Origin of the sequence: Natronorubrum tibetense GA33 (assembly GCF_000383975.1) — an archaeon.
Lineage (GTDB): Archaea > Halobacteriota > Halobacteria > Halobacteriales > Natrialbaceae > Natronorubrum > Natronorubrum tibetense.
Map to the genome: position 1 here is coordinate 488938 of NZ_KB913017.1, position 56497 is coordinate 545434.

The 56497-nt window shown below is 64.4% G+C and carries 53 protein-coding genes (1 of these 53 cut by a window edge); 31 read left to right on the forward strand and 22 right to left on the reverse strand.

The features are described from left to right. The first annotated feature begins 152 nt into the window (after positions 1–152). Both NATTI_RS0102585 and NATTI_RS0102590 read left to right on the forward strand, forming a co-directional pair. Positions 153–488 (forward strand): 2Fe-2S iron-sulfur cluster-binding protein, encoded by a 336-nt coding sequence (locus NATTI_RS0102585; protein ID WP_006092145.1) that lies wholly within the window; start codon positions 153–155, stop codon positions 486–488. 343 nt (positions 489–831) lie between these two features. Beyond that, complete coding sequence (locus NATTI_RS0102590) at positions 832–1656, forward strand: halocin C8-like domain-containing protein (RefSeq protein WP_006092146.1); 825 nt, start codon at positions 832–834, stop codon at positions 1654–1656. Positions 1657–1915: 259 nt separating this feature from the next. Here the strand turns inward: NATTI_RS0102590 and ddh are convergent, their stop codons facing one another. The 3 genes from ddh to NATTI_RS0102610 form a co-directional block, all read right to left on the reverse strand. Then, positions 1916–2845 (reverse strand): D-2-hydroxyacid dehydrogenase, encoded by a 930-nt coding sequence (gene ddh, locus NATTI_RS0102600; RefSeq protein ID WP_006092147.1) that lies wholly within the window; start codon positions 2843–2845, stop codon positions 1916–1918. A gap of 166 nt (positions 2846–3011) precedes the next feature. Beyond that, positions 3012–4178 carry a cell division protein FtsZ gene (ftsZ, locus tag NATTI_RS0102605; RefSeq protein WP_006092148.1) on the reverse strand — a complete coding sequence of 389 codons (1167 nt, stop codon included), beginning with the start codon at positions 4176–4178 and terminating at the stop codon, positions 3012–3014. A gap of 134 nt (positions 4179–4312) precedes the next feature. Next, a complete protein-coding gene (locus tag NATTI_RS0102610) occupies positions 4313–5701 on the reverse strand; it encodes a D-aminoacyl-tRNA deacylase (protein WP_006092149.1) in 1389 nt (462 codons plus the stop codon). Positions 5702–5899: 198 nt separating this feature from the next. On the opposite strand from NATTI_RS0102610, the gene NATTI_RS0102615 reads away from it, so the two are divergent. From NATTI_RS0102615 to NATTI_RS0102635, 5 genes are all read left to right on the forward strand, one after another. Beyond that, positions 5900–8446 carry a PAS domain S-box protein gene (locus NATTI_RS0102615; RefSeq protein WP_006092150.1) on the forward strand — a complete coding sequence of 849 codons (2547 nt, stop codon included), beginning with the start codon at positions 5900–5902 and terminating at the stop codon, positions 8444–8446. Between the two features lie 86 nt (positions 8447–8532). Next, complete coding sequence (locus NATTI_RS0102620) at positions 8533–9807, forward strand: DUF7344 domain-containing protein (protein WP_006092151.1); 1275 nt, start codon at positions 8533–8535, stop codon at positions 9805–9807. A 106-nt stretch (positions 9808–9913) separates the two neighbouring features. Beyond that, complete coding sequence (sppA, locus tag NATTI_RS0102625) at positions 9914–10909, forward strand: signal peptide peptidase SppA (protein WP_006092152.1); 996 nt, start codon at positions 9914–9916, stop codon at positions 10907–10909. An 80-nt stretch (positions 10910–10989) separates the two neighbouring features. After that, entirely contained in the window at positions 10990–12303 is a 1314-nt protein-coding gene (locus NATTI_RS0102630) for a DUF373 family protein (RefSeq protein WP_006092153.1), read from the forward strand. 54 nt (positions 12304–12357) lie between these two features. Beyond that, positions 12358–13083, forward strand: coding sequence for a diphthine--ammonia ligase (locus NATTI_RS0102635; protein WP_006092154.1), 726 nt, complete (start codon positions 12358–12360; stop codon positions 13081–13083). Positions 13084–13247: 164 nt separating this feature from the next. Here the strand turns inward: NATTI_RS0102635 and NATTI_RS0102640 are convergent, their stop codons facing one another. Both NATTI_RS0102640 and NATTI_RS0102645 read right to left on the reverse strand, forming a co-directional pair. Then, a complete protein-coding gene (locus tag NATTI_RS0102640) occupies positions 13248–13961 on the reverse strand; it encodes a hypothetical protein (protein WP_006092155.1) in 714 nt (237 codons plus the stop codon). Between the two features lie 104 nt (positions 13962–14065). Continuing rightward, positions 14066–15040, reverse strand: a complete 975-nt coding sequence (locus NATTI_RS0102645) for a sugar phosphate nucleotidyltransferase (RefSeq protein ID WP_006092156.1) — start codon at positions 15038–15040, stop codon at positions 14066–14068. Between the two features lie 187 nt (positions 15041–15227). Between NATTI_RS0102645 and NATTI_RS0102650 the strand changes: the two genes are divergently transcribed. Both NATTI_RS0102650 and NATTI_RS0102655 read left to right on the forward strand, forming a co-directional pair. Next, on the forward strand, positions 15228–15524 hold the full coding sequence (locus NATTI_RS0102650; RefSeq protein ID WP_006092157.1) for a transcriptional regulator: 297 nt from the start codon (positions 15228–15230) through the stop codon (positions 15522–15524). Between the two features lie 203 nt (positions 15525–15727). Continuing rightward, on the forward strand, positions 15728–16090 hold the full coding sequence (locus tag NATTI_RS0102655) for a DUF7344 domain-containing protein (RefSeq protein ID WP_006092158.1): 363 nt from the start codon (positions 15728–15730) through the stop codon (positions 16088–16090). 7 nt (positions 16091–16097) lie between these two features. Here NATTI_RS0102655 and NATTI_RS0102660 read toward each other — a convergent pair whose 3' ends face one another. Then, positions 16098–16595, reverse strand: a complete 498-nt coding sequence (locus tag NATTI_RS0102660) for a Rieske (2Fe-2S) protein (RefSeq protein WP_006092159.1) — start codon at positions 16593–16595, stop codon at positions 16098–16100. Between the two features lie 92 nt (positions 16596–16687). Here NATTI_RS0102660 and NATTI_RS0102665 point away from each other — a divergent pair, with 92 nt between their 5' ends. Continuing rightward, the gene (locus tag NATTI_RS0102665) at positions 16688–17806 is read left to right on the forward strand and encodes a saccharopine dehydrogenase family protein (RefSeq protein ID WP_006092160.1); all 1119 of its coding nucleotides are present in this window, start codon (positions 16688–16690) and stop codon (positions 17804–17806) included. 29 nt (positions 17807–17835) lie between these two features. Here the strand turns inward: NATTI_RS0102665 and NATTI_RS0102670 are convergent, their stop codons facing one another. After that, complete coding sequence (locus NATTI_RS0102670; RefSeq protein ID WP_027119039.1) at positions 17836–19149, reverse strand: MATE family efflux transporter; 1314 nt, start codon at positions 19147–19149, stop codon at positions 17836–17838. A 204-nt stretch (positions 19150–19353) separates the two neighbouring features. On the opposite strand from NATTI_RS0102670, the gene NATTI_RS0102680 reads away from it, so the two are divergent. Together NATTI_RS0102680 and NATTI_RS0102685 are read left to right on the forward strand one after the other, a co-directional pair. Continuing rightward, positions 19354–19554: a hypothetical protein gene (locus NATTI_RS0102680; RefSeq protein ID WP_006092162.1), complete on the forward strand. Its 201-nt coding sequence runs from the start codon at positions 19354–19356 to the stop codon at positions 19552–19554. 78 nt (positions 19555–19632) lie between these two features. After that, positions 19633–20019, forward strand: coding sequence for a hypothetical protein (locus tag NATTI_RS0102685; protein WP_006092163.1), 387 nt, complete (start codon positions 19633–19635; stop codon positions 20017–20019). Between the two features lie 26 nt (positions 20020–20045). On the opposite strand, the gene NATTI_RS0102690 is transcribed toward NATTI_RS0102685, so the two are convergent. From NATTI_RS0102690 to NATTI_RS0102710, 5 genes are all read right to left on the reverse strand, one after another. Then, positions 20046–20945, reverse strand: coding sequence for an aminotransferase class IV (locus NATTI_RS0102690; protein ID WP_006092164.1), 900 nt, complete (start codon positions 20943–20945; stop codon positions 20046–20048). Further along, positions 20938–21639, reverse strand: coding sequence for an anthranilate synthase component II (locus NATTI_RS0102695; protein WP_241434408.1), 702 nt, complete (start codon positions 21637–21639; stop codon positions 20938–20940). The genes NATTI_RS0102690 and NATTI_RS0102695 overlap by 8 nt, the downstream gene beginning before the upstream one ends. Continuing rightward, the gene (locus NATTI_RS0102700) at positions 21632–23284 is read right to left on the reverse strand and encodes an anthranilate synthase component I family protein (RefSeq protein WP_006092166.1); all 1653 of its coding nucleotides are present in this window, start codon (positions 23282–23284) and stop codon (positions 21632–21634) included. Before NATTI_RS0102700 ends, NATTI_RS0102695 begins: the two co-directional genes overlap by 8 nt. A 154-nt stretch (positions 23285–23438) precedes the next feature. Beyond that, complete coding sequence (locus tag NATTI_RS0102705) at positions 23439–24287, reverse strand: helix-hairpin-helix domain-containing protein (RefSeq protein WP_019991585.1); 849 nt, start codon at positions 24285–24287, stop codon at positions 23439–23441. Between the two features lie 80 nt (positions 24288–24367). Beyond that, on the reverse strand, positions 24368–25174 hold the full coding sequence (locus NATTI_RS0102710; protein ID WP_006092168.1) for a shikimate dehydrogenase: 807 nt from the start codon (positions 25172–25174) through the stop codon (positions 24368–24370). A 117-nt stretch (positions 25175–25291) separates the two neighbouring features. Here NATTI_RS0102710 and NATTI_RS0102715 point away from each other — a divergent pair, with 117 nt between their 5' ends. Both NATTI_RS0102715 and NATTI_RS0102720 read left to right on the forward strand, forming a co-directional pair. Then, entirely contained in the window at positions 25292–25708 is a 417-nt protein-coding gene (locus NATTI_RS0102715) for a universal stress protein (protein ID WP_019991586.1), read from the forward strand. A 119-nt stretch (positions 25709–25827) separates the two neighbouring features. Next, positions 25828–26772, forward strand: a complete 945-nt coding sequence (locus tag NATTI_RS0102720; protein ID WP_006092170.1) for a calcium/sodium antiporter — start codon at positions 25828–25830, stop codon at positions 26770–26772. 60 nt (positions 26773–26832) lie between these two features. Here NATTI_RS0102720 and NATTI_RS0102725 read toward each other — a convergent pair whose 3' ends face one another. The 5 genes from NATTI_RS0102725 to NATTI_RS0102745 form a co-directional block, all read right to left on the reverse strand. Next, positions 26833–28176, reverse strand: coding sequence for a carboxylate--amine ligase (locus tag NATTI_RS0102725; RefSeq protein WP_006092171.1), 1344 nt, complete (start codon positions 28174–28176; stop codon positions 26833–26835). 90 nt (positions 28177–28266) lie between these two features. Then, complete coding sequence (locus NATTI_RS0102730) at positions 28267–28701, reverse strand: nuclear transport factor 2 family protein (protein ID WP_006092172.1); 435 nt, start codon at positions 28699–28701, stop codon at positions 28267–28269. Positions 28702–29033: 332 nt separating this feature from the next. Then, the gene (locus NATTI_RS0102735) at positions 29034–29915 is read right to left on the reverse strand and encodes a coiled-coil protein (RefSeq protein ID WP_006092173.1); all 882 of its coding nucleotides are present in this window, start codon (positions 29913–29915) and stop codon (positions 29034–29036) included. Positions 29916–30230: 315 nt separating this feature from the next. Beyond that, the gene (locus NATTI_RS0102740; protein WP_006092174.1) at positions 30231–32162 is read right to left on the reverse strand and encodes a glycoside hydrolase family 2 protein; all 1932 of its coding nucleotides are present in this window, start codon (positions 32160–32162) and stop codon (positions 30231–30233) included. Between the two features lie 53 nt (positions 32163–32215). Continuing rightward, entirely contained in the window at positions 32216–33304 is a 1089-nt protein-coding gene (locus tag NATTI_RS0102745; protein WP_006092175.1) for a tubulin/FtsZ family protein, read from the reverse strand. Positions 33305–33481: 177 nt separating this feature from the next. On the opposite strand from NATTI_RS0102745, the gene NATTI_RS0102750 reads away from it, so the two are divergent. After that, positions 33482–33907 (forward strand): DUF5791 family protein, encoded by a 426-nt coding sequence (locus NATTI_RS0102750; protein WP_006092176.1) that lies wholly within the window; start codon positions 33482–33484, stop codon positions 33905–33907. A gap of 83 nt (positions 33908–33990) precedes the next feature. Here the strand turns inward: NATTI_RS0102750 and NATTI_RS0102755 are convergent, their stop codons facing one another. Continuing rightward, positions 33991–34401: a type II toxin-antitoxin system VapC family toxin gene (locus NATTI_RS0102755; RefSeq protein WP_006092177.1), complete on the reverse strand. Its 411-nt coding sequence runs from the start codon at positions 34399–34401 to the stop codon at positions 33991–33993. Then, a complete protein-coding gene (locus NATTI_RS0102760; RefSeq protein ID WP_006092178.1) occupies positions 34388–34615 on the reverse strand; it encodes an antitoxin VapB family protein in 228 nt (75 codons plus the stop codon). Before NATTI_RS0102760 ends, NATTI_RS0102755 begins: the two co-directional genes overlap by 14 nt. A 375-nt stretch (positions 34616–34990) precedes the next feature. Here NATTI_RS0102760 and NATTI_RS0102770 point away from each other — a divergent pair, with 375 nt between their 5' ends. The 3 genes from NATTI_RS0102770 to NATTI_RS0102780 all read left to right on the forward strand — a co-directional run bounded on the left by NATTI_RS0102770 (position 34991) and on the right by NATTI_RS0102780 (position 38125). Next, complete coding sequence (locus NATTI_RS0102770) at positions 34991–35851, forward strand: hypothetical protein (protein ID WP_006092179.1); 861 nt, start codon at positions 34991–34993, stop codon at positions 35849–35851. A gap of 107 nt (positions 35852–35958) precedes the next feature. Next, positions 35959–36849 carry an SDR family oxidoreductase gene (locus NATTI_RS0102775; protein WP_006092180.1) on the forward strand — a complete coding sequence of 297 codons (891 nt, stop codon included), beginning with the start codon at positions 35959–35961 and terminating at the stop codon, positions 36847–36849. Between the two features lie 88 nt (positions 36850–36937). Beyond that, a complete protein-coding gene (locus NATTI_RS0102780) occupies positions 36938–38125 on the forward strand; it encodes a DHH family phosphoesterase (protein ID WP_006092181.1) in 1188 nt (395 codons plus the stop codon). Between the two features lie 102 nt (positions 38126–38227). On the opposite strand, the gene glmM is transcribed toward NATTI_RS0102780, so the two are convergent. Next, the gene (gene glmM, locus NATTI_RS0102785) at positions 38228–39586 is read right to left on the reverse strand and encodes a phosphoglucosamine mutase (RefSeq protein WP_006092182.1); all 1359 of its coding nucleotides are present in this window, start codon (positions 39584–39586) and stop codon (positions 38228–38230) included. A gap of 206 nt (positions 39587–39792) precedes the next feature. Between glmM and NATTI_RS0102790 the strand changes: the two genes are divergently transcribed. The 7 genes from NATTI_RS0102790 (at position 39793) to NATTI_RS0102820 (ending at position 48020) form a co-directional block, all read left to right on the forward strand. After that, positions 39793–40101: a transcription factor S gene (locus tag NATTI_RS0102790; protein WP_006092183.1), complete on the forward strand. Its 309-nt coding sequence runs from the start codon at positions 39793–39795 to the stop codon at positions 40099–40101. A 140-nt stretch (positions 40102–40241) separates the two neighbouring features. Further along, entirely contained in the window at positions 40242–40550 is a 309-nt protein-coding gene (locus NATTI_RS0102795; protein WP_006092184.1) for a DUF7518 family protein, read from the forward strand. Positions 40551–40658: 108 nt separating this feature from the next. Further along, on the forward strand, positions 40659–44249 hold the full coding sequence (smc, locus tag NATTI_RS0102800) for a chromosome segregation protein SMC (protein WP_006092185.1): 3591 nt from the start codon (positions 40659–40661) through the stop codon (positions 44247–44249). After that, the gene (locus tag NATTI_RS0102805; RefSeq protein ID WP_006092186.1) at positions 44242–45363 is read left to right on the forward strand and encodes a segregation and condensation protein A; all 1122 of its coding nucleotides are present in this window, start codon (positions 44242–44244) and stop codon (positions 45361–45363) included. The genes smc and NATTI_RS0102805 overlap by 8 nt, the downstream gene beginning before the upstream one ends. Positions 45364–45535: 172 nt before the next feature. After that, complete coding sequence (locus NATTI_RS0102810) at positions 45536–46126, forward strand: hypothetical protein (protein ID WP_006092187.1); 591 nt, start codon at positions 45536–45538, stop codon at positions 46124–46126. Positions 46127–46200: 74 nt separating this feature from the next. Then, entirely contained in the window at positions 46201–47664 is a 1464-nt protein-coding gene (locus NATTI_RS0102815; RefSeq protein WP_006092188.1) for an MATE family efflux transporter, read from the forward strand. Positions 47665–47828: 164 nt separating this feature from the next. Continuing rightward, on the forward strand, positions 47829–48020 hold the full coding sequence (locus tag NATTI_RS0102820) for a hypothetical protein (RefSeq protein ID WP_006092189.1): 192 nt from the start codon (positions 47829–47831) through the stop codon (positions 48018–48020). A 78-nt stretch (positions 48021–48098) separates the two neighbouring features. On the opposite strand, the gene NATTI_RS0102825 is transcribed toward NATTI_RS0102820, so the two are convergent. Further along, positions 48099–48797 (reverse strand): phosphoribosyltransferase, encoded by a 699-nt coding sequence (locus tag NATTI_RS0102825; RefSeq protein WP_006092190.1) that lies wholly within the window; start codon positions 48795–48797, stop codon positions 48099–48101. Between the two features lie 268 nt (positions 48798–49065). On the opposite strand from NATTI_RS0102825, the gene thiC reads away from it, so the two are divergent. Together thiC and NATTI_RS0102835 are read left to right on the forward strand one after the other, a co-directional pair. Further along, positions 49066–50499, forward strand: a complete 1434-nt coding sequence (gene thiC, locus NATTI_RS0102830) for a phosphomethylpyrimidine synthase ThiC (protein ID WP_006092191.1) — start codon at positions 49066–49068, stop codon at positions 50497–50499. 92 nt (positions 50500–50591) lie between these two features. Beyond that, the gene (locus NATTI_RS0102835; protein WP_006092192.1) at positions 50592–51491 is read left to right on the forward strand and encodes a PhzF family phenazine biosynthesis protein; all 900 of its coding nucleotides are present in this window, start codon (positions 50592–50594) and stop codon (positions 51489–51491) included. Positions 51492–51509: 18 nt separating this feature from the next. Here NATTI_RS0102835 and NATTI_RS0102840 read toward each other — a convergent pair whose 3' ends face one another. Next, complete coding sequence (locus tag NATTI_RS0102840; RefSeq protein WP_006092193.1) at positions 51510–52121, reverse strand: hypothetical protein; 612 nt, start codon at positions 52119–52121, stop codon at positions 51510–51512. Between the two features lie 354 nt (positions 52122–52475). Here NATTI_RS0102840 and NATTI_RS0102850 point away from each other — a divergent pair, with 354 nt between their 5' ends. The 4 genes from NATTI_RS0102850 to NATTI_RS0102865 form a co-directional block, all read left to right on the forward strand. Next, positions 52476–53813 (forward strand): substrate-binding domain-containing protein, encoded by a 1338-nt coding sequence (locus NATTI_RS0102850; RefSeq protein ID WP_027119041.1) that lies wholly within the window; start codon positions 52476–52478, stop codon positions 53811–53813. Between the two features lie 87 nt (positions 53814–53900). After that, a complete protein-coding gene (locus NATTI_RS0102855) occupies positions 53901–54833 on the forward strand; it encodes a branched-chain amino acid ABC transporter permease (protein WP_006092195.1) in 933 nt (310 codons plus the stop codon). Continuing rightward, positions 54830–55981, forward strand: coding sequence for a branched-chain amino acid ABC transporter permease (locus tag NATTI_RS0102860; RefSeq protein WP_006092196.1), 1152 nt, complete (start codon positions 54830–54832; stop codon positions 55979–55981). The genes NATTI_RS0102855 and NATTI_RS0102860 overlap by 4 nt, the downstream gene beginning before the upstream one ends. A gap of 1 nt (position 55982) precedes the next feature. Then, positions 55983–56497 carry the 5' portion of an ABC transporter ATP-binding protein gene (locus NATTI_RS0102865; RefSeq protein WP_006092197.1) on the forward strand. It continues 259 nt past the right edge of the window, so the window shows 515 of its 774 coding nt (coding positions 1–515); it begins with the start codon at positions 55983–55985; the stop codon falls past the right edge of the window.

Below are 56497 nucleotides of genomic sequence, written 5' to 3' on the forward strand. Positions count from 1 at the left end.
CAGATGGAGGTGGCCGTGAATCCGTCCACTGGTATCGACACGCGCGGGCGGCGTTCGTCCGGCCGAACAGGTTTCGATCGGCGATTTTCGTTGTGCCGGATACGACAGATAGTCGATAAAGAGTTTTAGTGGGGTCGTTCGTAGCTGCCTGTATGACAGAGTACGCGATCGAGTTCGTCGGAACCGGCGAGACGATCACCTGCACGGACAAGGAGACCATCCTCAGTCGCTGTCTCGAGGAGGGTATCGCTCAGGAGTACTCCTGCCGCGTCGGGATGTGTCTGGCCTGTTCGGCCGAGATTCTCGAGGGCGAGGTCACCCAGCCTGCGGCTCGAGGCCTGACGGAGGAGGAAGCGGAAAACTACGCACTGACCTGTATGGCCCGCCCGCAGTCGGACCTGAAACTCGATCGCGGGAAGTACCCGCCGAGCATCGAGGGGGATCTCGAGAGCAGCGCCACGGGTGACACAGCCGCTGCGGACGATTAACGCGACGTCCGCTACGGGACATCATTTCTCATCCGATCGGAGCGCTATGAAGTTTCCCACTACCGAGTGGCGGAACCCGTCTCGCGTCAACAGCCGGGAATCGGAGTTCAAGGCGTACTCTCCCAGAAAAGTGTGGGTCGATGGAATTTTGAAACCCTACTGCATCAGGACCGGGGTTCAACCATGTCCGCGACGCTGAACTGCACGCTCGAATCGATATCTACAGCCGGGTTCGATCCAGGCGTTGTCGGCAGTGCTCGAGCCTTCCCATTACGCCCGACCAGTTTTTGGCTAGCTTTTTACTACACAAGAATTATACATTTTTACTCGAGCCAACTCGTATATGTCTGACAAAAATACTGATGGGGTCGAATCAGTGGCTACCACGGAATCACCACTTGACCGTCGGACGCTATTAAAAGGTATAAGCGGGAGTACAGTTGCATTCGGCGCCAGTATCGGTACTTCCACTGTTTCGGCAGCCCAGAACGACGAGCCACCAGTCACCGAGGTCGACAATGGGCAGGCGAGGAAGGCGATCGGTCGTGCGAGGCGATCGGATGCATTCAAGGAGCTCAAATCGTATCTTCGTGACGCGTACGATCTCATCGTCCCATCTCGGGATGCAAGAGTGTTCGAGGCTGAAGGGCCCGAGGGAACGGCGTACGAGGTCGTCTCGTTTTACCCGAAGCGTCGAGGTCAGGGATCGAACGAGAATACGCAGTACAGTCTCGCTGTGACGCTCCGTGGCTCGAGTGTTGTCTCCAATAAAGCAACAATCGTTTCGTTCGATGACGGCGATATCCCTACCGACGCTACCTCAATCAGCGTCCGCGAGGGCGATATCGAAGAGTCGGAGGAATCAGTCGAAATAAACGATCCGGAAGACCCAGAGACATCAGCCGGCCATGAAACGACAGGTGCGGAAACGGCGTCCGTAACGGTGCAATCGACGAGTTGTAACCTCTGTCGAACGATCTTCGATCTGGCTTGCGTCGTAGGTTGTGGAGTTGGCGCTGCAGCACTCTGCTTACTGGCTGGTGTGACGACGTTCGGCACCGGATTCATCGTGTGTGCAGGGGTCACTGCAGCCGTCTGCTATTTCATCCAACGGTTCGGTTGCACGCCCCCTTCCAGAACCGCCTGCACGGAGATGAGCTACTGTTAGTACCTACCAACACAATATACACAACAATATGTTCGAAAATTCATCCGACAGTTTGGCCGTTCAATCCTCGATCCTTTTCGGAGTCGTTTTCCTCGTCTTCTTCGGGCTGTCCGTTCTATTCGGCGATTCGATACGTCGAGGTGCACTCTACGGGTTCGTGATCGCGGCTGCCTTCGCCGGCGCGGCAATGATCCTCCTGTCCCGATAGTTCGTCACCCACGACTCCGGTTCGTACGAGCACACGAGAATCTGGGACCGATCACGCCACGCGGTTCTTCAGCGACTCGCCCGCCTGGAACCGGCGGACGTTCTCGCGGACCAGTTCGGCGATATCGAGGTGGTAGCGGTTCGTCGCCGAGCCGCGGTGTGGCGTCACGATGACGTTCTCGAGGTCCCAGAGCGGTGACGACGGCGGCAGTGGCTCCGTCTCGAAGACGTCCAGTGCGGCGCCGGCGATCGCGTCCGTTTCCAGCGCTTCGACCAGCGCCGCCTCGTCGACGAGCGGCCCGCGGGCGACGTTGATCAGGTAGGCGTCCGTCCGCATCGCGTCCAAAATCCGCTCATCGATCATCCCCTCGGTTTCCGGCGTGTGCGGGGCCGCGAGCGCGACGAATCGGGCGTCGGCGACAGCGTCCTCGAGCGCGGGCGGGTCGTAGATCCGCGAAACCGATGGCACGGACCCCTCGGAGCGACGGACGCCGACGACCTCCATGCCGAGGGCGTCGGCTCGCTCCGCGATAGCAGTGCCGATCGTTCCGAGACCGACGACGCAGAGCCGTTCGTCCGAGAGCGTAAACGGGCGCTCGTAGGCCGGGTCGTGCCACTCTCGTTCTCCCTGGTGATCGCGGTACACGTGCAGCAGTCGCGCCAGCGACAGCATGTAGCCGACGGCGAGTTCCCCGACGGTCTCGCCGTGGATCCCGGAGCTGTTGGTGAGCGGTACCCCGGCGCCCTCGTAGGCGTCGGTGTCGAACGCGTCGTATCCCGCGCGGATGCAGTGGACCCAGCCCGCCTCGAGAAATTCCGGGCGCGGTTCGAACGAGGCGACCGCGTCCGTCGAGGCGTAGGACGCCTCGTCCCCGACGAGTTCGACCCGAACGTCGAGGCCGTCGAACGCGTCGACGAACGCCGCCTTCGGGATCTTCGTCCCGACCGATTCGTGCAGACACAGCCGCTCGAGTGGTGCCATCTATCTCGACTGACTGGCGTCGCGTGCAAGAACGTTTTCGGGAGCCGTTCGCCGTCCCACCCGCTGTGCGTATAAAAATACTCGCCGAATTGATCGTCCCCTCGAGTGACGAAAATGGACTCCTCCCGGTCTGCTCCCGTTTGCGAGCGGTGACTGCCGACTGAACTCAGTCGACGAAGTCGATGTCTTCGCCCTGTGCGGGCGCTTCGGGCTGGACGGCCTCGCCGTCGGGCTTGCCGTAGATCTGTGGCGACTCGACGCCGGTGACGACGATCATCGTCCGCATGCTGCCCTCGAGGCTCTCGTCGATCGAGGTCCCCCAGATGATGCGCGCGTCGGGGTCGATCCGGTCGTAGATCTCCTCGACGACGCCTTCGGCTTCCTCGATGGCCATATCGTTACCACCGGTGACGTTAACCAGCGCGGAGCTCGCCCCCGAGATGTCGACGTCGAGCAGCGGCGAGCGCAGGGCTGTCTTGACCGAGTCTTCGGCTTTCGCTTCGGAGTCCGATTCACCGAGTCCGATCATCGCGACGCCGCCGCGCTCCATGACGGTGCGAACGTCGGCGAAGTCCAGGTTGACGAGGCCGGGTTTCGTGATGAGTTCCGTGATGCCCTTGACCGAGCGCATCAGCACCTCGTCGCTCACCTTGAACGCCTGTCGGACGGGCAGTTTGCCCACGGAGTCCAGCAAGCGGTCGTTCGGGACGACGATGACGGTGTCGGAAACGTCGCGCAGACGCTCGAGGCCGGCTTCCGCGTTCGTGCGCCGAACTTCACCTTCCGCGGTAAACGGCGTCGTGACGATCGAAATCGTCAGCGCGCCGGCCTCGCGGGCGGCTTTGGCGACGACCGGGGCGGAACCGGTTCCGGTGCCGCCGCCCAGACCCGCCGTGACGAAGACCATGTCGGAGCCGTCGATAGCGTCGTAGATGTCCTGCTGGCTCTCGAGGGCGGCCTCTTCACCGACCTGTGGGAGCGAGCCAGCGCCGCGGCCGCTGGTCTTCTGTTTCCCCATCAGGATTTTTGTGTCGGCCTCGATTTCGACGAGGTGTTGGACGTCGGTGTTCGCGGCGACGAGTTTCGCGCCGTGGATCCCTTCCTCGTGCATTCGATTGATCGTGTTTCCGCCGGCACCGCCACAGCCGACGACGGTAATATCGGTCTGGAGGTCCTGCAGTACGTCCTCCAGTTCGTCGTCGGTCATGGTTCCGGTCGGGTTCGATTCGTCTCCGGTCGGCGACTGCCCGTCCTGCGGTGGGGCATCGTCGGGGGCGCCTCCCGACTCCCCGTCTTCAGCCTCGTCGATGGCGTCGTCGATGATGGAGTCCATTCTTGACCCAGTCTAGAAGATGGAGCATAATTACCTTTCCCCTACACGTCAGACGGATGTCTGACACGGTACGGAGCGATTACTACGCGTCTACTGACGGTTCAAATGCCGATACCGGACCCGATATACGGCCATTACCGCTCGTTTCGGTCCGGTTGTATCTGAAAATGATCAGTCTGTCGCGCACGAACTCTCTCGGGATTGATGGGTTCGCCGTCGACGGTGACCGACTCGCCGCTCGCGAGCGCGCCGAACTTCGGTCCCTCCGGAACGCCGGCCTCGAGCGCCAGCGCCGGGTCGAAGGCGCTCCGCTCGGCGATCACGGCGTCGTCATCGCGGGTCACCGAGTCGTACTTCGCCTCGAGGACGGTCGCCAGTTCCGCAACGATCGTCTCGCGCGCGCCCCCCGAATCGAGGGTCGAGTCGTCGGCCGAATCGTCACTGCCGGCCTCTGGTATCGCGACTCGAGCGCCGACCCGACTACCGCCGTTTTCGGTCGTGAAGGCGACGGCGTTTGTCTCGACGATCTCCCGCACGCGATCGGGGTCGATCCCCTCCGCGGCGTCGACCAGGTCGGACGGGAGGTCGACGACGTCGAACGCGGCGTCCCGGCGATCACCGAACCGGATTCCGTCCTCGACGCTCCCGAGCGCGGACTCGACGTCGCCGACCAGGTCGAGCGAGCGGTCGCCGACCTCGCGCAACCAGGTCTCGGTCACGAGTCGGCAGTCCAGCTCCGCGAGCGTCTCCTCGAGCACCGGCCACTCGCCGTCGATCACGGCGATGTCGGTCCCGCTGGCATCGAACGCCGCCTCGAGGACGTCTCGGTGGGCGCTCGGATGGCCCATCGCCTCGAGCGCCCAGTCGGCGGCGACGTGGCCCACAGCCCACGGCGTCTCGCGGACGATGCGCTCGAATCGCGGGACGTAGTGGTTTCCGCCGAAGCCGACAAGCTGCCTACTCCGGTGCGGTTCGACCCCCCGAAGCCCGAGGATTGCGCGAGCGACGGCGGCCGCGCCCTCGGGGTCGTCCCACTGCTCGTCGTCGCTGCCGAGTTCGGCGAATAGCGACGGACAGCCGACGTCGGTGGGGCCGTGGTGGGTACACTCCAGCCCGACGTCGTAGCCATCCGGTGCGTGTTCGTCGAACGCCTCGAGCAACCGGGCGAGCGCGTTCGGTGGTGTCTCGGCGACGGCGTCGTCCTCGCCGCCGAACTCGGCCGGGCCGAAGTTTCCCGTGACGTGGCCCGTCAACAACGGCCCCGTGTCGCCGGAGTGACGCGAGGCGAAGACGAGCAGATCGGGGTCGCAGTCGAAGGCGTCGGCGGGGCGCTCGAGCTCGAGGTGGAGGGCCTCGAAGGAGCGAAGTTCGACGCCGTCGAGTCGGTAGACTGTCCCACCTCCTTCGGCGGCGGGCCGTGAGTTGTCGGGCACGGTTTCCCAGTCGGCGAGTTCGCGGAGTTGGTCGCAGATGTGGACCGACGCGCGATCAGCCCGACTCTCGACGATAGCGAGATCGGTCATACTCGCACACGCGAACTGGGGACCGGTAACGTCGTCGGTTTCGGATAGTTGTTCGCCGGGTGTCAGCGTCGCTACCGCCGCTATGGCATAAAGCCGTGGCGATGGCTACCATCGGTTTTTCCCGTTCGGGAATAGTCGTTAGTAACCTGCATAATCATTGCTGATAATCGTCGCCCCTCCCATCGCGTTCAACTACCTATGACTGATTACCCGTCGAAGTGTGACGACTCAGCGACCGATTCCTCGCCGGAGAGTGACGAATCGACAAGCGAGTCACTGTCAGAGACCGGTGACAGCCTGGACGACGCCGACCCGACGGGAGACGCCGAGTTTCCGAACGGAATCAATCTCGACGTTCGCCAGCTGACCGACTTTGTCAGTGACCATGCCGTCTGGTTGCTCGACGCCGACGGTCGCGTCGCCACGTGGAACGAACGGGCGGCGGCGCTGACGGGACACGAGGAGAGTGAAATCGTCGGAACACAGTATCGGGTCTTTTTCCCGCCGGAGAGTCGCGAAACCGGACGGCCGGAGCAACTCCTCGAGCGGGCTCGTACCGAGGGACGGGTCGAAGACGACGGCTGGCGGCTCCGGAGCGACGGGGACCGGCTCTGGGTCCGCGAGGTGATCGCATCGATTCGAGGTGGTGAAACGGATACGGCGTCCGACCGAGAGGTGCCGTCAGCCGGGCGCGTCGGGGAGGCGAGTGGCGAACTGCTGGGTTACGCGATACTCGTCCACGATCGGACGGCGGCGTACGAACGGGAGCGGGAGCTTCGGGAAGAGCAGGCGTTCACGGAGAGCGTCTTCGAAGCACAGCCCGACATCGTCTACGCGTTCGACGCCGACGGGAACTACATCGAGTGGAACGATCGAGTACCGGAGGTAACGGGATACACCGACGCGGAACTGGCCGAGATGGGACCTCTCGAGTTCGTGGCACCGGAGCACCGCGAGCGGATCGCCGCCGCCATCACGCGCGTTCTCGAGGAGGACACCCACGTCACCGCCGAAGCAGATCTTCTCACGGAAGATGGCACCCGAATCCCCTACGAGTTCAACAGCGCGCGGATCACCGACGAAACCGGAACCGTCCTCGGCTTTACCGGTATCGGCCGGGACGTGAGCGACCGCAAGGCTCGCGAACGAGAACTGCGCGAAGAGAAAGCGCTCACGGAGAGCGTCTTCGAGGCCCAGCCGGACCTCCTCTACGCCTACGACACCGACCGCGATCTGATTCACTGGAACGACCAGTTCGAACAGCTCACCGGCTACGACACCGACAAACTCGAGGGGATGAACCCGCTCGAGTTTATCGCGCCGCCGGACCGAGAGCACATCGAGCGGGCGATCGAACGGATCATGGAAGACGGCGAGCGCGTCACCGCCGAGGGTCGCGTGCTGACGAAGGACGGAACGACCGTTCCGTACGAGTTCAACAGCGCGCGGATCACCGACGAAACGGGGACCGTCCTCGGTTTTACCGGCGTCGGTCGGGACATCACCGACCGAAAGATCCGGGAGCGCGAACTCGAGCGCCTCGAGCGACTCAACGCGACGATTCGAACGATCGACGAGACGATGGTCGCGGCGGAGACCCGTGACGAAATCGAGTCGGCGATCGTCGAGGCGTTCGCCGCCGCCGACGCCTACCGGTTCGCCATCATCGGCCGGGTCGACGCCGGCGTGGCGCTCGATCGGCTTCGGTGGGAGCCACAGGCGTGGGCCGGAATTGATGCGGACGGCGTCGAGAACGTCCGCTCGTCGTTCGTCGAGCCGGCCAACTATCCGGACGAATCGCCGTTCGAGACGGGAGCCGTCCAGTGCTATCGACACCTTCGCGAGAGCGATGTCGACGAGCGGCGAGCCGACGCGCGAGATCGCGATTACGGTTCGGTGGCCGTCGTCCCGATCGACGCGAGCGGGCGCGCGTACGACCTACTCGTCGTTGCGGCCCGCGAATCGGCCGCGTTCGCCGACCGCGAGCGGGAAGTCCTCCAGGAGTTCGGCGGCACGATCGGGCACGCGATCAACGCGATGGCCGTCCGTCGACTCCTCTATTTAGATACTGTCGTCGAACTCGAATTCGAGTCGACCGACCGGCAGGACGTCTGCATCGACCTCTCGGCCCGAACCGGCTGTCGCCTCTCCCTCGAGCACGTCTTGCCGCTGACCGACGAGCGGTACGTCTACTACGTCACGGTCGGCGACACCGATCCGGAACGGATCCGCTCGGTCGCCGGCGATCACGGATCGATCAGCGAGGTCCGACGTATCGACACCAGCCGCGACGACAGCCACTGGGAGTTCGTCGTTCAGGGTCCGACGGTCACCGGCCTGCTTGCGGATTACGGCGCTCGAATACGGTCGGAAGTCGTCGACGACGGCGTTGCGAGTTGCGTCGTCCAGGTCAGTCCGGACGTCGAGGTTCGCGACGTTGTCGAGGCGGTGACGTCGGCCTACCCCGAGATGCGACTCGTCTCGAAACGCACGGACGAGCAGTCGATCGAGCCCCGCAGCGACTTCCGCCAACGGCTCGAGGACGAGTTGACGACGAAACAGCGAACCGCGCTCGAGGCGGCCTACTACGGCGGCTACTTCGAGTGGCCGACGCGAAACAGCGACGCGAGCGAGATCGCCGACCGACTCGGTATCGCTCGCCAGACGTTCCACCAGCATCTCCGGGTCGCACAGGAGAAACTCCTCACGGCGTACCTCGAGGACGGCGAGACGGGCGACGACTAACCGTCACGATTCTCTAGCTATATCTCCCGGTCATACCAGAGCACGCTGGTACACTCCTTTCCCGCACTCATCGTTTCTATCCGGCAATGAATTTGGACCTCGCTACCGAGCAGACGACTACTGCGTTCGACGTTCTCGCCGATTCCGGCCGCCGACGTGTGCTTTCGACGCTTCTCGAACAGGACGAACCGCTCTCTCTGGAGACGCTCGCGACCGACGTCGCGGTCCGGGAGCACGGGTCTCCGGTCGTCACCGAAGCCCAGTCCCGGACGGTACACATCGAACTCGTCCACAATCACGTCCCGCGACTGCTCGACCTCGGTGTCCTTCGGGAGGTCGGCGACGACGAGACACGCCGCATCGCCCTCGCGGACCATCCGCTTCTCGAGGCCGAATGGGTCAGCCGTCTCCTCGAAACCTCGACCGACGGACCGGAATACGACGAAGGGACGCTGAGTCGGACGCTCGATGCGTTCCAACCCGCACGTCGTCGAATCGCCTGTGCCGTACTCTCGAGACACGACGAGTCGCTTCCGGTCGCCGACCTGGCTGCGATGCTCGTCGCTCGGGAGGAAGACACCCGACTCGTCGACGTCAGCGAGACGGACTGGAGTCCCGTCGAGACGACGCTCACACACAATCACCTGCCAGCCCTCGACGACGTCGGCCTCGTCGAGTACGACGCCTCGAGTGAGACCGTCGCGCTCGCGACCGACGCCCCGCAGTGGCGAGCGAACTGGCTGGCCGCGAGTCCGCTCGGGGAGATCACCGCGAGACTCGAGCCGGCCCGGAAACAGTTCGCCGACGGCTCGATCGGGGCCGAATTCGATCCCGCGTCCGCGCTCGGTTCGTCGGCCTCGGGTGCGTGCTGGACGATCGAGGGGCGAGCGAACGTCGTGAGCCGAGCCCACGACATCGCCGACAGCGCCGAGGAGGAACTGTTCGTGACGGTGCCGGACGCGGGGATGATCCAGAACGGCTGTCTCGAGCGCTGGCGGGCCGCCGCCGAGCGCGGCGTCAACGTCTACATCGGGTCGCGGTCACAGGAGGTCCGAGACGCCGTTCGCTCCGCCGTGCCGCAGGCGACCGTCTGTGAGCCGCAGTTCGACTGGCTGAACTATCCCGTCGACGGCGTCCACCACGGGCGAGTCGTGTTCGCCGACCGCGAACGAGTGCTGCTCGTAACGATCGACGACTCGGCTGCGACCGACAACCCGCACGTGACCGGGATCACCGGCGACGGGTCCGAGAACGCCCTTGCGATGCTCGTTCGCGAACACGTCGGGCCGCGACTGGACCGACTCGAGTCCCGATGTGCCGCCGGCGACTGGAGCGAGGAGGCGACGCCGTTTCCGCTGTGAGCTCATTTTACGAGCAGTAGCGTCCGTCGCGACGGCCGATTCACCGAAACCACCAGTGCTTAACGGATGCCACCCACAGGTTGCGATATGATTCGAGGTGTGAGCTATGGTCAGCAGTGAAGGACTCGGTCGACTCGCGATTGTCGTGCTCGGCGCAGCAGTGTTCGCCGCCCTCGGCGTCGCCTTGTTCGTCGTCGCGCCGGCGAACATGACGGACCTCGTGGGCATCGTGCTCGCGCTCGTGGTCGTACTCGTCGGGCTCCGCATCGCGGGGAACATCGCGAATTCGGTGTTCCCGGGCTACGACGTCGCCGAGGTCGCGGTCGAGGGACCGATCACCCGCGACGGCGGCGGGGGACGATTTCCCTCGAGTCCGGGCTCGACTCCGGCCGACGATATAGTCGACCAGATCGACCGCGCCGACGAGGACGAGAGCGTCGACGCCTTACTCTTGAAACTCAACACGCCGGGCGGCGAGGTCGTCCCGAGCGACGACATCCGGCTCGCGGCCGAACGCTTCGACGGCCCGACGGTCGCGTACACGACGGACGTCTGTGCCAGCGGCGGCTACTGGATCGCCAGCGGCTGTGACGAACTCTGGGCTCGAGACGGCAGCATCGTCGGCTCCATCGGCGTCATCGGCTCCCGGGTGAACGCGAGCGACCTCGCGGAGAAGGTCGGACTCTCCTACGAGCGGTTTGCGGCGGGTGAGTTCAAGGACGCCGGAACGCCACTGAAAGACCTCGAGGAAAAGGAACGCGACTACCTGCAGGGACTGATCGACGACTACTACGAGACGTTCGTCGAGCGGGTCAGCGACGGCCGCGACCTTGACAGCGAGTTCGTCCGGGACACGGAGGCTCGCATCTATCTCGGCGAGGAGGCCTACGAGATGGACCTGGTCGACCACCTCGGGACGCGCCGAGAGATCGAGACCGAACTGGCCGACCGGCTGGATCGAGACGAAGTCTCCGTCGAGGAGTTCGAACCCGACCGTCCGCTGATGGCCCGCGTCGGCACCGGTGCCCAGCAGATCGCCTACGCCTTTGGAGCCGGTATCTCCGGGCTCGCCGGGGACCGCGAGTTCCGACTGCGGACCTGAGTCGACGCAGGCCGAACGCCGTCCGCCAACAATTCGAACGAGTAAGTGGTTTTATCGTCACACAGCATGGAACAGCAACCGTGACAACGCTGGTCGTCTGTCTCGACCGGACCGACGACGTGGGACGCAAGACCGGTCTTCGGTCGCCCGTCGTCGGCTGGGAGGCAGTCCGCGCGCTCGTGACCGACGTCGGACTCGCGGATCCGGAGGATTCGGGAGTCAACTCCCTGCTCGAGACGTTGCGCGTCGCCCAGGATCTCCGCGACGAGAACGAAGAGGTCGTCGTCGCGGTCGTCTCGGGGGACCGAGAGTCGATGGTCTCGGCGGACCGAGCCGTCGCAAAGCAGATCGACGAACTCGTGGCCACGTACGATCCGGACTCCGCAGTCGTCGTCATCGACAGCGCGGAGGACGAGCGACTGGTGCCGATCGTCGAGAGCCGCGTCCAGGTCGACTCGGTCGACCGCGTCGTGGTTCGACAGGCGCGGGACATCGAGTCGACCTACTACCTGCTCAAGCAGTTCCTCGCCGACGAGGAACTGCGCCAGACCGTGCTCGTGCCGATCGGGCTGACGTTTCTGGTCTTCCCGATGCTCGCGACGTTCCTCGGGCCCGCACAGGGAGCGGCCGCCATCACGACCGTCATCGGCATCTTCCTGCTCTACAAGGGGTTCAATATCGACGACTGGATCGCTAGAGTCGGCCATCAGGTTCGCGAATCGCTGTACTCGGGGCAGGTCTCGGTCGTCACCTACGTCGTCGCCGCCGGCTTGACCCTCGTCGGCCTCTTCGCGGGGGTCCTCGGCGTCTCGAGTCTCGATGACCCACCGGGCGTCGTGATCCCGGCGATGCAGTTCGCCTTCGACGCCGTCCCGTGGCTCGCGATGGCCGCCCTGACGGCCAGCGCCGGCCGACTGCTCGACGAGGCTATTAGCGACGAGCCGATCCGGACGTCTTTCCTCAATCTTCCCTTTATCGTCGTCTCCGTCTCGCTGGTGGTTCGCGGGTTCTCCGCGTACTTCCTCGAGCAACAGGGCGTCGAAGAGCCGTTCTCGGTGCCGGCCTACGAGTTCGGCGTGGTATCGAACGAGAGCTTCACGATCACGGCCGGCGAGCGACTCGCGCTGTTCGTCGTCGTCGCGATCGTGATCAGTCTCGTCGGCGCGCGGGTCGCGTCGTACTTCAGCGGGACTCGAAACGGCGACGAAGCAGAACTCGCGGACGGCTCCGGGTCGACGATCGCCGAACCGGACCGGGAGTCGAGCGCAGACTCCCCGTCCGAACTCACCGACGGCGGGCCGGCGAGGGAGTCCTCCCCGGCGATCGACTCGGAACCGACCGCCGACCCCGCGTCCGAGCCAGGTTCGAACGACGAACCGGATTCGAGGGAGTAACACGCTCGCAGGACGACTCGGTACCCATTTACTCCCGTACGCGTACTGACGACCATGAGCGACACAGACGGCACGTGGGTGAGTCTCTTTTCGGGCGGCAAGGATTCCTCCTGGGCGCTGTATCAGGCCCTCGAGGACGGACTCGAGGTCTCCCGCCTCGTCACGGTCCACCCGACGGGCGACTCCTACATGTACCACGTCCCCGCGACGGCTCTCGCCGCGCTCGCGGCCGAGAGCACCGGGATTCCGCTCGTCGACGTCGAGCCCGAGGACTTCGAGGCCGCCGACGCGGCCGACTCGGGAACGCAGGGCGACGACGAACTCGAGCCGCTCGAGGCCGCCCTGACCGAACTCGATAGCGAACTCGAGGGCGGCATCGCCGGCGTGACGGCGGGAGCCGTCGAGAGCGAGTACCAGACGAGCCGCATCCAGGGGATGTGCGACCGACTCGGCTGCGAGCTGTACGCCCCGCTCTGGCAGGAGGAGCCCCGCGAACTCGCGGACGCGATGCTCGAGGCCGGCTTCGAGATCAAACTCATCCAGGTCGCGGCGGAAGGGTTGGACGAGTCGTGGCTCGGTCGGACGCTCGACCGCGAAGCCATCGAGGAACTCGAGGAACTACACGAGGAGTACGGCGTCCACATCCTCGGAGAGGGCGGCGAATTCGAGACGCTGGTAGTGGATGGACCGCACATGGACCGAAAGATCGACCTCGAGTACGAAATTGAGTGGGAGGGGACGCGGGGACGGCTGCGGATTACGGATGCAGAACTGGTCTAAGATCACACTACCGCGAGCGAACAGCGAGAGCGTGCTCTCGCCAGACAGATTTTTTGTTCGAGGAGTCAACCGGAGGCTGACCCGAAAAAAACCTGTTCGTCTGGGAGCTTCGCGAACGCTACCGCATCGACCGCGAACTCGAGGACCCGTTCACCGAGTCGCGATCAGCCGAGATCGACGGTCGATCCCGCCGCCTCGAGAACTGCCTCGCGGACGTCCCCGTCGGTGAACGTCCACCACGCGAGACGGTCGACCTCGAGCATCGTGTACGACGACTCGAGGGCCAGCCACTCGCCTGAGGCGATGGTCCGCAGATCGGTCGCCGTATCGAGGGGAGACGACTCGAGGTCGTCGTCGACGGCGTCAATCAGGGCCACGACTGTCGGATCGGGCGTGATCGCCTCGATCCCCGCGAGCTGGCGGAGGGACTGAAAACTCGAGGGACCGACGCCGGCGATCGAACCGATGGGATCCGCGTCGTAGCGATAGGGGTCCGCCGCGCTCGCCCAGCCGACGAGCGCGGCCAGATCGTCGGTTTCCGGCCGATCCGCGAGCACGCGGGCGGCCTCGAGCAGGACGTGGCGTTTTCGCTGCGCGCCGAACGCGTCGATCAGGTCCTCGTCCTCGAGATCGAGCGTCGCCAGCGCGTCGAACGAATCGACGCGACCGGTCATCACGAACGCCTCGCGGAACCGTTCGACGGTCGGCTTGACGCCACCGACAAACCCCTGTCCAGTCGTCGACGCGGCGGCCTCGGCCAGCAGGAGCCGGGGATCGTCGCCGCTCCAGCGGCGATGCTCGCGGAAGGCCGCTGCGAGGTCCTCGCAGGGAACGCCCTCGGCGTGCCGGTCGAGGATCGACTGCACCCTCTCGGACATGTAGCTTGTCGACACACATCACACGGGAGACGTATAGCTGTATCGTCCAGCAGTGGCTCAACTGCTGTCCGTCGGGGGTCGCTGGCGAGAACACCGACGCCTGCTCACTGCGGCGACCCGTTCGTAATCGTCGTGTGAGCGCCGATCAGTGCGCCCGCGAGATCCAGTTCCTCGAGGTGGGTCCCCTCGTCGATGATCGAGCGGCGAATGTCGCCGTTGCGAACCGTCGCCTTCGGGAAGATCACCGCCTGATCGAGGTTCGTGTTCTCGAGGGTGACGTCGGCCATCACGTGGACGTTGTCGCCGATCGAGGCGTTCTCGAGGGTCGCCGAGTCGTCGACCAGCGAGTCGCCGTCTAAGTGCCAGGCGACGGCGTCGAGATAGCTCTCGGGGGTTCCGATGTCGAACCACGCGTCCTCGAAGGTGTACGCGTAGGTTGCCTCGCGCTCTTGGAGCCACTGGACGAACCAGCCGGGCTCGTCGGGGTTGTTCCCGTCCTCGAGGTACGTCGAGAGCAGGGAGAGCGAGTCGGCGGGGAACGCATAGCAGGCGATCGAGACGAGCGTACTCTTTGGGTCGTCGGGTTTCTCCTGAAAATTGACGACCCGCTCGCCGTCGAGTTCGACCAGCCCGTAGGATTTGGCTTTCTCGCGCGAGCCGACGTCGTAGGCGGCCAACGTCGGTGCCCTTCGTTGCTCGAAGTCGTCGATAAAGTCGCTCACGTCGAAACTGATCAGGTTGTCACCCGCGATGACCAGCAGATCGTCGGTGACGTTCTCGCGGTCGATCAGCTGTGCGAGCGCTCCCACGACGCCGAACTTATCGTCTTCCTCGCTCGTCTCCTCGATCGACAGCGTCGGCTTTTCGAACTCGCTGTCGGCGAGGTGAGCCTCGAAGTCGGGCGCAAACCGCTCGTTCGTGCTGACGTAGACCTCGTCGATTCGTCCGTCCGCCTCGAGTTCGGCGAAGATACGATCGATGACGGTCGACTCACCGATCGGGAGGAACATCTTCGGCCGATGCTTCGTGATCGGCCACATGCGGGTCGCGTATCCGCCGGCAAGGACGACGGCCTTCATGTCACGGTGTTCACCTGCGTGGGGTAAGTGGTTTGTCCTTTCATGCGGTTTGCTGTACCGATGTACCGGTGGGACCGCAGGACGGTCGCGGTCGCACCGGAAATGACTCACAGCAGACAGTATCAGTAGTTCTCGAGTCGCCGGACGCGAGCGGGACATGTAAGGGCTCGACGCTCGTGTCTCGAGTATGCGCGAGGCCGACGAAACGACGCGACAGCGACTTGCCGACGCCCTCCGTGAGGAACCCGCAACGCCGAGCGAACTCGCCGTCGAGCTCGATCTTACGCCCCACTCGGTGCTCCGACACGCCGAACACGTGTTCCGGTCGGTAGACAGCGCGGAGACGGATGAACAGCTACTCGTCGCACCGCCGACGTGTCGCGACTGCGGTTTCGACGACTTCGACGACCTGTTGAATTTACCGTCCCGATGCCCCAGCTGCAAGAGTGAGGCCGTCTCAGAGCCGACGCTGACGATCGAGTGAGACGTACCGGTCGACGGGACAATCCGTTTTCGCTGACAACCTGAAACGGATTCGATACTAATATTTACTGTGGAGGCGAGAAATCGGTACGAACCCTCGAGCGACGGACGGTCGACCCCGACGGTCCGACCGATCGTTCCCCCACCTCTCGTCTTCACGTTACGGGGGCTCGTTCGTTCCGAGCGGTCTCACGGAATATACACATGACTGCCACACCCCCTACCGAGTCCGACTGTGTCGAGTTCGTGCTGGCGGTCCTCGACAACCTGGAATCCTGTGAGGCGTCGGCACCGACGGTCAACCGGGCGTTCGGGCTACTCTCCGACCAGCGCAGACGGCTCCTCCTCGAGGTGATGCGTACGTACGGCGAATCGCTGACCCTCCCGGACGCCGCCGAGGAGGTCGCCGTTCGCGAAACCGGTTGCAAGGTGACGAACATCTCGGCCGAGCGCGTCCACGAGGTCTATATCTCGCTCTACCACGATCACCTTCCCCGACTGGTCGATGCGGGACTGCTCGAGTACGATCAGGAACGGGATCTGGTCTCCCCCGCCGCACTCCGCTGACCAGAACCTAGATTTTGACGTTTGAGGTCGACGTGAGATCGCCGTCGTCCTCGATCGGTCCCTCGCCGACGAACGAGTACTCGTCGTCAGTCAGATAGACGTCGCCGCCGTCGACGGTGATCTCGAGGGCTGTCAGGTACGCTCCCTCGCAGGGCCCGTGCGTACACTCGCCCGAGCCGCTATCGAAGTACGCACCGTGGTTAGCACAAACGAGTTCGCCGTCTCGCATTGGGGCACCCGATCCCTTGTCGATCTTGATGTGGGTGAGGTGCTGACAGTAGTTCAACCAGCAAGAGAGCCGCGTGCCACCGGTACGTTCGGCGGACCGATCGTCCCCACAGCCGTCGTGTGGGCCGTCGTCGCAGTCGCTGGACGAACCGTCAGCGCCGTCGCTCGCGACGAGAATCGCCTCCCACGTTTCGCCCTCGTCGTTCGTCACTCGAAAGAGCAGCGTCGACTCCGTCGGCACCTCCTCGAGCGCGGCGATCCGCTCTGAGACATCCATTGGCGCCCCGGTTATTGACCGGCGATCCTGAACGTTTCGATACGGTACCCGTCTGACGCAAGTTTAACACCCTGAGAACCAAACGACGGGCAATGGACTCCCTTCTCATCTACGGCTCGTACGGCTACACCGGTCGGCTAATCGCCCGCGAAGCCGTCTCTCGAGGAGGATCGCCGGCTATCGCCGGTCGTGACGGACGCGCCGTCGCGCGTCAGGCGGACGAACTCGGCGTGGAAGGACGCACGTTCGGCCTCGGTGACGATGTCACCTCCCATATCCGGAATTTCGACGCCGTCTTGAACTGTGCGGGCCCGTTCGTGAAGACGGTCGATCCGCTCGTCGAGGCCTGTCTCGAGACCGAAACCGATTACCTCGACATCACCGGCGAGTTCCGCGTCTTCGAGCGGTTGCGTCGCCGCGATGAGGCGGCTCGAGACGCGAACGTGACGCTGCTTCCCGGCGTCGGTTTCGAGGTCGTCCCGTCGGACTGTCTAGCGTCGTTTTTACACGAGCAGGTTCCGTCGGCGACCGAGCTCTCGTTGGGCGTCAAGGGTAACGGGCCCCTCTCGCGGGGAACCGCCCGGACGTTCGTCGAACAGCTCGGAACCGACGGCGTCGTTCGCCGGAACGGTCGGCTGATCAAGGTGCCAGTAGGCTTTCGGACGCGCGAGATCGATTTCGGTACCGGTCCCGAGCACGCCGTCTCAGTCCCGTGGGCCGACGTCGTCACCGCCGCACACAGTACGGGAATCGACTCGATCGAGGTGTACGCGGCCGTGCCGTCGTGGGCGACCCGTGGAATGGCTGCCGTCGACTCGCTAAGCTGGCTGCTCGAGCGACGCCCGGTCAAACGCGGACTGAAACGGCTGGTGGATTCGCAGGCGAGCGGCCCCACGGAACGCGACCTTGCAACCGATTCGGCAACGATCTGGGGCGAAGCGATCGACCCCTCGACCGGCCGTCGCGCACGCGCTCGAGTCCGAACGCCGAACCCCTACGCGCTCACAGCCGAGAGCGCGGTGACCGCCGCCGAACGGCTCCTCAACGGGCACGACCGGTCCCGGAAACGGGTTCCGGCCGGGTTCCAGACGCCGGCGTCGGCGTTCGGCAGCGAGTTCGTCCTCGAACTGACGGGAACGGACCGCGAACTCCTCGCGGCGCCGAGCGAATCCGGCAAACCCGAGCGGTCGGCGCTCGAGTCCGACCACTGATTTCGACGAACGGGGCCGCGGCGAGCGATTCAGTCCTTACTGGGCGTGCTGCCGCGCTCGTCCATCATCGTTTGCGTTCGCTCGATCCAGGCACCGCGATAGAAGCCGACGGCGACGTAGACCGTCGCCCAGACGTAGTAGACGACGATCGAAGCGTAGATCGCCGGTACGCCGTAGCCCAGATAGATGCCACCCACGGCGGAGACGCCGAGCATCCCGACGAACATTCCCGAGACGCGAGCGATGAGCGGCGTCTGCGTGTCGCTGCCGCTCGTGAGCGCGCCCGCGAGGACGATGTACAGGGCGGTGACCGGCGCGGCGAGCGCGTAGGCACGGGCGAAGCCGCTCGCGTAGGACAGCGTCTCCGGATCGTCGGTGAACAGCGCGACCAGCGATTCGGCGGCCACAAAGAGGATCGCGCCGAGCGAACCGATGGTCACGACGGCGAGCGCGGCGGCGGCCCAGCCGTTGTACCGCGCGCCGGCGGGGTCGCCGTCCCCCAGCGTCTGGCCGACGACGATGCTCGTTCCGGTGCGATAGCCCCGGGAGAGCGGCCCCGTGAGTTGCTGGTAAACCCGGCGTCCGATCTGGTAGGCCGCGTTGACCTCCGTCCCGAAGTACAGCAGGATCGAGTTGAACGGGAACTCGATGATGGTCGTCGCCAGCCCCTCCGCGATTCGCGGCGCGCTGATCGCGAGCAGTTGTCTCGTGATCGTCCACTGGCGCGGGCGGACGAATCCCGCGGGCGTCCACGACCGCTGGATGGCCGCGACGAGCACGAGCGCGGAGAAGACGTTTCCGAAGGCGGTCGCGATGCCGACGCCGACGATCTGTAGCTCCGGGGCGGGTCCGAGTCCCAGTCCGAGCACGAGCGTTCCGACGATGTTGAGCGCGTTCGAAACGCCGTTGACGTACATCGGGGTCCGCGTGTCGCCGGCCCCCTGGATCGACCGCGCGGCGACCAGCGTGACGTGTCTGGCCGGGCTCGTCGCGAAGATGATCGCCAGATAGAGCCCGCCCATACGGGCGACCTCCGACTCGGCCCCCAGTACGTCGATCGCCCACCGACCGAAGAGGAAGCCGAACAGGACGAACGGCACCCCGGCGAGCGCGCCGATCAGGATCGCCTGCGTGATCGCCTCGTCCCGGTTCGTCGTCGCGCCGCTGCCCGTGTCCTGACTCGAAAGCGCGATGACGCCGCTACCGAGCCCCAACCCGATCCGGAGCGGCAGTCGAGCGTAGAGGTCTGCGAGGCCGACGGCTGCGACCGCCGCGGGAGAGAACAGCGCCGTCACGACGATATCCGTCGTCCGCATCAGCGTCCGGAGGAACTGCTCCACCATCACCGGCCACGAGAGGTCGAAGATGCGCCGCCAGACCGCGAACAGCCGTCGTCGTCCGCCGGGAAACACACGAAGATGTCGACTCCTCCGACGCTTGAAACTAGTGAAGGCGGCACTCGAGGCGAACCGCGGTCGTCGGATCGGAGACTGGGAGCACGGTCTCGATACGACTATCCGCTCGCTCTCCGAACGATTCACGAATAAATGAGTCAGTGGATCGTCCGCAATATCGTTCTCTCGTTCGTGCTGTGGGCCGTCTTCGCCTACGTCGCGATCGCGTGTTTCGAACTGTTCGTCTTGGGTCGGTTCGAGCGGACGAGATACCTCCCGGCCGCGATCGGAATGGGGATCGGATTCACCTTCGGAGTGCCGCTGCTCCCGATTCGCTCCGCCGACTCGACGTGATCACCGGTCCGGAGCGAATCGGTTCGGTTGCGTCCTCGAGTGGATTTATATCCGCCCCCGTCATTTCAGTAATTCACAATGTCTTCCGAACAGGTGACGCTCCGTGATCGGTTTCGGGAGGATCTCCGATCCGGATCGTTGCCGGTCATCCTCACGGCAGTTCCGCTCGCGATGGCGGTCGGTCTCGGGAGCGGCTGGTACTGGGACCAGTTCGCCGCCGGTTTCTTGCTGCTCCTGACGATCGGCGTACTCGTCCCCTACGCCCACGAAACGTACTGTTCACAGAATCAAAGCTGGAAGCGAGACGTACTGTGGACCGTCGGCGCGTCGGCGGTCGCCTGCGGGCTGTTCGCCAGCAGTTACCTGCTCGCCGGTACGCTGGTCACCGATCCGACCCACAACGCCGCGGCCGCGTTCGTAGCGACGTTCCTCAGTGGCGCGGTACTGCTACGATTCCTTCGGTAGTGCGCTGAACCCTCGACCGAACTCGATTACTCGTAACAGGTTTGCTCGACGCGCTCGTCGTACAGCCTCGAGAGTCGCTCCGTGATCGGGCCGCTCCCGATCATCCCTCCGTCGAGCGTCGCGATCGGCCGCAGTTCCCAGGTGCGGTTCGTCAGGAACGCCTCGTCGGCCGCGAGCACGTCCGCGAGTTCGTACCGCCCCTCTCGGACCGGAATATCGGCTTCGGCGGTCAACTCGAGCACGATTCGACGGGTGATCCCCGGCAACACGTCGGCGTCGGTCGTCGGCGTGTGCAGGACGCCCTCTTGGACAAAACACAGGTTGCTCGTCGCGCCTTCGGCGACGTATCCGTCGAGGTCAAACATGAGCGCTTCGTCCGCCTCACCGGCCCCGTCCTCGCTCTCGGCTCGCAGTTCCGCACGCGCCAGAATCCCGTTGAGGTAGTTGTGCGTCTTCGCCGCAGCCGGAATCGCTTCTTCGGGGATTCGGCGGGTTTCGACCGTCCGGACGGTCGCCAAGTCGTCCCAGACGGGGTCGCCGTCGACTCCCCCGCGCGGAAGCGGTTTGACGTAGATCACGACCGTCGGGTCGACCTCGGGCCGGGGAGTCAGTTTGCCCGGCTGTACGCCCCGCGTGATCGAGAGTCGGACATAGGCGTCCTCGAGGTCGTTCGCCGCGAGCGTCTCGTCGATACGGCCCCGGAGGTCGTCGCCGGAGAGACCGTGTGCAAGCGAGAGCGCCTCGCAGGTAGCCTCGAGTCGCTCGAGGTGAGCCCCCCACTCGAAAACCGTCCCGCCGTAGGCCCGCAGCGTCTCGAAGGCGGCGTCGCCGTACCGAAAGCCGCGGTCGTCGACGCTCACCGTCGCCTCGCTTGCGGGGACGAGGTCGCCGTCAACGTGGTAGATCGAGTCGCGCTCGTCAGCCACGCTGTTCCTCCGCGGCGAACCGACAGAAGTTCGCGATCATCCGCTTGCCGACCTCGAGCGAGATGCCGTCCCCGTCCGCGGCCTCGTCGTGACTGCGCGTGAGGATGCTCTCGGGGTGGAACTGGACGCCGATATGGGGCTTCTCGCGGTGGCGAACTGCCATCAACACGCCGCGCTCGTCGGTCGTCCGGGCCGTCTCGAGCAGTTCGTCGGGGAGGTCCTGCCGGTCGACCGCCAGCGAGTGGTAGCGTCCGACCTGAAACGTCTCGGGGAGTCCGTGGAAAAGCCCCTCGCCGTCGTGGTCCACCGTCGAGGGCTTGCCGTGGACGACGTGGGGAGCGTGGACGACCGGCGCTCCGTTTGCCGCACAGAGGGCCTGGTGGCCGAGACAGACGCCGAGAATCGGGTACTCGGTCTCGGCAAACAACGGAATCGAGATCCCCGCCTCCTCCGGTGTCCCCGGACCCGGCGAAACGACGATACCGGTCGGATCGATCGCCTCGAGGTCCGCGAGATTGATCTCGTCGTTGCGCCGGACCACGACCCGGTCCCCGACCTCGCCGGCGTCCTGGGACGGCGTCGCAGGGCCCGCCGAAGCGATCGCTTCGGCGACGTACTGGACGAGGTTGTACGCGAAGGAGTCGTAGTTGTCGATAACGAGAATTCGGGTCACGGGGCCCGTCGTATCACTCATCTGCTTCACCTCCATCGGTATCGAGGGCCATCCCTGCCCGCTCGCCGAGCGCCTCGTCGACGGCGGTGATCAGCGCGCGAGCCTTGTCCAGCGTTTCGTCGTACTCGAGGTCAGGGTCCGAATCGTGGACGATACCCGCGCCGACGCGGAGGTGGTACTCCTCGGCGTGGCGGACCAGCGTCCGGATGACGATGTTGAGCGTCGCCCGGCCGTCGAAGCCGAAGATCCCCATACTCCCCGTGTAGGGGCCGCGCCGGGTCGCCTCGAGTTCGTCGATGATCTCCATCGTTCGGGGTTTCGGCGCACCCGTGATCGTCCCGCCGGGGAACACCGCGGCGACCGCGTCGGCCAGCGTCTCCTCCGGTCGAAGACGCCCCGTCACGTTCGAGACGAGGTGCATCACCTCGGAGTAGCGGTCGATCCGACGGTACTCCTCGACCTCGACGGAGCCGTACTCGCTGACCTTTCCGAGATCGTTTCGCTCGAGATCGACCAGCATCGCGTGCTCGGCGCGTTCTTTCTCGTCGGTCCGGAGGTCCTCCTCGAGCGCCGCGTCTTCCGCGGCCGTCTCGCCGCGCGGTCGCGTGCCCGCAATCGGTTCCGTACGGAGGAACTCGCCGCCGCGCGCTCGCGGATCGCGAGCGGAATCCGGGGCGCGTGGCTCCCCGAGCCCGAGCAGCAGTTCGGGGCTGGCGCTCACCAGATCGGCCGCACGCAACTCGAGCAGTCCGGAGTAGGGGGCCGGGTTGACTCGCCTGAGCGCGTCGTAGGCCGCCACGGGGTGAACCGCGGCGGGGGCGACCAGCCGTTGGGAGATGTTCGCCTGGAAGGTGTCTCCGTCGCGTATGTACCCTTTGACCTTCCGGACGCGGTCAGCGAACGCCTCGCGGCCGCAATCGCTTTCGAAGGTCGCTTCCGGGGTCTCGAGCGGCGGCTCGCCGATGGCCGGATCGCCCTCGAGGGCGGCCCGCGCGAGTTCGAGCGCGCGCTCCCGACCGCGTTCGTAGGCCGTTTCGATCGTTTCGTCGTCGGGAACAGCCACGTCGCCATCAGCCTCGAGTGCGAGTCGCGGACAGGCCGTCACCCGGAGCGTCACCTCTTCGGCCCGCTCGTCGCCCGTAGGTGCCTCCCAGGCGGCCAACCGGTCGTAGACGCCGACCTCGAGTCGCGGCAGGTCGCGGTCGTCGACGGCCGACTCAGGGAGGGCTTCGAGTTCTCGGGCGACGTCGTAGGAGAGCCAGCCGACTGCGCCGCAGGGGTAGGGGACGTTACAGTCGCCGCGAACCAGTTCGTCTCGCTCGAGGAGCGCCTCGAGCGCCTCGAGCGTCGGCGAGCCGTCATCAGTTCGCGGGTACGTAACCGCGTCGGGTCCAACCCTCAGTCGATCGATGGGGTCGACGCCGAAATAACCCCAGCCGGGCTGCCCGCCGGTCGTCTCGAGAAAGACGCCGCCGTGGCTCTCGGGCACGCGTGCTCGACGGTAGGCGAGAAACGGATCGTCGACGGAGACTCGAAGTTCGACGGGAACGCGGATTCCACTGCTGTGCGTCGTCGCCTCAGGTGCTCCTCGAGTTTCTGTCTCGAGCCGATCACCGAGGGCGGCTCGAAACGACTCGAGCGAGGTGACGACGCGCGAATCGCTCATGTGCTTCGAGAGGGAGTGGGAGCCTAATCTTCTTGCGGTTCGGACGCGGAATCCGCGCGCAGCAGAAACAGAAGTAATCGACCGTCCTCGTGACGGCCGGTGAATCGCTGGAGGAGAGACGAGTGTGATGGAGCGACTCGAGACGCGAGAATCGTTATCGGACTTCCGCGCGGTCGATCCAGCCCTGCAGGCGCTTCTCGGAGATATCGGTCTGTCCGGACAGTTCGGCCGCGTCCGCGCTGGCGAGGTCGGCGACGGTCTCGACGCCCGCGCTTGCGAGGCGGTCGGCGTAGGCAGGTCCGATGCCCTTGATCGAATCGACCGGCTCCTGACTGCCAGCGTCGTCCGCCGGCTCGTCCGGTTCCGCGTCGGACTCCGTCTCCGTTTCCTGCTCTGAGTCCGCGTCCGTCTCGTCTGCGTCGTCGACATCGGTCTCCGGTTCGGTCTCGTCGACATCGGTCTCCGGTTCGGTCTCGTCGACGTCGGTCTCGGATTCGGTCTCAGCTTCGTCTTCGGTTTCAGCTTCGTCTTCGTCGACCGATTCCGTGTCGGAGTCGTCCGACTCGAGTTCGTCGGCCAGCACTTCGGGCTCGGCCTCCTCGACCGGCACCTCCTCCTCGGAGAGATCGGGGGTCTTCTCGTCCTCCGGCGTCGCGTCCGCCGAGGACGGGCCGGTCGCCTCGGCGGGCTCGGCGGCTTCCTCGGGTTCGTCCGTCGGTTCCGTCATCGAGCCCGTCGACGCGGCAGCGGTCGTCTCGGCGGCTGCCGATTCGTCTGCGTCAGCGTCCACGTCGCCATCGTCGTTGGATTCGGTCTCCGTAACGTCAGCGGGACTCGACGGTGCCGCCGGTTCCGACTCCGGTTCGGTCTCGGTCGTCGAGTCGGATCCGTCCTCCTGTGCCCCTTCCCGCTCGACTGTTACCCCGACCTCTCGACTGCGCCCTCGCTCCGGATCCGAGTCACCGAACCCCAGCAGCGATTTTATCTTCTGGAGGATTGCCATTGTGCCGATATAGTTGGTTCCATCACTTAAATTCGCCTGATACGATCCACCACCGGGTCGATACGGGTCGATTCACCGGTTTAGAGGTGTGCACGGAGGGTCTCGTTCATCGCGTCGACCGGCGCATCCCGCCCCGTCCATCGTTCGAGCGCCTCGACGCCCTGGTAGAGCAACATCCACGCGCCGTCGACGGTCGTTGCGCCCACGCCGGCTGCGTCCCGGAGAAGTCGCGTCTCGAGCGGCCGGTAGACCGCGTCCAGAACCGCAAGCTCCCCGTGAAGGGCCTCGGCGGGCACCGGCGTCGCATCTTCTTCCATCCCGACGCTGGTGGCGTTGACCAGCACGTCGGCGTCCGCGAGCAGGTCGGTGAGTTCGTCCGTTTCGAGTCCGTGACCCGTCGCGTTTGGCACCTCCGCAGCGAGGTCGTGGGCCGTCGACTCGGTTCGGTTGGCGATCGCGACTGTCGCGCCCGCGTCGGCGAGCCCGAAGGCGACCGCCCGGCCGGCTCCACCCGCGCCGACGACGACCGCGCGCGCGTCCTCGACCGTCACGTCGTGGTCCCGGAGGGCGCGGAGCGCGCCGATCGCGTCGGTGTTGTGACCCGTCGGCGTCTCTCCCGTAAAGTCGATCGTGTTGACCGCGCCGATTCGGGTCGCGAGTTCGTCCGCCTCGACGCACTCGAGGACGTCCTGTTTAAAGGGGATCGTCACGTTCAGCCCCGTGATTCCGAGCGCCTCGGCTCCGTCGATCGCGGCCGCGATATCCGCGGGGTCGGGTTCGAAGGTAACGTACCGGGCCTCGAGCCCCAGTTCGTCGTAGGCCGCTTCGTGCATCGGCGGTGACAGCGAGTGACCGACCGGGTTGCCGAGCAACCCGAAGACGTCCATAGCCATACGGGACAGTCGATTCGGCGGGGATATAACGGGTGTGACTTCGCGAGACGAGACAACCAGAGTGCGGGAGTTAGTCCCGTCACTTATGATGGCATGCGCCGAACTACCAGTATGAATCTCCTCGTTCCCATCGACGATTCGGAGCCGGCCCGCGCGGCACTCGAACATGCGGTCCGCGAGTATCCGGACGCATCGATCACGGTGTTACACGTCGTCGACGCGAACATGTCGCGGTACGGAGAAGGCGGAATCTACGCCTACGAGTCGCTGATCGAGTCCGGCCAAGAGGCCGCGGAGGACCTGTTCGCGGACGCTGCTGAGGTCGCAGCGGCTCACGACGCGTCGATCACGACCGAGTCCGTCGTCGGCCAGCCCGCTCGAGAAATCGTCGACTACGCGGACGAACACGAGATCGATCACATCGTCATCGGGAGTCAGGGCCGAGACGGCGCGAGCCGCGTCCTGCTCGGCAGCGTCGCCGAGCGCGTCGTCCGTCGGGCGGCCGTTCCGGTGACGATCGTCCGGTAACCGCGTATGACAATCGCGATCGGTAGCCGAGTGAACGAGTCCGGAGAGTGCCGATCGATCGCCGGACGGTCGCACCCGGTTCCGGGCCGCTTTTACGCTGTTCGGGTGTAGCCGCCGCCATGCTCTCCGGCATTCCGCTCTATCTTGTGCTCCTCGCCGCCGGCGTCGTCGCGCTGTACGGTGGTGCCGAGTTGCTCGTCGCCGGTGCCGGACGACTCGCGCTGGGAATCGGCCTTCGGGCGGCGACCGTCGGCGTGACCGTGATCGCGTTCGCGACGACCGCGCCCGAACTGTTCGTCGCGACCATCGGCGCGCTGGACGTCTCGACCGATATCGGTCTCGGCGCGGTGATCGGCTCGAACATCGCCAACATCGGGCTGGTGTTGGGCCTGGCCGCACTCATCAAACCGCTGCGAATCAGCTCGATCGTCATGCGTCGGCACGTCCCGTTCATGATGTTTTCGGCCCTCCTGCTCGTCGCCCTCGGCGCCGACGGCACAATCGGGCGGCTCGAGGGCGCGATACTCCTCCTCGTTCTCGCCGGTTTTACGGGGTATCTGGTCTACTCCGTTAACGCGGATCCAGCACCGATGGCCGACGATCCCGACGCTGGCGACGGGATCGCACCCCGGGACATCGCGCTCGTCGGCGGCGGCCTGCTCGCGCTCGTCATCGGCTCTCGCTGGCTGGTCTCGGGCGGTACCGGCCTGCTCTCGGCGTTCGGCTTTTCGGACCTCTTCATCGGGCTCACCGTGCTCGCACTCGGCACCTCGCTGCCGGAACTGGCGGCCTCGGTCGTCGGCGCCCTCCGCGGCGAGACCGGATTCGCCATCGGTAACGTCGTCGGCTCGAACATATACAATATCCTCGCCGTCCTCGGCATCGTCGCGCTGATCACGCCGATCGAAATCGCGACGAGTACGCTCCGACTCGAGCTCCCGGTGCTGGTCGTCTTTACGATCGTTCTGGTCGCGATGATGGGCTACGGTCGCCGACTCACGCGCCTCGATGGGGCTGGGCTCGTTTTCGGCTACGCCGTCTTTCTCTACTTGTTGTATCCGTGAGAAGGAAGCTCGTCATCCGTTCGAAGGAGCAGTCCTCATCCGACTACCAGTCGTCGGGTGTCAGTCGTCGAGATGCTGCGACGCCTGCGACGGCGGTCCGCCGTGGGGTTCTGCGGCCGGCTGGTCGGCCTGCTCCGGCGTGTCGCTCTCGACGACCGCTCTCGAGTCCTCGCTCTCGACCCCCTCGTCGTCGGTCGGTGTCGCTGATCTACTCGCCCGCCACGCCTGCACGAGGTTCAGCCCGTCCTGGAAGAACGGCGCTGGATCGTCGGCGACCGCGTAATCGAATCGCGGCTCGCGCACGAGCGACGTCGCGACATCGCGCAGCGCGCCGAGGAAGGATGGCCGTTCGACCATGGGGTACTCCTCCGTCACAACGCTGTGGAGGTAGCTCAGCTCGCCCCGAAGCAGGTGGCCGCCCATCCCGGGCTCGTACGTCGCATCCGACTCGACCGACTGGCCGGTCGCCTGCTGCCAGTAATAGTGCGGAAAGTCCGCGCCCGCGGTGACGGAAAACGGGAGCGACGACCAGAAGCGGGGGTTGATCTCCATGAGTTTGTACTCCTCCTCGTCGGTGTCGCGCAGGAACTCGACCATCGCGAGCCCGTGCCACTCGAGTTCGTCGAGGAGATCCCGCCCAGCGGTCTCGAGTTCTGGGTCGTAAACGGCCTCTCGGTACGCGCTCGGGCCGCCGCAGTACTTCCAGCCGCGGTGCTGGCAGTGCTGAAAGGTGGCGACCGGTTCGCCCTCGTCGTAGAGGGCGAAGAAGCCAAACTCCCGTGAGTCGGGGATCCGCTCCTGGACGAGCGGCATGTGGCCGCGTCGTTCGACGGCGGCCTGCGGATCGGGCGGCGAACCGGGCGTCTGGTACTCCGTCGAGCCGATCTCGACGCGTCCGGCATCAGCTGCGAGGTAATTGGGCGCGGCGACCGTATACCGCGGTTTGACGATCGTCTCGCTGTCCCAGTCGTCCCACTGGTCGAGCAGCGCCGTTTCGGGAACCGCCACGTCGGCCGCGTCGGCCGCGGCGAAGAGTTCGACGCGGTCTTGAACCTGTCGCAGCGTCTCGAAATCGGGCCAGTTCGTGTCGACGACCTCGGCGAACGCGGCCTTGCGGTCGGCGAGTACGTAGACGTCCTCCTCCCGGACCGGAATGATCGTTCGAACGTCAGGCCGCTCGGCGAGCTCGAGCAGCGCGTCACCGTACGCGGTGATATCGTCCGCCGGATCCGGCACGCGGACGAACTCGTCGCAGTACTTCGAGGCTGCCGCGGGCGTCGCCGGCGAGTCGGAGGCAACGACGGTGTGGACGCCGCGCGGCCGGAGCGACCGCAGACAGGCCACAGTGCTCGGCGCGTCGATCCCGGGGACGAGGACGCCTGCATCATCTTTGTCTCGTTGCATGCTTGAAGAATGCTGATCGACTGTCATCGGTATGAGGTGGATACTTCGGATCGGGGGTCGGAGTTCGAGTGTGATATCATGGGGCTGTCGTTATCGATCGAACGTCTCTCGTTCGAGCGCGCTGTCGGTGTACGCCCGACAGCGTTGGACCGTTTCGTCGTTGAGTTCGTAGACGTGGACGAACGCGATATCGAACGGGGTACCGTCGGCCGTCCCGACGTATGCTCCCTCTACTACGACGGTTTCACCCGCCTCCGTGAACCGCTCCGGAAGGGCTTGTATGTGATCCGCCCTCTCACGGAGTCCGGCGGCGACGGTTTCGACAACGTCGTCGACACCTGTATAGGTTTGTTCCGTCTCCCTGCCGCTCGTCATTGTCGTCCAGGTGACGTCGTCGGCGAACACCGTGGACACATCCGCACGCCCACCACGGTTCGTGACGAAGTGGTTAAACCGGGCGTAAAAGTCGGTGAGCAGTTCCCGGTTCGTCGTCTCCTCCGCCGCTCGATGCGTATTCGTCTCCATCGTCCTGATATCTCACGTCGATAACGCGAGCACACAAAATAGCTCACTCCGTTCACACGGTATGAAAATACGCAGTTCGAAGACAGTATACGACGTGGACGTATCTGGCGGTGAGTACCGGGCTCTCACTCCGTCCCGCGTCCCGGTGTCCACGGCTGCAGCCTACCGACGGTCGCTGCACCCGGCGTTGGTAGCTGTAGTCGCCACTGACAGTCGGTGTCGTCCGTCAATGCCTACAGTTCCGGCCAGCGATAGCTACGGACGGTGTCTCGAGACGCTGCGCGGTCTAGAAACGAGAGAAAACTGCAACTGCGCCGGTAGACGAGATCGACCTAGAGCAGCCCCGTCTTCTGGAGCTTCATCAGGTCCTCGGTGTCGAGGGTTTCGCCTTCCTTGAACTTCTGGTAAATCTCCTCGGCCTCCTCCTTGGCCTCCTCTTTCTTCTTGTCGCGCTCGGACTTGCGCTCTTGCTCTTCTTCCTTGTCCAGTTCGCGCAGACGCTTCTGGACGCGGACGAAGTCCTCGTGGTGCTGGTCGGCGGCCTCCTGGGCCTCGACGAAGGACTCGTGCATGTCGTCGGCGTCGTCGCGGATGTCGTCGGCCTCGCGATAGGCCTCGATCATCTGGTTGTGGTGCTCCTGGGCCTTGTCAGCGAGCTCCGTCACTTTCTGGTGGTGCTGGGAGGCGTCCGATCGCACTTCCTCGGCTTCCTCGACGAGCTCCTCGAGATCCTCGTTCTGATCGAGTTTTCCCTTCCGGTCTTCGTACTCCTCGCGTTTGCCCTCGATCTTCTCGATGAGCTCCTTTTCTTCCTCGCTCGAGAGGACTTCGGTCTGCTGTTTGAACTCGAGTTGCTCGATCTCTTCTTTGAGCTTGTCGAGGTCCTTGCCCTCGTCGAGTTCCATGTCCGATTTGAGCTTCTCGACCTTGTCGAACAGTTCGTTGGCCTCGGCGTTGAGCTCGTTACGCTTGTCCTTGTGCTCTTGGACCTTCTCGTTGAGCTCGTCGCGTTTCTCGCGGTGTTCCTGGGCTTCGTCGACTTTCTCTCGCGTCTTGGCGTTGAGATCGTCGCGTTTGGAAGCCCGGTCGGAGGCCATCTGGTTCAGCTCGTTTCGCCGGTCTCGCAGCTGTCCGGCCATTTTGATGAGCTGTCCTTTCGATTTGTTTGCTAGGTCGTCTTCTGTCAGTTCGATGTTTTTCGATTCGTCTACCATGTGTTAGTCAAACCTCTGTGCCATACCCGCACCGGAGCGCCGGTCGACCGCCTCAAGTACGACCCGTACCCGTCGGTCGGGTGCGTGTCGTAGGGAAGAGACGAGTAACCGTGTACAGCGTCCGCTCAGGATCTGCGAAACCTCGGTGAATAAGTTTCCTGTCATCGATCGTCGAGCGATACGCGCCCCGGTGGCGTTCTGGTAGCTACACCTACTGTCGCCTTCAATTTAAATGTACCGGTAGGGCAACCCCTGAAAACCGTTAGCAGGGGCCTCCTCGGACTGTGTCGGCCTGTAACATGGTTTCCGAGACGCTTATAAACGATATCGGTTACGAACCCGTCGATCACCGGCCACGACGGTCAGTTCGATTCGGGTCGCCGTCCCGGGAATCCGGGCCGTTCCAGCGGCCGTCGTCTCGAGGGGATCGACCGCGACCGTCGTCTCGCCCTCGTCGTCGCCGGCCACCCAGGTGACGGTCGCCTCGAGCGCGTCGTGTGTGTCGTTACAGAGCGTGATCCCGGTGGGTCCGGATGTCGGCGGGCCGTCGAGGACGGCCTGCACCGGCTCGAGCGACTGAGCGAGCGCGCGATACGCCGTTTTCTCGTCGCCGCCGCGGCTCAGGACACCCATCCCCCCGCCGGGAGCCGCGTCGCGAATGGGGGCCGCGGTCAACAGCGCCGACTTGTGGCGACGGAGCGTCTCAACGACCGTCTTCAGCGTCTCCGTCTGATAGCGCTGGCTCTCCTCGAGACCGGCGTCGCTCCCGACGCGTCGCTCGAGTACCGCCGCGTCGAGCCCCGGGATCTCGGCAGGGTCGACGTTGTCCGCGGCCAGCGATCCCGCGCCGAACTCCGCGATGAGCCGTCCCAGCGTGGGGTCGCGCTCGAGCAGCCACTCGAGATCTGCGGCCGCGAGGTACTCCCAACCGGGCGAGAGGCGTGTCGCGTCGGGATCGGTTCCCGGTGGTCCAGTACTCGAAATAACCGGGCGCTGCTCCGGCATCGGCTCGACGGTCGATTCGGCAGCCGACTCGGTGACCCGTTCAGCGATCCGCGTTGCGACCGCTTCGGCGATCGATTCCGCCGTACTGCGATCGGCGTTCGCTCGCCACGCGCGATAGCGGAATCGAAGTTTCGTCAGGAATCCGCTTCCGTACAGCCCGTCGAACGGATCGCGTGACTCGTCGGAAACGCCGTATATCGCGGCACTTGGACGGTGGGCGTGCCGTTTCGCGAGCGTCGCTGCGAGCGCGCCGGCTTCGTCGGCCGACGGCTCATCGTTCGATCCGACTCCCGCAACGTCCTGCCAAACGAGGAGTCCCGCCTCGTCACAGGCAGCGTACAGTGACTCCGGGGGCACGTGCTCTTTCGCGCGCACGAACGTCGCGTTCGCGGCGGCGGCACGTTCGACATCCGCAACCGGATCCCCACCCGGGAGCCGCACGAACCCGCGGAGCCGAATCGGCCGGCCGTTAACCCGGAACTCATCGCCCTCGCGAAAGACATCGCAGAAGCCGACCGTCTTCGAAATCACGTCGTCGCCGAGTTTCGCCCGCACCGCATACCGGTGTTGGGGACCGTACCCTCGTGGCCACCACGGCGACGGCTCGCGTATCTCGAGCGTATCTGACACCGTCACCCGCTCGCTCTCGGCCGCCTGCACCGGTACGCGTTGCATCGCCGCGCTCCCGCGAAACCCCTCGGGCCGCAGCGAGAGCGTGATCGCGTCGTCGACCGCCTCGCCCGCGTCGACCTCGCACTCGAGGTCGATGACGCCGCCGTCCTCGGTGAACCGGGGACGGGCCTCGAGGCGTCGACAGAACGTCTGCGGCCGGGCTTCGACGTCGACCTCCCAGGGGACGCCGGACGTCGCGTGTTCGGTCCCATCGATGGTCCCGCCAGTGCCGACCACCGCACCCGGCCGCTCACAGACGACGATCAACTCGTTCTCCGGTTGCGGGTCGAATGCGGTTCGAAACGGACCGACGAACGGGGTGCAGTCACCGACCTTGGCTCCGTTCAACCAGATCTCGACTCGAGTGGCGCTTCCGTGAAGCTCCAGCAGTGTGCGCTCGCGCTCGTCCGTTCGCGGATCCGCGACCGTCGTTCGGTAGGCGATCGGTTCCGTCGCGTCCGCGAACGCCGCCTCCGAACCGGGGACGGCGACCGACCGCCATTCCTCGACCGTCGGCGGGCTATCGTCGGTGCGTCGGTCGACGACGCCGCCGGTCCACTCGCTACTCATTGACACACCCACGGAACCCGAGCGAAAAAGCCCTTCCGACGTATCGACGGGAGCTAGAAGAGGTTCTCGAGGCGGTCGTCCGCGAACTGCTCCGCGGGATCGGATCGCTCTTCGTCGCGTTCCTGGGCCTTTTTCGCCTCGCGTGCGCGATTCATGAACTCCTGGATGCGATCGGAGCGTTCGGCCCCGCCGAGCAGGACCAGTGCGCCGAGTCGATCGCTGTCGAGCGGGAAGTCCCCGCCGCGGACCTGCATGCTGCCGGTCTCGTCCTCGAGCCAACGGCGCGCGCGTTCGACACCTTTGCGGGGAATTCGGTCGGGTTCGCCGGCGATGACCAGCAGCGCCGAATCGGCCGTCGTCGCGTCGGGGAGGCTCGTCCCCGTCAGAAGCGCCTGTCGCGAGACGCTCATCGCCGTGTTGATGTTCTCGCCGCTGTCCTCGCTCGCGATCTCGGTCGCGTAGCCGAGGACTGAGACGCCGCCTGATCGGAGGGTATTGATAACTTCACTCGAGTCGACGACACTCTCTCCGACGCCTTCGACGGCCTCACCCGAGGCGAAAAGCAAGCCGACTCGTTGGGCGATCTTGCCGTTGATCGTCTCGAACGCACCCTCGACGCTTTCGCCCTGTTCGTGCCACGCATCGTTGTCGATCAGCAGCGTCGAGTCGGCCTCCCGGATGATGGTCTTCAGGGACCGACCCGCGTTGGCCTGATAGAGCGCGCCTTCGTTGCGCCCCGGGAGGACCCCGAGCGCGTAGACGGGTACGTCGTAGACCTGCTGGAGGTGGTGGACAAGCACCGGCGCGCCGCCGCTGCCCGTTCCGCCGCCGAGCCCCGCCACGACAAAGATCGCTTCGGCGCTCGAGGTGACGCGTCCGTCGAGCGCGCCGAGCACCTGCTGGATGTCCGACTGCATGACTTCGGTGCCGAGTTCGTTATCGCCGCCGACGCCGTGTCCGTTGACGCGATCCGCGCCGATCAACAGGGTGTCGGCGAACTCGAGCGATTGGAGGTCTGCTTCCGCGGAGTTGACGGCCAGTGCGCCCTGGACGGCTCCGTAACCCATCTCCGCGTCGAAGCGGGTGAGCCGTTCAGTGACCTTGCCACCGGCCTGACCAACGCCGATCAGGGCAACTTTCATACGGATTTCATGTAAGTACGGGTAATTGAACGTTCCGGTGGACAATTGCATCGAGGGTGGACGAACGTACTCGTTCGCGGACGGGGTGGTCAATCGATGGGGTGTCAGTGCCCGCACACGGACGGCCCCAGCACCGCAATAACAATCCCTTTCAGCGAGATTCCCGTTTCGTCGCGTATGTTCTACGACCAGCGGATGACCGCCCCCGACTCGCCCGCCGACCTCCGCGCCGAGTACGAGGACGATCTGCGGGCCGTCGTCGACCAGCACGGTGTCGACGCCGTCGCCGAGCAGACCGACGTGGACCGTGAGACCGCCGACGCGCTCCTCGAGTCCGAGTCGCCCGACCTCACACTCCCGGAAGTCGCCCAGATCCAGTCGCTCGAAGCGGGCGAACCCGAGCCGGACGAGATGGTGACCATCGCCTGCGACCACCTCCTGTTGGGGATGTCGACGGCCGTCCTCGACGTCGATTCCATCGAAAGCGAACTCGAGATCGAACTGGACGCCAAGGAAGTACAGCAGAAACTCGAACGGCGCGCGCCGATGTCGCTCGAGGAGTTCGTCCATATCCAGTACGTGATCGCCGACGGCGCGCCCTGATTTATCCGGTCTGGTGTGAATCATCTCCGGTGTAACCGCGACCATCCTGTGGTTGCACCGGTAAACCGTTACAGCAAACCGTATTAGTACTCGTGCCAGTCGACGACATCCACGTCGTCGATTCGATCGAAGCGGTCGACGTTTGCCGTCAAGACAGGGAGTTGCTCAGTCCGCGCCGTGGCCGCAATATATACGTCGTGAAGATCGTGTAACGGATTTCCCTGACGCTCGAGCGCCGAGATGATATCGGCGGCTGCGGTCGCGACTGGCCGACTCACGTCGACGACATCGAACCGGGCGAGGAGTCGGTCGAGGTCGTCCATCGCATCGGATCGACTGGATTCCGACTCGTACTTTTTGTTCACCTCGAGTCGAAGTTCCGTCACCGTAACCGTGCTGATGACGTGACGGCCCTCGTCGTCCAAGCGCTCGACGCGTCGACCGACACCGCCGCGATCGATATCGACGAGGACCGATGAATCACAGAGCTTCATCGTCGAGCCTCGAGAGCGTGCCGCGGCTCAGCCGTTCGATCTCGTCCGTCACCTCAGCGTGTGTCTCGGGATCGAGTACCCCGACTCCCGTTACGTCGGCGAGCTGTCGGCCGTCGTCGAGCGTCTCGCTGATCACCTCGCTGAAGCTCCGATCCCCCTTCTCGCGCTTTAGCTCCCGGTAGACATCGTCCGAGATGGCGATATTCTTGCTCATATGTAATGTATGGGTACCCATACGCAAAATACTGTCGCCGATCGATAGTATCGAGTCTTCGCTCGCTCCGAATCGTTCGGGCGTCGGCTAGGAGCAAATGGGATACTCAGGCGGAGCCGCCAACGGACAACCGACGGCTACTATCGTCGATCGGAACGTGGACGGCGTGCGATCGACCAACTTCGCCGACGGTACCGACGGAATCCTCGGGCAAACCACCCGAGAGAGTCGCTCTCGACGCCAGGATATTCTACACGATCGATAATGCTCATTTATTATCTGAGATGACGTAGTACTCTCGATTACGATGGAATCAACAGCACGTATCGAGCAGCAGGTATCGGTAGTGAACGCGCGTCTCAGCGCGGTGGGACGATGAGTTTCGCCAGGTCGACGAGGGCTGCCGGCGACCGAGTTCGGGGCACCGTCGAAGACGGTACGCACCGGGCGCGAAAGCCAGTCTTCTATCTCGTCACGGTCGCCTTCGTCGCGTTTCTCCTGTTCGCGCTGCGCGAATCGATGGTAATGGTCGGAACCGCCTGGACCGACGGCTACGCGTTCCCAGTCCACCGCGTACACCACATGATGATCGGCGGGATGCTGACGGTGTTCGCCGCGACGGTCGCCGTCCAGCTCTATCGTCCGGCGAAGCGAGTGGGGGCGCTCCAGGCCGCGATCGCGTTCGCGATTTCGGCGTTCGTCCTCACGGTCGTCGCCTCCGGTCTCGCAGCGGCCGGCGAGATCCTCGTCTTCGTGATTCCGGTTCTACTCATCGCGCTGTTGCATCCGGCTCGCCGACAGCTCGTCCCGACCCTCGAGCGGATGGACGCTCGCCTGATCGCACTCGCCGCCGTCGGCGCGCTCGGCATGGCGACCGTCGCCGTCGGCGAGTACGCGAGCCACACGACGCTCACCAACGAACACGTCGCATTCGGTCACTTCGAGTTCATGCTGTTCGCGACCGTCTCGATCGGTCTCTTCGCGCTACTGGGTGCCCTTCGGCCGACCGGCTGGCGCGCGCTCGTCTATGCCGCCGCCGCGTTGGCCGTCCTCTTCGCCGCCGGCTCGCTCGCGTTCCCCGGAATCGAGCAGGGCTCGAGCCTCGGTACCGCCGGCGCGCTCGCCACCGTCGTGTGGGCCGTCGCGTTCGTCGGGCTCGCGGAGTACGTCGACCGAGCCGACTCGACCGAGTCGGAATCGATCAACGCCGAACCGACGCCCGCAGAATCGGTCTGAGTGGCATCGAACCGGCTCGGCCGACTCGACTCCGAGCGATTACCGAAATACCAGTTACGTTTCGCTTCGAACGCCGAAATTATGTGCGCACGACCCGGAGTCGGCGTATGAACGTCGCAATTCTGGGCTGTGGCCACGTCGGTCTCGAACTCGGTCGCCAACTCGCCGAGCGCGGTCACGAGGTGATCGGCGTGCGTCGCTCCGACGACGGCGTCGAAGCGATCGACGCCGCCGGATTCGACGCCGTACAGGCTGATGTCACCGACCGCGAGGCGCTCGGGGCCGTCCCCGACGTCGACGCCATCGTCTTCGCGGCCAGCAGCGGCGGCCGGGGTGCGGACGCAGCCCGCGAGGTCTACGTCGAAGGCCTGCGGACCGCCATCCGGCACTTCGGCGAGCGCGAACAGAACCCCGACAGGCTGGTCTACACCTCCTCGACGGGCGTCCACGGCGACCACGACGGCGACTGGGTGGACGAGGATACCGAACTCGATCCGACCACCGAGAAGACCGAGGTGCTCGCCGAGGCCGAACGGATCGCCCTCGAACTCCCCACCGAGTACGGCTTCGAGGGCACCGTCGCGCGCTACGCGGGCCTCTACGGCCCCGGTCGGTACCGCCTCGAGCGCTATCTCGAGGGGCCGGTCACCGAGGGCTACCTGAACATGGTCCACCGCGACGACGCGGCGGGAGCCGTCCGCTACCTTCTGGAAGAGGATCTCGCACGCGGTGAGGTGGTACAGGTCGTCGACGACGAACCCGCCCCCAAGTGGACGTTCGCCGACTGGCTCGCCGAACAGTGCGGTGTCGAACAGCCGCCGAAACAGACGAAAGCCGAGCGACTCGAGGACGGAGACGTCTCCGAGGCCGGCAAACGCCGCATTCTGACCAGTAAACGCTGTTCTAACGAGAAGCTTCGCGACCTCGGCTACGAGTTCGCGTACCCGACGTATCGGGAGGGGTATCGAGAGGCGATCGACGCCTATCGCGGTCGCTGACGGCGCTATCGTGCCGTACGCGCGGATACCGACGAAAAACGGTCACCAGAGGGGGAAATTTATTGAGGATTCACTTTGATTGTCGGGTATGAGCGACCGGGACCCCTCGACCAGCAGCGTCTTTTTCGAGCCCGACACCTTGCTGGTCGAGAGCGTCGTCGACGAACTCCAGGCCCTCGAGCCGCTGGTGCTCTCCCTGCTCGTCCTCGCGACCGTGGCCGTCGTCGTCGGCGGCTGGTGGGTCGTCCGCTGGTTTCGTCGACCGCCCGGCGTCCGCATCCAGCGCTTGCTGGGAAACTACGACGAGATTGTGGTGTTGATGCACCCGAACCCGGACCCCGATGCCATGTCCTGTGCGATGGGGATCGCCCGCATCGCCGAGGCCGTCGACACCGAGACGACGCTGCAGTACGCCGGCGAGATCCGCCACCAGGAGAATCGCGCGTTCCGAACCGTTCTCGATCTTGAACTCGAGTCGATCGAATCGAGCTCACAGCTCGCCGCCGACGCCGTCGTCCTCGTCGATCACAACACGCCGCGCGGGTTTGCGGGCTCACAAACCGTCGAACCGATCGCGGTCGTCGACCACCATCCCGGCAACGGGGCTGGGACGGAGTTTACCGACGTTCGGACCGACTACGGTGCCGCGTCGACGATCCTCGTCGAGTACCTGGACGAACTCGGTGCGACGATGGCGGCGGAGGGCGGCAACGGGTTTGAGATTTCCCAGGAGCTCGCAACGGGACTGCTCTACGGCATTCAGTCGGATACGAACCAGTTGACGAACGGCTGCTCGCGGGCCGAGTTCGACGCCTGCGCCTCGCTGTTTTCGGGTATCGACGAGGACCTCCTCGACCGGATCGCCAACCCGCAGGTCAGCGACGACGTTCTCCGGGTCAAAGCGACGGCCATCACCGAGAAACGCGTCGAAGGTCCCTTTGCCGTTTGTGACGTCGGCACGCTCTCGAACACCGACGCGATTCCCCAGGCCGCGGACGAACTCATGCATCTCGAGGGCGTCACGGCGGTCGTCGTTTACGGTCAGAACGACAATACGATCCACCTCTCGGGTCGCTCGCGCGACGACCGGGTCCACATGGGCGAAACCCTGCGCCACGCCATCAGCGACATCCCGATGGCCAACGCTGGCGGCCACGCCCGGATGGGTGGCGGACAGGTGTCCGTCGACCACATGGAGGGAATCGGTCCCTCCGACGGCGTCAGCAAACCCGAGTTCGAGGAGCGGCTCTTTTCGGCGATGGCCGGCGAACGGTAGTCGACTGGTCCGAAGAGTACGAAGAAGAGGCGGGACAGCGAACGCTCGAGCGTATCGCTCCCGTTCGAATCAGCGGGCGCGAACTCGAGTCGCAACCGCGCGCTACTCAGCGGACGGCGTTTCGGTGGTTCCGCGCGTCTCGCCCCCGTCAGTCGCCGCGAGCACGATCTCGCGAGCCTCATCGAACAGTTCCTCCGCACGGTCCGGGTCGCGCGCCTCGGCCGTGATTCGGACGACCGATTCGGTCCCGCTGGGGCGGACGAGCGTCCAGCCGTCGCCGTGATCGATTCGAACGCCGTCGAGGGCGTCGACCTCGAGGTCGCGCTCCCGAACCGTCGTCTCGACGCGCTCCATGACGGCCGCCTTGTCCGTCACGTCGATCGAGGTTCGTCGAATGGGGTAGGTCTCGAGGTCGTCGACCAGCTCGGCGAGCGAGCCCGCGCGTTTGGTCATTGCGGCGAGTTTCGCGGCTGCGAGCGGGCCGTCCGGACAGAGCGTCTCGTCGGGCCAGATCCACGCGCCGCTGGGTTCGCCGCCGAAGACGACGTCGGGTTCGGTCGCCCGTTCCGCGACGTAGACGTCACCGACGGCGGTTCGCGTCACCGAGGCGCCGACGGTCGCCACCGCGTCGTCGACGGCGAGGCTCGTATCCACCGGCGCGGCGATCCGGTCGCCGTCGCCGGCCTCCTCGCGGGCGAAGAGCGCGAGCAAGAGGTCCTTCGGAACGAACCGGCCGCGTTCGTCCACGGCCACCATCCGATCCCCGTCGCCGTCGTGGGCGATGCCGAGGTCGGCGTCCGTCGCGCCGACCAGTCGCTGGAGGTCCTCGAGCGTCTCCTCGTTCGGTTCGCTCGGCCGGCCCGGGAAGCGGCCGTCCTGCTGGGCGTTCAGCGTTCGCACCTCACAGCCGAGGTCGACCAGCGCCTCCGCCGTCACGCTGCCCGCGCCGTTGCCGACGTCGATCACGACGTCCAGTCCGGAGGGATCGTCGACGGTGTCCGTGATCGTCTCGGCGTGTCGCTCGAGCAGTCCTTCGTGTCGTTTCCGGTCGCCGACCCCGTCCCAGGGCTCGAGGTCGTAGCGCTCGTTCTCGACTCGGTCGGTGATCGCCGCGCGGCGCTCCGTGTCGAAGGCCTGACCGGAGGGCGACCAGAGTTTGATCCCGTTGTCCGTCTTCGGGTTGTGCGAGGCGGTGATCACGACGCCTGCGTCCGCGTCGAGCCAGTCGACGCCGCGGGCGACGGTCGGGGTCGGCGCGATCCCGATCTCGAACACGTCGCCGCCACACTCTCTGATCCCGGCGCTGAGCGCGTCGACCAGCATCGTCCCGCTCTCGCGGACGTCGCGGCCGACGACGACGCGTTCGTACCCTTCGGACGCCAGCGCACGGCCGACCGAAAGCGCCAGTTCGGCCGTTACCTCCTCGCCCACCGCGCCACGAATTCCGCTCGTTCCGAACATAGCCGGGGCTACCACGACCGGGTATATAAAAATCGGAACATCGTCCTGCGTTCTGAGATCGGCTCCCACGGGGGTCGACACTCGAGTGCCAGAGTGAGTTCGCTCGCTCGCGTTCACAACTGCGAGTGCGAACGTGTTCGCCCCGCCTCCGCCGGTGGCTCCAAACGGGTCGCTTAAGTCTCTCGGCCGACGTAGCCCGGACACTGATGGAATTTTGCGACGAATGCGGTTCGATGATGAAAGCCGACGACGGGCGCTGGGAGTGTGGCAGCTGTGGCTTTACGAAGCCGAAAGGTGACGCGGACGAGTACATCGTGACGGACGATCAGGAGGCGAGCGAGATTATCGAGTCCTCCGGCGAGACCTCCCTGCCGGAGACCGACGCGCTCTGTCCCGAGTGCGGTCACGACCGGGCCTACTGGTACATGCAACAGATCCGGTCGGCCGACGAGAGCGAGACGCGCTTTTTCATCTGTTCGGAGTGTGAACACAAGTGGCGCGAAGACGACAACTAACCGACTCACCCGTTCTCACCGCCCGTCCACAACGGTAGCGTCGACCGGACGGCGCTCCGACCGTCACTCAGACAGAATGTACCAGACGAATTAATTTTGTCTGACGTACGTTTATGTGGCCGGACGGACCCCTAGGAGATATGTCGAAAAATCGCGTCGAGAAACTCGAGTCGACGGTTGCGGAACTCGAGTCGACGGTAGACGGGCTGACGGACGAACTTATCGAATCCAAGGAACGCATTCGCGTGCTCGAGGCCGAACTCGACACCGAGTCGCCGACGCGCGTGCCAGACCGGCGCGGTGGCGAGGAAGTGGAGTCGGAAGACGAAGTGACACAGGAAGCCGCACCGGACGAGGTCGCAGAGGCCGCAGCCGATGCCGACGGCGAGGAGACGACGGCTCAGGACGAAGCGGAAGACTCAGGTAGCGACGACATTATTGTCGCATAACTGCGTGGTGACGGCGCGGCCGCGGTCGACCGTCGGCGGTATCGACGGCAGCCGACCCCGCGACGACAGCCGCCACGATCCCCGGGAGACGGAGGGCTCGAGAAGAGAATGTATATCAAGGCACTCGTTCTGGACAATTTCAAGAGCTTCGGCCGAAAGACGAAGATCCCCTTTTACGAGGACTTTACGGTCGTCACGGGACCGAACGGTTCCGGGAAATCGAACATCATCGACGCCGTCCTCTTCGCGCTCGGACTGGCCCGCACGCGCGGGATCCGCGCGGAGAAACTGACCGACCTCATTTACAACCCCGGTCACGAGGACGGCAACGACTCCGGCGGCCCCCGCGAGGCGACCGTCGAAGTGATTTTAGACAACTCCGATCACACCCTCGAGCGGACGCAGGTCGTCAACGCCGCCGGTAGCGACGACGTCGGCGACGTCGACGAGATTCGCATCCGCCGGCGGGTCAAAGAGACCGAGGACAACTACTACTCCTACTACTACCTCAACGACCGCTCTGTCAATCTCTCTGACATTCAGGACCTGCTCGCACAGGCCGGCGTCACGCCGGAGGGCTACAACGTCGTCATGCAGGGTGACGTGACCGAGATCATCAACATGACGCCCCACGCACGCCGGGAAATCATCGACGAGATCGCGGGCGTCGCCGAGTTCGACGCGAAAAAGGAGGACGCGTTCGGTGAACTCGAGGTCGTCGAGGAGCGCATCGACGAGGCCGAGTTGCGCATCGAGGAGAAGCGAGACCGACTCGCCCAGCTCGAGGACGAACGCCGGGAGGCGTTGCGATACCGTCGGCTCCGCCGCGAGAAGGAGGAGTACGAGGGGTACAAGAAGGCCAGCGAACTCGAGGAGAAGCGTGCGGATCTCGAGTCAGCCCAGTCGAAGGCCGAGGGACTCGCCGAGGACTTAGAAGAGCTCCAGCGCGAACTCGACGAACGCGAAGGAACGGTGCTTCGCCTCCAGGAAGATCTCGAGGACTTAAACGCCGAAATCGAGCGCAAGGGTGAGGACGAACAGCTCCGAATCAAAAGCGAGATCGAGGAGATCAAAGGCGAGATCTCGCGACTCGAGGACAAGATCGAAGCCAGCGAGGAGGCGATCGAAGAGGCTGAATCCAACCGTCGCGAGGCGTTCGTCCAGATCGACCGCAAACAGGAGACGATCGAGGAGCTCGACGGCGAGATGCGCGAGCACAAACTCGAGAAGGCCTCGATCACAAGCGAGATTCAGGAACGGGAGGCAGAACGCGACGAGCTCGAGGCCGAGATCGACGCCGTCGACACCGAGTTCGACGAGCTCAAGGCGGATCTCGCCGAGCGAAAGGACGATCTCGAGGAAGCCAAAACGAGCAAGAACGACCTCCAGCGCGAGCAGGATCGGCTGCTGGACGAAGCCCGGCGACGGTCGAACGAGATCAGCGAGAAAGAGGAGACGATCGAGCAGCGCCGTGAAGAGATTCCCGAGATCGAGAGCAAGCGCTCGGAGCTCGAGCGAGAGCTCGAGAAGGCCGAGAAAAACCGCGCGAACATCGCGGGCGTCGTCGACGACCTCAAGGGGGAGAAGCGACGCCTCCAGTCGGATGTCGACGACGTCGACGACGATATTCAGGCGAAACAACAGGAGTACGCCGAACTCGAGGCCAACGCGGGCGAAAGCGGTGACTCCTCGTTCGGTCGCGCGGTGACGACGATCCTCAACGCGGGGATCAACGGCGTCCACGGTGCGGTCGCCCAGTTGGGCAACGTCGCCGGCGAGTACGCCGTGGCCTGCGAGACTGCGGCGGGCGGTCGGCTCGCGAATGTGGTGGTCGACGACGACATCATCGGCCAGCAGTGTATCGACCACCTCAAGTCGCGCAACGCGGGCCGGGCGACGTTCCTGCCGATGACGGACATGAACCAGCGTCGACTGCCCAACGCGCCGAGCGATCCCGGCGTCGTCGACTTCGCGTACAACCTGGTCGAGTTCGATGGGCAGTACAGCGGCGTCTTCTCCTACGTACTCGGCGACACGTTGGTCGTGGAGGACTTAGAGACCGCTCGCTCCTATATGGGCGACTACCGGATGGTCACCCTCGACGGCGACTTAGTCGAGAAAAGCGGCGCGATGACCGGCGGTTCCGGCGGCGGTTCGCGCTACTCCTTCACCGGCGGCGGCGAGGGCCAACTCGAGCGCGTCGCGAAACAGATCACGGAATTACAGGAGGAACGGGAGGAGTTGCGTGATGAGCTACGCGACGTTGAGGAACGGCTCGATAACGCCCGCGACCGCAAGACCGACGCGGCCGACGAGGTGCGCTCGATCGAGAGCAGCCTCGAGAGCCTCGCGGACAAACGTGAGTCCGTCGAGGACGAAATCGAGACGCTCGAGGACGACCTCGCCGATCTCGAGGACGAACGCGAGTCAGTCGACGAGCGGATGACCGAAATCTCGGGCGAGATCGAGGAGAAGACCGCCGCAGTCGAGGCAATCGAGGCGGATATCGACGAACTCGAGACCGAACTCGCGGACTCGAAGATTCCGGAACTCACGGAACAGATCGAAGAGTTAGAGGCCGAGATCGACGAACGCGAGGACCGCATCTCGGACATCGACAGCAAACTCAACGAGCTGAGCTTAGAGAAGGAGTACGCCGAGGACGCCATCGAGGACCTCCACGACGACATTGAGACGGCACAGAACCGCAAAGCGGAGCACGAAGACCGGATCGAGGAGTACGAGACAAAGATCGAGGGGAAACGCGAGACACTCGAGGACAAACACGAGGCCGTCGCGGACTTAGAAGACGAACTCGCCGAGTTGAAAGACGAGCGCGGCGACCTCAAGGAGGAGCTTTCCGAGGCCCGGACGAACCGCGACCAGCAACAGGACCGCGTCAACGCCGTCGAAAGCAAACTCGAGGACACCCGCAACACCGTCGGCGACCTCGAGTGGGAGATCGAGAGCCTCGAGAGCGAGGTCGGGGAGTACGACCCCGAGGACGTGCCGGACCACGAGACGGTCCTCGAGATGATCGAGTATCTCACCGCGGACATGGAGGCGATGGAGCCGGTGAACATGCTGGCGATCGACGAGTACGACGACGTCCGGAGCGATCTCGAGGAACTCGAGGACGCGCGGGCGACGCTGGTCGAGGAGGCCGAAGGAATCCGCGACCGGATCGAGCAGTACGAGACTCAGAAGAAGCGGACGTTCATGGACTCCTACGACGAGATCGCCGCCCAGTTCACCGAAATCTTCGAGAAGCTCTCGGAGGGAACCGGGACGTTGCACTTAGAGGACGAGGCCGATCCGTTCGACGGCGGGCTGACGATGAAGGCCCAGCCGGGCGACAAGCCGATCCAGCGACTCGACGCGATGTCCGGGGGGGAGAAGTCGCTGACGGCCCTCGCCTTTATTTTCGCCATCCAACGGCACAACCCGGCCCCGTTCTACGCGTTAGACGAGGTCGACGCCTTCCTCGATGCGGTCAACGCCGACCGGATCGGCGAGATGGTCGACGAACTCTCCGAGAAGGCCCAGTTCGTCGTGGTCTCTCACCGCAGCGCGATGCTCGATCGCTCCGAGCGAGCGATCGGTGTCACGATGCAACAGGACAACGTCAGCGCGGTGACCGGCATCGATCTGAGCGACGACGGCGCAGGTGATGGCGAGGAGGTGCCAGCGAGTGACTAACGAGGGCCCCGAGGAGCCGAAGGCGACGAAGGGGGCCTCGAATACGCGAACGGAGAGCGAAGCGAACCGTGAGCGAGGCGACCGGCCCGAGAACGAGTTCTATACGGACGGCGGGAAGGACGATATCCCGCTGAACATCGCGGGTCACGAGGATCGGGAGCCGCCGGGTGATCCGTCGGACCAAACATCGAACTCGAGCACCGGTCACCGAGCGCCGGACGCCGGCGAATCAGTTCTCGAGTTCTCCGAAGACGGCGAAATCTCCGCGAGCGGTGAAGACGAATCCGGTGCGGATTCTGACGACGAAGTCGAGCCCGTCGAACTGCTGGTCCAACTCGCCAAGGACGGCGAGATCGACCCGTGGGATATCGATATCGTCGCGGTGACGGACAAGTTCCTCGAGGCGCTCGACGACGCCGACCTGCGCACCTCGGGTCGGGCGCTGTTCTACGCGAGCGTCCTCCTGCGGATGAAAAGCGACGAACTGTTCGCGCCGGACGAACCCGAAGAGGACGAACTCCCACCGTGGGAAGCGCCCTTCGCGGACGAAGGGCCGATGGACGGCGGCGACCCCGACGCCGATGGCGGGCCGCCCGGCTTTGACCCCGTCGAGGGCCTCGAGGCGGAGATGGAACGCCGCCTCGAGCGCAAACAGGCCCGCGGGAAGCCCGAAACGCTCGACGAACTGGTGCGGGAACTGCGCGGGGCCGAACGTGGAACCTGGTGGAAGGAGTCCCGAACCTACGACACGAGCGACTCGCCGAAGGGCTACGACCGCGGAATGCAGGAGCTGAACTACCACTCGGGCGACGACTTCCGGGTGGACGACGAGCCGACGAGCGACGACGTCACGCACACGACCCACGAGGAGGACATCGAGGCCGTCATCGACGATGTCGAGTCGGAACTCGAGTCCCAGTACGAGCAGGGCCGCGAGGAGGTGCTGTACGCCGAAATCGATGGTATCGGTGGTACGCGCGTGATGACCTACCTGGCGCTGCTCTTTCTCGCCCACCGGGGCCGGGTGCGCCTCGAGCAGGACGAACTGTTCGGCGACCTCTGGGTCCAGGATGCAACGGTCGAGACGGAAGCGAGCGAAGCGATTGCGGATTGATTGGGGACGAAGACGGCACAGATCACACAGGTACGGACCGACCGAGTGCGAAACTGCCACAAACGTTTACCGAGCACTGTTCGAACGTCGGACCGATGTCCAGGCCAACTGATGGCGGCCGGATGACGCGGCGTTTCGCGTCCGCGTCGAGACGTTCGCGCTCCTGCGGCGAGTGCTCCCGGTCGGGGTCCTCGCGGGATCGCTCGTCGGTCCGCTCTTCGTCGTCGACTCGAGTACCGCAGCCTGGCTCTCGATGGGGTGCTTTTTCGGGACGCTGTTCGTCCTCTGGACGCTCCGGGGACTGCCACTGTATCCTGCCCACACGTTCGGAATCGAATACCGATTCGAAGACGACGGGTTCGAATCGGATCGTCGCCGATGCGTTCGCTGTGAGGCGGTGATCGAGGACGGAACGCACCGCCGCTACGCGCGCCAGTTCGTCGTTCTCGGCGTGCCGATTCATACGCTCGCCTGGGGGCACAACGATTTTTGTCCGGATTGTCTCGACGTCGGTCCGCATGGGGCGAGCGGCTCCGAATCGCGGGAGACGCGCGAGTCGGCGCCCGGATCGACCGTCGACAGAGCGGACGGGTCGATGGACTCGAGGAAAGGGAAAGAAAGGGCAGATCCGATCGGTGATACCGCATACAGCCAGCAACCCGGTGACACACCCGGAACTGAGATCGTCCGCCGCGTCGCTCTCCACGATGAGCGGACGGCACTCGAGGTCGAGCGGGCCTTCGACGACGGCGACTCGTATTAGTGTGTGTGTACGATAGTGGTTGTCGATATCACACCTCACGAGAAAACAAGTAAGTCGAGCGATAGGCAGGTAGTATGTCCTCCGGCGAGTCGCCGGACGAGAGCAATCTCACGGAGGGATCGCTTGTCCGGCCGATGTTCAAGTTGGCGTGGCCGCTCGTGGTCATCCAGCTCCTGCAGGTCGCCTACAACGTCGGCGACACCTTCTGGCTCGGCGCGCTCTCGCCCGACGCCGTGGGCGCGGTGAGCCTCGCCTTTCCGCTGCTCTTTCTGGTGATCGCGGTCGGTGCCGGGTTCACGACGGCCGGCGCGATCCTGATCGCCCAGCACACGGGTGCCGACAGCGGAAAGGGCGGCCTGATCGCCGGCCAGACGATCTCGTTCATCTCGATCGTCGCGGTCGTCCTCGGCATGATCGGCTACTTCGCCACCCAGCCGATGCTCGATATCCTCCCGGCCGACAGCGACACCCAAGAGGCGATCCTCCCGCTGGCGGCCGACTACCTCCAGATCTTCTTCCTGGGGGTGCCCTTCGTCTTCGGCTTCTTCGTCTTCGCCGCGCTCATGCGGGGCTACGGCAACACCCGCGCGCCGATGCGGGTGATGTTCATCAGCGTCGTCATCAACCTCGTGATCGACCCGCTGCTCATCTTCGGCGTCGGCCCGCTTCCCCGCCTCGAGATCGCCGGCGCCGCCGTCGCGACCGTCATTTCCAGAGGGATCGCAACGCTGATCGGGTTCTACCTGCTGTACTACACGGACGTCGGTCCCGACATCGAGTTCGGCCACCTCCGCCCGCGCCTCGAGTACGTCTCCGAGATCACCCGGCTGGGCGTCCCGACGGCGCTCGAGCAGTCGATGACGGCGCTGGCGCTGGTCGGTATGACCGCGATGGTCGTCACCTTCCCGCCGGCGGTCGTCGCGGCCTACGGGTTGGGTAACCGGCTGATCTCGCTTGCGTTCCTACCAGCCATGGGGGTGGGACAGGCGACGGACTCGATCGTCGGCCAGAACCTGGGTGCTGGCAAGGCCGGTCGTGCCGAGAAGGCGACGTGGATCGCCTCGGGCGTGGTCGCCGGGATCATGTTCGTCGCCGGCGCACTCGCCTTCCTCTTCCCGGAGCCGTTCGTCGCGGTGTTCCTCACGGCCGAGGAGGCGGGGCGAGCCGAGACGCTCGACTACGGCGTCACCTACCTCCAGTTCGCCGCGTTCGCGTTCGTCTTCATGGGCGTCATGCAAGTGATTCAGGGCGCGTTCCGTGGCGCGGGCAACACGAAGACGGCGCTGGCGTTCGCCGTGATCGGCCTGTGGATCGTCCGCGTCCCAGTCACCTACTACCTCATCTTCGTCGCCGGTTGGGGGACGACGGGGATCTGGACGGGCGTTGTCATCGGCGATGTCGTCGGTGCGACCGCCGCCGTCGCGTGGTTCACGCGCGGCACGTGGAAGGAGTCGCTGCTCGACGAGGAAGGCGACGAAGGGTCGGATTCGACGACAGGAGCGCCCGACTCGAGCGAGGCCGAATCTGTCGCCGAGTAACGAACGCGTCGGACTCGGTATCTGTCCGTTCGAAACGGTGTCGAAACCGATAGCAAGAACCGATTCGATGGATCCACCTCTCAATCGCGAACACCTACTGGTTTTCGTTCAACCCTAATCTGTTTGGAAAATCCCTCAAGCAGTGTGGCGGTGTACGAGAGCGTATGCTCACGAACAGGGAGTCAACCGACGGGGACGACGGACCGAAGCAGTTCCTAGTGACGTGCGAGGGCTGTTCGTTCGAACACGCGGTCGACGGGCGCGAGCGTGCGACGGTAATCGGCACCGATCACCGCCGGGAGACCCACCATGAGGTCGTCGCCTTCGAGGTCCCGCCCTCGCTCGGGTCGTCGTAAGCGCGGTTCGGTTTCGAGCGACGTCCATGAATCGCGATCAATGCGGCGACAGCCCGCCAGCCGGCAGTGACCGGCCGTTCAGTCGTCTGCAAGCAGCCACTCGCCCGGGCCGGCGGACTCGAGGACGTTCCGCCGTTCCATCTCGTTCAGTACTTCCGGAATCCGGTCCGGCTGAGCGATCTCCATTTCGATCCGGTCGATGCCGTGGAACTCGGCGAGATAGTGCCGGATCTCTTCCTGCGTAAACGACTCCTGGTCGGCCTGATCCATCACGCTCGAGACGAGATCGACCATATCCTCGATGAAGTTCCAGGGGTAGACGATCCAGGTCCACTCGTCTAGGTGTTCGCCAACGTAGTCGGGTTGGTACTCGCTGGTTCCGAGCAACTGGAGCGTCGCCGTTCGAACCTCGCCGGCGTCGCGGTCGGTGACGTACTCGTAGGCCCGTTCGATGGAGCCGCCGGTGTCGGCGATATCGTCGATGATGAGGACGTCCTTCCCTTCGACGCTGCCCTCCGGCATGGGGTAGCGAACGGTCGGTTCGCCGCTCTTCTCGGCGGTTCCGACGTAGTGTTCCATCTTCAGGCTCGTCAGGTCGTCCAGTCCGAGGAAATCACAGAGACACCGGCCCGCAAACCAGCCCCCACGGGCGAGCGCGACGACGACGTCGGGTTCGAACGCGTCGTCGCGAACCTCGTCGCTGACATCGCGACAGAGGCCGTAGATGTACTCCCAGGTAGTGATCGTACAGTCGAAATCGTCCGGTAGATCGGACATCTGATGGCACCTACTCGGTGCCAGGATGGCGACGCCCATAAGTGGGCTGAAACCCGCCGCGCTCTGTGCGTGTCAGACCCGATTACTGTCAGTACACGGCAGACGTAGTTCGCCGCGATCCGTAGCGCGATGTGAATTGCCGTCCGAAACCGCTATCGATGCTGAACTGATCACCAGCCTCCTTTTGGCGACGTCTACTGACCGTGACTTCGGTCTCCTCTCGAGTAACACAACCACTATATAATTTGGTTGTACAACCTAGTTATTGATGGCACGGACACAGATCGAAGCCGCCCGCGAGGGGACGGTTACGGACGCGATGAAACGGGTAGCCGAACGCGAGAACCGCGAACCGGAGTTCGTTCGAAAGCAGGTCGCCGAGGGACAGGCGGTGATTCCGGCGAACGTCAATCACGACACGGTCGATCCGATGATTATCGGTCGTGAGTTCGCGACGAAAGTCAACGCGAACATCGGCAACAGCGAGACGACGAGCGACCTCGAGGAGGAGTTGCGAAAGCTCCACACCGCGGTCCACTACGGCGCGGATACGGTGATGGATCTCGGGACCGGCAGCGATCTCGACGAGATCCGCGAGACACACGTCGAACACTCGCCGGTGCCGATCGGCACGGTGCCGCTCTACGAGGCGGTGAAGCAAGCGGGGGGTCCAGAAGAGATCACGACGGAGTTGCTCCTCGAGGTCATCGAGAAACAGGCCGAGCAGGGCGTCGACTACATGACGATCCACGCCGGTATTCTGGCGGAGCATCTGCCCCTAACCGACGGTCGCAAAACGGGAATCGTCTCCCGGGGCGGCTCGATCATGGCCTCGTGGATGGAGACGCATGGCGAACAGAACCCGCTGTTTCAGGTGTACGACGAGATCTGCGAGATCTTCGCCGAACACGACGTCACCTTTAGTTTGGGCGACAGTCTCCGGCCCGGCTGTCTGGCCGACGCCTGCGACGAGGCCCAGTACGCCGAACTGGATACGCTGGGCGAACTGACCCGTCGTGCCTGGGAGCACGACGTGCAGGTGATGGTCGAAGGGCCGGGCCACGTCCCGATGCACAGAGTCGCCGAGAACGTCGAGCGCCAGCAGGAGGTCTGTGACGGCGCGCCGTTCTACGTCCTCGGGCCGCTCGTGACGGATATCGCGCCGGGCTACGACCACATCACGAGCGCCATCGGGGCCGCGATGGCGGCCGAGGCCGGCGCGTCGATGCTGTGTTACGTCACGCCGAAAGAGCACCTCGGGCTCCCCGACGAGGAAGACGTTCGCGATGGCCTCGCGGCGTACCGGATCGCCGCCCACTCCGGCGACGTGGCGAACGAACGACCCGGCGCGCGCGACTGGGACGACGCGCTCTCGGAGGCCCGTTACAATTTCGAGTGGCGCGAGCAGTTCGGCCTCGCGCTCGATCCCGACCGCGCCCGCAACTACCACGACCAGACGCTCCCCGAGGACAACTACAAGGAGGCCCGCTTCTGCTCGATGTGCGGCGTGGAGTTCTGTTCGATGCGGATCGATCAGGACGTACGGGAGGGCGGGGAAATGGAGCGACTCGAGTCGACCACCGATCTCGAGACCTCCCCCGCAGCCGAGGTGAACCGTCCGCCGGTCGGAACGCACGAATCGAGTGATCTGCCGACAGTCGGGGACGACAACCATTCCCTCGAACAGGTCGGCGACGACTGAGGACCGGTCGACGTACTGTGCCGTCCGGAGCCGACGATCACGACGATACCGAGGACAGCAGATTGATACGTCGTTCGTCCCACGGAGGTGGTATGGACTCGATTCGAATCGTACAGGTCGACGCCTTCACGGACGAGCCGCTGGCCGGGAACCCGGCCGGCGTCGTCCCCGAGGCCGACGGACTCTCCGACGACCAGATGCAACAGATCGCCGCCGAGATGGCCGTCAGCGAGACGGCGTTCCTTCGCTCGAGCGAGACCGCCGACTATCGCATTCGGTACTTCACCCCCACTCAGGAGGTCGACCTCTGCGGGCACGCGACGATCGGCAGCTTCGCCCACCTCCGCGATGAGGGGCTCGAGGCCGGGACGTACACCCTCGAGACGAACGTCGGCGAACTCGAGATCGAACTCGAGTCAGACGGCGCGGTCTGGATGACACAGGACACTCCGCAGATCCGTGAGGTCGATGTCGGCTACGACCGCGTCGCCGACGCGCTCGGCGTCGGTCAGGCGGCCCTCGAGGGTGCGAGCGACGACATTCCGCTCGCGGTGTCCTCGACTGGACTCCCCTTCCTGATCGTCCCTATTACCTACCTCTCGGATCTCGGGAGCGCCGATCCCGATATGCACGCGATCGAAGAGCTCACCGAAGAGGTCGACGCCACCGGCGTCTACCTCTTTACGTTTGACGCGCTCGACCGCGAGTCGACGCTCCACGGCCGAATGTTTGCACCGGGAGCCGGCGTGCCGGAGGACCCGGTCACCGGAACCGCGAGCGGCTCCGTCAGTGCGTATCTCGACCGATTCGGCGCGTTCGACGACGACTTCCCCGACGAACTCCGCCTCGAGCAGGGCCACTACGTCGACCGCCCGGGGCTGGTTCGGGCTCGCGTCGGAAGCGCCGTACAGGTCGGCGGCCGCGGCGTGACCGTTCTGGACGGCTCGCTGGTCGTCCCCGAGGACGACGAGGACGAGATTCTCGAGGCCTGAATCGGTCGCGTGGTCTGACTACTCTCCCTCCTCGCGTTCGGAACCGTCGTCACGACTCGTGTCGGGAGCAACGCTCGAGGACGGGGGTGCCGAAACCGGATCGGACGCGGATCGGTCGCTCGAGTCGCCCGTCGATTCATCGCGTTTCTGCTCGGCTCTCGACGCATCGGGGACAGCGTCCGACTCGAGGTGATCGCGTTCGTCGAACTGCGTGCTCGTCTCGCTGCGTTCAAGCGCTTGAATCTCCCGTCTCATCTCCGTGATTTCGGCCTCCATGCCGGCGAGTCGCTCGTCGAGTTTCCTGAGAGTCACGCGCGAACGTCCCTTGGAGCCGAGTCGCCGTGCAGCGGCTCGGCCGGATGCGCGCGGAAGCGTGAAAAAGAGCGCGTAGGCCCTGCCGAACCGCCAGACGACGACTCCGAGCAGACAGAACAGCAGCGTGATCGAGGGGTTCGCCTGCTCGATCGCGGGTCCCGGATTCATTGGCTCCGCGACGAGCAGGACGATCGCCGTTCGAAAGCCGGCGAGAAAACCGAAGACGGCGATCCCCACACCGACCAGGAGTGAACCGATCGTGAGCGCTCGGTAGATAATCGCCCACCGGACGGGATGGCTGAGATCGAGATCCATACCGGTGACAGTCACTAGATCGGCATAATCTCTGTGACTGATACGGTCAGGCGGTGACTGTCGCGTTCCATAGCGCTTCGAACGCCACAGCGTCGACGGCGGTGGGATAATCAGTGTATCTCGCCGTCGTCGATGTTTTGGAAGCCCATCAACGTCGCCTTCAGAACCGTTCGCTGCGCGGAGGGTCATCGAGGCGGTCGTCTTCGAACTGTCGAACTGAGCGGACAGTTGCTCGAGCGTCCGTCGCGTCGGCGGTGATACTGATTGATGTTAACATGTACACGACCTCCTATTAGGAGTATTATCGTTTAATATGTATATGATGTGCAGGCCACGAGAGGATGACACTCAATTATGACATCTGAACCGACCGCAGACACGAAATCCGGGGGAATGAACCGACGAACCGCGCTGAAAGTCGCCGGTGGATCAGCGATCGCTGTTGCACTCGCCGGCTGTGGTGACCTGTTCCAGGACGATGATGATCCGCTCGAGGACGCCGACGTACCGGACGAACCGATCGAAGCTGGGCTCCAGACGTTCCTCGAGGGTGCACCAGCGGTCCTCGGGGTCCAGGCCGAAATGGGTGCCGAGGTCGCCGTCGATCGAATAAACGAAAACGACGGTATCGCCGGACGTGAGATCGAACTGGACGTCATCGAGGAAGGCGAAGAGGCCCTCGAGAACTACCAGCAGTTCGTTAACGACGGCAAAGACGTTACGTTCGGGCCGATCTCGAGCGGGAACCACGAGGCGATGGTCCCGGAAATCAACGATCAAGGCGTTATCAACGTCGCGACCGACGGGACGGTAACGACCCTCTACGAGGAGGACCACCCGCCGGAGGATAACCAGTACTCGTTCCGCTTCCAGAACCACGATGTGATGGAAGCGATGGCGGCTGCCGTCGAGGCGGTCGAACTGCTCGGTGCTGACGAGATCGAGACTGCCGCGGGTATCAACCCTGGCTACGCGTTCGGGTTCGACGAACAGGAGATTTTCGCGGCGAGCATCGAGCAACTGGCCGACGCAGAGATCGTCTACGAAGGAGAACCGGATCTCGGCACTGACGACATGTCGACGCACATCGAACAGGTCAATAGCGAAGAACCCGACGTGCTCTTCTCGAGTTGCTGGGGCGGTGACGCGACCCTACTGCTCGAGCAGGGCCATGGGGCCGGGATGTTCGACAACATCGAACTCATGGTTGGACCTGTGCTGTACGGCTCCGCGAACGATCTAGACGAAGGACTCACCGACGGACCGATCCGATCGGGGTCGCGCAACTTCTACTGGGACCAGCCGAGCATGGAGCGATGGGATCCGGGTCAGGAACTGTTCGACGAGGTCGTAAACGAGTACGACGAGGTCCCGACAGCCCACTTTATGAGCGGGTACGGGGCAGTGACCGCGTGGGCGACGGCCGCCGAGAAAGCCGTCCGAATCCTCGGTCGTTGGCCCGAGCAGGACGAACTCGCTGAAGTCCTCACCAACCACGGCTTCTACACGCCGGCCGGCTACCACACGATCGGTCCAGACCATCAGGGCTACTCGAACGCCCACTTCGGTGAACTCGCCTGGGACGACGACATGGATGTCGCTGTCCTCGAGGACGTAAACGTCTACGCGCCGGAGAACGTGTCGCCGCCACAGGGCCAGGTGTCACTGGAGTGGATCGAGGGCTGGGAATGAGTCGAGCGTACCGATTCAACTCACCACAATGAGTAACACACCCTACACTCGAATCGAGGATGGCCCGCCATATGGTGGGTAATACCGATGGTCGAATCGTTAATCACCCACACGTTAAACGGGCTCTACTACGGGTTCATCCTGTTCATGATCGCGTCGGGATTGACGATCATCTTCGGCGTGCTGGGGATCCTAAACCTCGCCCACGGCGAACTATATGCGCTCGGGGCGTTCTTGACGTTCACCGTCGTCGGATACGCAACCGGGCTCGTCGCGAGTCCAACCGGTCCGGTTTCGGCGCTCATCTTCGGCCTGGTAGTCTTGGCCGGGGCGCTGGCAGCCGCCGCAATCTTGCTCCCGATCGGTGCCGTCGTCGAGTCCGTCTTCGTCAGGCCGATCTACGAGCGCGACGAGGTCTATCAGTTACTGTTAACCTACGCGCTCCTGTTGATCCTCGTCGACGTGATGAAGGTCAGCTGGGGCGCGACACCGGTCGATCCCGGCGTCTACAGCTCCCTCAACCAGATTCCCACGACGGAACTGGTCGGTTTCGGCTACCCGAGTTACAACGTTATGGTGATGTTGGTCGGTTTGGGAGTGTTCCTCTGGCTCGTCTGGTTCTTCGATCGCTCGAAGACCGGACGGATCGTCCGTGCGACCGCGATCAACCGCGATATGGCGACGGCGATCGGTGTGAGTACCGATCGAACGTTCACGCTGGTGTTCGCAATGGGCGCGTTCTTCGCCGGCTTCGGCGGCGCAATGGTCAGCATCGGTCCGGGGACGGCGTTCCTCGAGATGGGGCTGGATCCGCTGGTACTGTCGTTCGTTGTCATCGTCATCGGCGGGCTCGGCAGTCTGAAAGGAGCGTTCGTCGGAGCACTGCTCGTCGGCGTCATCAGCCGATGGGCGATCTGGCAGTACCCGGCCATCGAACTGGCCGCGCCCTTCGCGGTCATGCTGATCATCCTGCTAATCAAACCCGAAGGATTGTTCGGCACGTGGGGTGAGATCGAATGAGTTCTCTCCCATTCGTCGAGGAACGCGACGGCCAGACGATCGTTCGCGTGCCACTAATGCGGGGACTCGGCCTGACGCTCACGCAGACCGTGTTGACGCTCGTCGGGGTCGTAGCCCTGTTGGGACTCCCGTTTCTGGCCGGCCTCGTCGGCCTGAACTGGGAACGACTGTTCAGAGGGCTCATGTTCGGCCTCGCTGCGGTTGGGCTGAACCTGCTCTTGCGTCACACCGAACTCGTCTCGTTCGGGCATGCAGCGTTCTTCGGCTCCGGTGCGTACGCGGTCGCGGTACTGGCCGCACACTACGACGTGTCCGAGGGACTCCTGTTATTGCTCGGGGCCGTGGTTGCCGGGACATTCGTCGCACTGGTCATCGGCTACTTCGTCGCGGGCTACGTGGACATCTACTTCGCACTGTTGACGCTCGCGTTCAACCAGGTGATATTCGCGACCGTCTTCCGCAGTGGCTACTTCAACTACAACGACGGACTCCCGATCCGGGTCGGCGGCGACAGACCGACGCTGTACGGTTTCGAACTGACGACGCACGGCTACAATCTCTTCCTCTACTACACGGCGATCGTCATAATGCTCGTCATGTTGCTCGCGATGTGGAAACTCATCAACTCGCCGTTCGGACGGGCACTCGACGCGATCGGGCAGGATCGAACGCGAGCGCGGTTCATCGGTATCCCGGTCGAAAAGTACGTCTGGATCTCCTTTACCATCTCGGGGCTCTACGGGGCTTTCGCCGGCGGCGTCTACGCCCTGCTCCGGCTCCACGTCCAGCCTGAACCCGTGCTGTACGTGTTCGTCTCGGGGGAGATTCTGTTCATGGCGATCCTCGGCGGGTTCACGACGCTCATCGGGCCGCTCGTGGGCGGGATCCTCCTCGTCTATCTGCTCGAAACGGCGCGGTTCTGGGTCGACTACTACCACGCGCTAACCGGACTCGTCTTGCTGGCGATCGTCTTCTTCATGCCGAAGGGGATCGTCGGCTCGCTCCCGGATTTCGGCACGTGGCTTTCGACGAGACGTCGTGACCCTGGACTCCTACAAGAGGACGTTCGGGGAGCTGGAACTACCGTCAGACAAGCAGTCGACCGCGCCAGGACGACGCTGCGGATCATCATATTCGGGGTGAACTGAAATGCTCGAAGCACGCAACCTACGGAAAGAATTCGGAGAACTCCGCGCCACCGACGACGTCTCGCTCCAGTTCGGGAAGACCGAGGGCGAGATGGTGTTCATCGTCGGGCCCAACGGCGCCGGAAAGACCACGCTCATCAACCTGCTGACGGGGCTGCTGGAGCCCGACCGGGGCTCGGTCGTCATCCACAGCGAGGAGAACGGCACCTCCGTTGAGGACGAAATCACCGACATGGCACCCGAGGACCGTGTCAAGACTGGCCTCGTCAGGAGCTTCCAGATCGTCCACGTCTTCGAGGAGATGACGGTCCGGGAGAACGTTCGCACCGCGGCGCTGTCTCGCTACGATCGGACGCTGAGCATGCGATCGCTCGACGACGGGCACGAAGATGTCGAGCAGACGATCGACGACCTCCTCGTCCAGTTTCGGCTGGAGGACATCGAACACGAGGTCGCGGAAACGCTGCCTCACGGCGATCGGAAACTGCTCGACGTGGCGATGTCGTTCGCGCTCGA

Coding starts and splice junctions, on each gene's coding strand:
- smc (WP_006092185.1), top strand. CDS start 40,659: ATGTATATCAAGGCACTCGTTCTGGACAATTTCAAGAGCTTCGGCCGA.
- NATTI_RS0102850 (WP_027119041.1), top strand. CDS start 52,476: ATGACATCTGAACCGACCGCAGACACGAAATCCGGGGGAATGAACCGA.
- NATTI_RS0102835 (WP_006092192.1), top strand. CDS start 50,592: ATGGACTCGATTCGAATCGTACAGGTCGACGCCTTCACGGACGAGCCG.
- NATTI_RS0102735 (WP_006092173.1), bottom strand. CDS start 29,915: ATGGTAGACGAATCGAAAAACATCGAACTGACAGAAGACGACCTAGCA.
- NATTI_RS0102730 (WP_006092172.1), bottom strand. CDS start 28,701: ATGGAGACGAATACGCATCGAGCGGCGGAGGAGACGACGAACCGGGAA.
- NATTI_RS0102775 (WP_006092180.1), top strand. CDS start 35,959: ATGAACGTCGCAATTCTGGGCTGTGGCCACGTCGGTCTCGAACTCGGT.
- NATTI_RS0102670 (WP_027119039.1), bottom strand. CDS start 19,149: ATGGTGGAGCAGTTCCTCCGGACGCTGATGCGGACGACGGATATCGTC.
- NATTI_RS0102770 (WP_006092179.1), top strand. CDS start 34,991: ATGAGTTTCGCCAGGTCGACGAGGGCTGCCGGCGACCGAGTTCGGGGC.
- NATTI_RS0102615 (WP_006092150.1), top strand. CDS start 5,900: ATGACTGATTACCCGTCGAAGTGTGACGACTCAGCGACCGATTCCTCG.
- ftsZ (WP_006092148.1), bottom strand. CDS start 4,178: ATGGACTCCATCATCGACGACGCCATCGACGAGGCTGAAGACGGGGAG.
- NATTI_RS0102585 (WP_006092145.1), top strand. CDS start 153: ATGACAGAGTACGCGATCGAGTTCGTCGGAACCGGCGAGACGATCACC.
- NATTI_RS0102715 (WP_019991586.1), top strand. CDS start 25,292: ATGAATCTCCTCGTTCCCATCGACGATTCGGAGCCGGCCCGCGCGGCA.
- NATTI_RS0102720 (WP_006092170.1), top strand. CDS start 25,828: ATGCTCTCCGGCATTCCGCTCTATCTTGTGCTCCTCGCCGCCGGCGTC.
- NATTI_RS0102740 (WP_006092174.1), bottom strand. CDS start 32,162: ATGAGTAGCGAGTGGACCGGCGGCGTCGTCGACCGACGCACCGACGAT.
- NATTI_RS0102655 (WP_006092158.1), top strand. CDS start 15,728: ATGACTGCCACACCCCCTACCGAGTCCGACTGTGTCGAGTTCGTGCTG.
- NATTI_RS0102665 (WP_006092160.1), top strand. CDS start 16,688: ATGGACTCCCTTCTCATCTACGGCTCGTACGGCTACACCGGTCGGCTA.
- NATTI_RS0102855 (WP_006092195.1), top strand. CDS start 53,901: ATGGTCGAATCGTTAATCACCCACACGTTAAACGGGCTCTACTACGGG.
- ddh (WP_006092147.1), bottom strand. CDS start 2,845: ATGGCACCACTCGAGCGGCTGTGTCTGCACGAATCGGTCGGGACGAAG.
- NATTI_RS0102650 (WP_006092157.1), top strand. CDS start 15,228: ATGCGCGAGGCCGACGAAACGACGCGACAGCGACTTGCCGACGCCCTC.
- NATTI_RS0102820 (WP_006092189.1), top strand. CDS start 47,829: ATGCTCACGAACAGGGAGTCAACCGACGGGGACGACGGACCGAAGCAG.
- NATTI_RS0102790 (WP_006092183.1), top strand. CDS start 39,793: ATGGAATTTTGCGACGAATGCGGTTCGATGATGAAAGCCGACGACGGG.
- NATTI_RS0102660 (WP_006092159.1), bottom strand. CDS start 16,595: ATGGATGTCTCAGAGCGGATCGCCGCGCTCGAGGAGGTGCCGACGGAG.
- sppA (WP_006092152.1), top strand. CDS start 9,914: ATGGTCAGCAGTGAAGGACTCGGTCGACTCGCGATTGTCGTGCTCGGC.
- NATTI_RS0102610 (WP_006092149.1), bottom strand. CDS start 5,701: ATGACCGATCTCGCTATCGTCGAGAGTCGGGCTGATCGCGCGTCGGTC.
- NATTI_RS0102825 (WP_006092190.1), bottom strand. CDS start 48,797: ATGTCCGATCTACCGGACGATTTCGACTGTACGATCACTACCTGGGAG.
- thiC (WP_006092191.1), top strand. CDS start 49,066: ATGGCACGGACACAGATCGAAGCCGCCCGCGAGGGGACGGTTACGGAC.
- NATTI_RS0102795 (WP_006092184.1), top strand. CDS start 40,242: ATGTCGAAAAATCGCGTCGAGAAACTCGAGTCGACGGTTGCGGAACTC.
- NATTI_RS0102635 (WP_006092154.1), top strand. CDS start 12,358: ATGAGCGACACAGACGGCACGTGGGTGAGTCTCTTTTCGGGCGGCAAG.
- NATTI_RS0102840 (WP_006092193.1), bottom strand. CDS start 52,121: ATGGATCTCGATCTCAGCCATCCCGTCCGGTGGGCGATTATCTACCGA.
- NATTI_RS0102750 (WP_006092176.1), top strand. CDS start 33,482: ATGTTCTACGACCAGCGGATGACCGCCCCCGACTCGCCCGCCGACCTC.
- NATTI_RS0102705 (WP_019991585.1), bottom strand. CDS start 24,287: ATGGCAATCCTCCAGAAGATAAAATCGCTGCTGGGGTTCGGTGACTCG.
- NATTI_RS0102645 (WP_006092156.1), bottom strand. CDS start 15,040: ATGAAGGCCGTCGTCCTTGCCGGCGGATACGCGACCCGCATGTGGCCG.
- NATTI_RS0102745 (WP_006092175.1), bottom strand. CDS start 33,304: ATGAAAGTTGCCCTGATCGGCGTTGGTCAGGCCGGTGGCAAGGTCACT.
- NATTI_RS0102760 (WP_006092178.1), bottom strand. CDS start 34,615: ATGAGCAAGAATATCGCCATCTCGGACGATGTCTACCGGGAGCTAAAG.
- NATTI_RS0102620 (WP_006092151.1), top strand. CDS start 8,533: ATGAATTTGGACCTCGCTACCGAGCAGACGACTACTGCGTTCGACGTT.
- NATTI_RS0102695 (WP_241434408.1), bottom strand. CDS start 21,639: ATGAGTGATACGACGGGCCCCGTGACCCGAATTCTCGTTATCGACAAC.
- NATTI_RS0102590 (WP_006092146.1), top strand. CDS start 832: ATGTCTGACAAAAATACTGATGGGGTCGAATCAGTGGCTACCACGGAA.
- NATTI_RS0102685 (WP_006092163.1), top strand. CDS start 19,633: ATGTCTTCCGAACAGGTGACGCTCCGTGATCGGTTTCGGGAGGATCTC.
- glmM (WP_006092182.1), bottom strand. CDS start 39,586: ATGTTCGGAACGAGCGGAATTCGTGGCGCGGTGGGCGAGGAGGTAACG.
- NATTI_RS0102680 (WP_006092162.1), top strand. CDS start 19,354: ATGAGTCAGTGGATCGTCCGCAATATCGTTCTCTCGTTCGTGCTGTGG.
- NATTI_RS0102860 (WP_006092196.1), top strand. CDS start 54,830: ATGAGTTCTCTCCCATTCGTCGAGGAACGCGACGGCCAGACGATCGTT.
- NATTI_RS0102710 (WP_006092168.1), bottom strand. CDS start 25,174: ATGGACGTCTTCGGGTTGCTCGGCAACCCGGTCGGTCACTCGCTGTCA.
- NATTI_RS0102700 (WP_006092166.1), bottom strand. CDS start 23,284: ATGAGCGATTCGCGCGTCGTCACCTCGCTCGAGTCGTTTCGAGCCGCC.
- NATTI_RS0102755 (WP_006092177.1), bottom strand. CDS start 34,401: ATGAAGCTCTGTGATTCATCGGTCCTCGTCGATATCGATCGCGGCGGT.
- NATTI_RS0102780 (WP_006092181.1), top strand. CDS start 36,938: ATGAGCGACCGGGACCCCTCGACCAGCAGCGTCTTTTTCGAGCCCGAC.
- NATTI_RS0102725 (WP_006092171.1), bottom strand. CDS start 28,176: ATGCAACGAGACAAAGATGATGCAGGCGTCCTCGTCCCCGGGATCGAC.
- NATTI_RS0102640 (WP_006092155.1), bottom strand. CDS start 13,961: ATGTCCGAGAGGGTGCAGTCGATCCTCGACCGGCACGCCGAGGGCGTT.
- NATTI_RS0102815 (WP_006092188.1), top strand. CDS start 46,201: ATGTCCTCCGGCGAGTCGCCGGACGAGAGCAATCTCACGGAGGGATCG.